We start from the raw sequence: 56,961 nt of genomic DNA, 5'->3' as shown, positions 1-56,961 counted from the left end.
ACGAAGCGGACATCGCCGCCTACGAGGCCGGTCGGCCGGCCTTCAAGCCCCGTACAATTACGGCCTGAGCAGCGCTTTTCCAGTACTGCGCCCCCCACCGTCCGGTGGGGGGCGCAGTCGCTTGTTGAGACCCCGTCGGGCGACAACTCGCCCTAGATGGCACAATCGGTGCATGGAACGCGACAGCCAACTCGAGCTCTACGAGGCAGTCGCCGCCCGATTGAAGGAAGCGCACAGAAGGGTGCGCGAACTGCAAGTCCCGGAGGGCGTAAGGATGGCGCTGTCCCGGAAGCTGCTGGTCGTGACGGCCGCGGCGAAGCACGATCTCTCGGACGCGGCAACGCGTCTGGACCGGTTGATGAAGGACCTCGACGAGGGCCGATTCCCTGAAGACGACTGACACCAGGAACTCCGCAACGGGACTTCCGCGTTGCGGCACTAGGGTGATTAGCCCGTTTCGTGTTTGATTTGCGGTATATACATGCCTAACGTGCGAAAAAGCTTGAACACTTTCGTTCCGGCAATGTCTCCGAAGGGGAAGACGTGAACAAGGCGCAGCTCGTAGAAGCGATTGCCGACAAGATGGGCGGTCGCCAGCAGGCCGCCGACGCCGTCGACCACGTGCTCGACGCCATCGTGCGCGCCGTGGTCGGCGGGGACCGGGTCTCGGTCACCGGCTTCGGGTCGTTCGAGAAGGTCGACCGTCCCGCTCGCTACGCCCGTAACCCGCAGACGGGTGAGCGCGTGCGGGTCAAGAAGACCTCGGTTCCGCGCTTCCGTGCGGGTCAGGGCTTCAAGGACCTGGTCAGCGGCTCCAAGAAGCTCCCCAAGGGCGGCGAGGTCTCCGTCAAGAAGGCCCCGAAGGGCAGCCTCACCGGCGGCGCCTCCGCGACCGTCAAGAAGGCCGCCGCCAAGAAGGCCACCACCGCCAAGAAGGCCGCCGCCAAGAAGGCGACCCCGGCCAAGAAGACCGTGGCGAAGAAGACCACCACGGCCGCCGCCAAGAAGACCACCGCGGCGGCGAAGAAGACCACCACCGCCGCCAAGAAGACCACCGCGGCGGCGAAGAAGGCCACCCCGGCCAAGAAGACCACCACGGCCGCCGCCAAGAAGGCCACGGCCAAGAAGACCGCGCCGGCGAAGAAGGCCACCGCGAAGAAGGCGCCCGCCAAGAAGACGACGGCGCGCAAGACCACCGCGAAGAAGACCGCCGCGAAGAAGTAGGACTCGCGGCGGCAGGTGCTCACACGCCGGGCCGGGCTCCCCCCTGGGGAGCCCGGCCCGCGGCGCGTTCCGGGCTGTTCCGGCGCGTCCCTAGAAGGTCTGCAGCGTCACCAGCGTGATCCGCAGGGCGGCCCCCTCGCCCTCCGTCTCGATCCGCACCCGCTGCCCCGGCCGCAGCAGCCGCAGCCCGCCCGCCTCGAAGGCCTCGGCCCCGAACTCCACCGGGGTGCCGTCGTCGAGCAGCACACTGCCGCTGCGGGTGTCGGAGTCGTACGTGTACGCGGTCGCCTGCATGACCGGCAGCCTATCCGGCCGCGGGCACCCAGCGGGCCGCCGTCCGCGGCCCCACGCCCAGCGCCACCGCGGCCGCCAGATCCTCGCCGGTGTCCACGTCCCGACGCACGGAATCCACCCCCGGCAGTCGGATTTCCACCGCCCCCGAGGACAAATGCCGACGTCGTGAAGCCCCTCCGAAAGCCGGTTCCAATTCCATCCGCGGACCGGCCGAGAGGAATGTCGTACCTATTTCGGCGGCATCCGCGAGAAAAGCCCGCGGAAATTGCCCCGCCACCCGCAGCACCCGAGCCAGCTCGGCCGGCCGGAGCGCCGGCAGGTCCGCGTTGAGTGCCGCCACCCGTGCCCCGGGGCGCAGCGCCCGCACCGTGCGGGCCCCGTGCGCGAGGGCCTCGTTGAGGCCCGCGCCGGGCAGGTCCGGCACGATCCGCGCCCCCAGGGCCGCCAGCGCGGCCGCCGCGGCCGGATCGTCCGTGACGACCGCCACATCCCGCACGTCCGGGCAGGCCAGCGCCGCCGCCACGGTGTCCTCGGCGAAGGCGAGCGCCAACCGCCCCCGCAGCAGGCCGCCCACCGCGGGGCCCAGCCTGCTCTTCGCCCGCGCCAGCGGCTTCAGGGGGACGACCAGGGACCAGTCGTCGTGGGCGGTGTCGGCCACGTACTCGGCCGCCGTGTCGTCGGCGTAGCTCGTCATCGCGCCCCATTCTGTCCCGCCCGCGCGATCCGCCCGAGCCCCGGGGCGTACGGTGTCCTCGACAGGCCAGGAGCAGGAGGCGACACTTGACCCCCTGCGAACCCGTCCGGAGAAAGGTGTCCGAGTGTCCCGCCGCAGAATCGGCTTCTGGTACCGCCTGGCAGCGGTCATCGCCAAACCCCCGCTGGTGGTGCTGTTCAAGCGGGACTGGCGCGGAACGGAGCACATCCCGGCCGAAGGCGGCTTCATCACCGCGGTGAACCACAACTCGTACCTGGACCCGCTGTCCTACGCGCACTACCAGTACAACACCGGGCGCGTACCCCGCTTCCTCGCCAAGGCCGCCCTCTTCAAGGGCGGCTTCGTCGGCACCATGCTCCGCAACACCGGTCAGATCCCCGTCTACCGCGAGACCACCAACGCCCTGGACGCCTTCCGGTCCGCCGTCGACGCGATCGAGCGCGGCGAGTGCGTCGCCTTCTACCCCGAGGGCACCCTCACCCGCGACCCCGACATGTGGCCCATGGCCGGCAAGACCGGCGCCGCCCGCGTCGCCCTGCTCACCAAGGCGCCCGTCATCCCGGTCGCCCAGTGGGGCGCCAACCTCGCGATGCCGCCGTACGCCAAGGAGAACAAGCTTCAGCTCCGGCCCCGCAAGACCCTGATCGTGCAGGCCGGTCCGCCGGTCGACCTCTCCCGGTTCTACGACGTCGAGCCCACGCCCGACGTGCTGCGCCAGGCCACCGAGGAGATCATGGCGGCCATCACCCGGATCCTGGAGGAGGTCCGGGGGGAGAAGGCCCCGGACGAGCCCTACGACCATCGGAAGGCCCGGCAGGAACAGCGCCGCAAGGCCGCGGAGGAAGGCAAGAAGTGACCAAGGCAGCCGTCTTCGGCAACGGATCCTGGGGCACCGCCTTCGCGATGGTGCTCGCCGACGCGGGCTGCGAGGTGAGCCTGTGGGGCCGCCGCGCCGAACTCGCCGAGACGATCAACCGCACCGGGGCCAACCCGGACTACCTGCCCGGCGTCGAACTCCCCAAGGGCATCACGGCCACCGCCGACCCGGCCGAGGCCGCCCGCGACGCCGACTTCACCGTCCTCGTCGTGCCCTCCCAGACCCTGCGCGAGAACCTCGCCGCGTGGGCGCCGGAGCTCGCCCCCGGCACCGTCCTCGTGTCCCTGATGAAGGGCATCGAACTCGGCACCGCCAAGCGCATGAGCGAGGTGATCACCGAGGTCGCGGACGTGCCGGCCGGACGCGTCGCCGTCCTCACCGGCCCCAACCTGGCCAAGGAGATCGCCGCCCGGCAGCCCGCCGCCGCCGTCGTCGCCTGCGCCGACGAGACGGTCGCCCAGCGGCTCCAGTCCGCCTGCATGACCCCGTACTTCCGTCCGTACACCAACACCGACGTGGTCGGCTGCGAACTCGGCGGCGCGGTCAAGAACGTCATCGGGCTCGCCGTCGGCATCGCCGACGGCATGGGGCTCGGCGACAACTCGAAGGCCACCCTCATCACCCGGGGCCTCGCCGAGACCACCCGGCTCGGCCTCGCCATGGGTGCCGACCCGCTGACCTTCTCCGGCCTCGCGGGCCTCGGCGACCTGGTCGCCACCTGCTCCTCGCCGCTCTCCCGGAACCACACCTTCGGCACCAACCTGGGCCGCGGGATGACCCTCCAGGAGACGATCGCGGCCACCAAGCAGACCGCCGAGGGCGTCAAGTCCTGCGAGTCCGTGCTCGATCTGGCCCGCCGGCACGGCGTCGACATGCCCATCACCGAGACCGTCGTCTCGATCGTCCACGAGGGCAAGCCGCCGGTCGTCGCCCTCAAGGAGCTCATGTCGCGCTCGGCGAAGGCGGAACGCAGGTGACGCGGCGCTGAGCCGGACGCGCGCGGCACACGCGGGGCGCTCAGCAGTTCGGACGCCGCAAGGTACCCTCATCGCGATATGAGCGAGAACACCCAGAGCCCCCGCAAGCCGCGCGTCGCCGTCGTCTTCGGCGGACGCAGCTCCGAGCACGCCATCTCCGTCGTCACCGCCGGTGCCGTCCTCAACGCCATCGACCGGGACAAGTACGACGTGCTGCCGATCGGCATCACCCGGGAGGGGCGCTGGGCGCTGACCGCCGACGCCCCCGAGCGGATGGCCATCGCCGACCGCGCCCTTCCGGACGTCGCCCAGCTCGCCGAGTCCGAGACCGGCGGCGTGATCCTGCCCGTCGACCCGGCCAGCCGCGAGGTCGTCCTCAGCGAGCCCGGCTCCCTGCCGCAGGCCCTCGGCGAGGTCGACGTCGTCTTCCCCATGCTGCACGGCCCCTACGGCGAGGACGGCACCCTCCAGGGCCTCCTGGAGCTCTCCGGCATCCCGTACGTCGGCGCGGGCGTCCTCGCCTCCGCCGTCGGCCAGGACAAGGAGTACATGAAGCGCGTCTTCGTCTCCTTCGGCCTGCCGGTCGGCCCGTACGTCGTGGTCCGCCCCCGCGAGTGGGAGCAGAATCCGGCCGCGGCCCGCAAGAAGATCGTGGAGTTCGCCGCCGACCACGGCTGGCCGCTCTTCGTGAAGCCGGCCCGCGGCGGCTCGTCCGTCGGCATCACCAAGGTCGACGACCTCTCCGGCCTCGACGAGGCGATCGAGGAGGCCCGCCGCTTCGACCCGAAGATCATCGTCGAGGCACTGGTCCGCGGCCGGGAGATCGAGTGCGGCGTCCTGGAGTTCGAGGACGGCCCGCGCGCCAGCGTGCCCGCCGAGATCCCGCCGGTCACGAACCACGACTTCTACGACTTCGAGGCCAAGTACATCGACTCCGCCTCCGGCATCGTCCCCGCCCCCATCGGCCACGAGGCCACCGCCGAGATCCAGCGCCTCGCCGTGCTGGCCTACGAGTCCGTGTCCTGCGAGGGCCTGGTGCGCGCCGACTTCTTCCTCACCGAGGACGGCGAGTTCGTCATCAACGAGATCAACACCATGCCCGGCTTCACGCCCATCTCCATGTACCCGCGCATGTGGCAGGAGAGCGGCGTCAGCTACCCGGAGCTCGTCGACCGGCTGATCCAGGCCGCGCTGAACCGCTCCACGGGCCTGCGCTAGCGAGGCACCCCCCCCGGGTCACAGGCTCGGGGGGACCGCCTTCTGCACGGGGGCGGCGAGATCCGCGAGCGGGCCGACGTCATGCGCGTACCGCTCGTCCAGCGACACCTCGACGTACGCCTTGCGGTACGTCGTCGTGAAGCGGGGTCCGTCGCCCGCGCGCGGCTCGTAGAGCCAGTTCACGCCGTTCGCCTCGACCGCGTGCGCCTGCGGATCGTTCATCTTTTCGGGCCGGGGGACGCCGCAGCGCAGTACGATCGCCGCATCCCCCCACGCGGCGGTCAGTTCGGACTCCGGCTCGGTGCCGGTCCGCGCCAGACCCGCCACGGTGCCGGGCAGCTCCTTCGCGAGGGCGCGGCAGAAGGCGGCCTCGGTCGCCGGAGGACTGGGAACCGGGACCGACGCCTTCGCGTCCGCGGTGGAACAGCCCGCCACGGCCAGCAGCAGCACGGTGGCCGCTGCGGCGGATGCGGGCAGGCCGAAGGGCCGGTGGGAAGACTTCACCGGCCAAGGGTAGACGGGGGCTAGAGATGCACGACCGGGCAGGTGAGGGTGCGCGTGATGCCTTCCACTTGCTGGACCCTGGCGACCACCATGCGGCCCAGCGCGTCCACGGTGTCTGCCTCGGCTCTGACGATGACGTCGTAGGGACCGGTCACGTCCTCTGCCTGGATCACTCCATTGATCTTGGCGATGGTCTCGGCGACGGTCGACGCCTTGCCCACCTCGGTCTGAATAAGGATGTACGCCTGTACCACGGAACCTCCAGGGCGGCCACGAGGATCTTGTGGGAGAAAGAGACGCCACGGTACCGCGTCGCCGCGGGCCGCGGGGAGACCTCCGAGCTCGGAGGCGCCCGCGGTGTGGCGTACACAGATGAGAAGTTGACGGTCTACTTGACGGTATCCGGCACGGTGACGGCCCGCGACCCGCACGGCGAGGAGCAGCGGAGCGGCGCGGCGGCCGGCACGACGACACGAGGTGACACGCGGTGAAGGGCACAGTCGGAGAGCTCGGCGAGTTCGGGCTCATCAGGGAGCTCACCTCCCGGCTCACCTCCACCCCCGCGGTGCGGATCGGGCCCGGCGACGACGCCGCCGTGGTCTCCGCCCCCGACCGGCGGGTGGTGGCCAGCACGGACATCCTGCTCGAGGGGCGCCACTTCCGCCGCGACTGGTCGACGGCCTACGACGTCGGCCGCAAGGCCGCGGCGCAGAACCTCGCCGACATCGCCGCCATGGGCGCCGTCCCCACCGCGCTGCTGCTCGGCCTGGTCGTCCCCGCCGAACTGCCGGTCACCTGGCCCACGGAAATGATGGACGGATTGCGCGACGAATGTCAGGTCGCGGGCGCCGCGGTGGTCGGCGGCGACGTCGTCCGCGGCGACACGATCATGGTCTCCATCACCGCGCTCGGCGACCTGCGCAACCACGACCCGGTCACCCGCGGCGGAGCCCAGCCCGGCGACGTCGTCGCCTACACCGGCTGGCTCGGCTGGTCGGCCGCCGGTTACGCGGTGCTCTCCCGCGGCTTCCGTTCCCCGCGCGCCTTCGTCGAGGCCCACCGCCGCCCCGAGCCCCCGTACCACGCGGGCCCCGCGGCCGCCGGGCTCGGCGCCACCGCCATGTGCGACGTCAGCGACGGCCTGATCGCCGACCTCGGCCACATCGCCGAGGCCAGCAAGGTCCGCATCGACCTGCGCTCCGGCCTCATCGACATCCCGACCCAGATGAACGACATCGGCCAGGCCGTCGGCGTCGACCCGCTGCAGTGGGTGCTCACCGGGGGAGAGGACCACGCGATCGTCGCCACGTTCCCGCCGGACGTGAAGCTGCCCGCCCGCTGGAAGGTCATCGGCGAGGTCCTCAACCCCTCCGCGCTGCCCCAGGTCACCGTCGACGGCGCGCCCTGGCACAGCGTGGGCGGCTGGGACCACTTCGGCGGGACCGAGTGACCTCCCCGCCGCCCCTCGTCCTCACCGTCGCCGGATCCGACTCCGGCGGCGGCGCCGGCATCCAGGCCGACCTCAAGACGATGCTCGCGCTCGGCGTCCACGGCATGAGCGTGATCACCGCCGTGACGGCCCAGAACTCCCTCGGCGTCCAAGGCGCCTGGGAGCTGCCCGGGGAGGCCGTACGGGCCCAGTACCGGGCCGTCGTGGACGACATCGGCGTCCGGGCGGTCAAGACGGGCATGCTGGCGAGCGCGGCGCTCGTGGAGACCGTGGCGGAGCTCCTCGCCGGCACGGACGCCCCCGTGGTCGTCGACCCGGTGGGCGTCTCCAAGCACGGCGACCCCCTGCTCGCCGCGTCCGCGCTGGACTCCGTACGCGCGAAGCTGCTGCCCGTCGCGACCGTCGCCACGCCCAACCTGGACGAGGTGACGCAGCTGACGGGCGTCGTCGTCGAGGACGAGGCCGGGATGTGCCGGGCGGCCGAGGCGATCCTCGCGTACGGGCCGCGCTGGGCGCTGATCAAGGGCGGCCACCTTCCCGGAGGAGCGGCGGAGGCCGTGGACCTGCTCACCGACGGCACGGAGGAGCACTGGCTGTACGCCCCCCGGTACGACAACCGGCACACGCACGGCACGGGCTGCACGCTCGCCTCGGCGGTCGCGTCGGGCCTGGCGAAGGGCCTGCCGGTGCCGGAGGCGGTACGGGAGGCGAAGGCGTACGTGACGGGCGCGATCGCGGCGGGCTTCGCGCTGGGCGGGGGCATCGGCCCGGTGGACCACGCGTGGCGCTTCCGCTCCTAGCCCTGGCCTGGCCCGGCGCTGCCCGGCCGGGGCCGGGCCGGAGAACCCCGTTACATGGCCCCAGGCATGGCAAAAGGCCGGTTCACCGAGGTGAACCGGCCTTCAAGGCAACCGCAGGGGCTGCGCTACGACGAGACGTCGGCGGGGCTTTCCCCGCTTCCGCGGGGGTAGCACCAATTAGCGCGAGACCTTGCCGGCCTTGATGCACGAGGTGCAGACGTTGAGCCGCTTCGGCGTCCGACCGACCACGGCACGCACACGCTGGATGTTCGGGTTCCAGCGACGAGACGTACGGCGGTGCGAGTGCGAAATGTTGTTGCCGAAGCCCGGCCCCTTGCCGCAGACGTCGCAGTTGGCAGCCACGGGTCACTCCAAAGACTTCAGATTTACAGTGAAACCGGCGCACCGGAATCGGATCAGGGATCTGAAGTGGCTTGCCGGGGAATGGCCCGACGTGTGCCGGGCAACCGAAGCAGCATACAACGGCTGCTCCCGTGGAACGAAACTACCACGGTCCGCACGGCCCCCGCCCCGGGCACCGGCCGGGCGCGGGTCTACCCTGCGGTGAACCCACCGCAGCGCACAGGAGGACCACCCGTTGCCGCGAGCTCCGCAGACCCTCGACGCCGAGGCGGTCCGATCCTGGTGCGCAGGGGCGCTGGCGGCGCTCGGCAGGGAGCGCGAGGAGATCGACGCCATCAACGTCTATCCCGTCGCGGACGGGGACACGGGCACCAACCTCTACCTGACGCTGGAGGCCGCGGCACGCGCGGTGGACGAGGCCTTCGCCGAGCGGCCCGGGGCGGCGCCCGAGGCGGCCGAGGTCATACGGGCCATGGCGCACGGCGCGCTGGTCGGCGCCCGGGGCAACTCCGGGACGATCCTCTCCCAGCTGCTGCGCGGCACGGCCGCGGTCCTCGCCGGCGGGTGTGACGGTGATCACCTCGCCCGCGCGTTCGCGAGCGCCGCCGAGGCGGCCCGGCAGGCCGTCGCCCACCCCGTCGAGGGCACCCTCCTCACCGTCGCCGACGCCGCGGCCGGCGCCTGCGCGGAGGGCGGCGACCTCGTCACGGTGGCGACAGCGGCCTACGAGGGGGCCAGGACCGCCCTGGAGCGGACCCCCGGCCAACTGGACGTGCTCCGCCGCGCCGGGGTCGTGGACGCCGGAGGACGCGGTCTGGTGACGGTCCTGGGCGCGCTCGTGGAGACCCTGACCGGCGAGCGGCCCGTACGCCCCGCGCAGCCGGTGCACCGCCCGCTCCCGGCCCCCGTGGACTGCGAGGGCGGACCGGCCGGCCCCGCGTACGAGGTCATCTACCTCCTGGAGGCCGAGGACGCGGCCGTGGAACGCCTCCGGGCCCGCCTGGACGAGCTGGGGGAGTCCCTGGTGGTCGTCGGCGGCGACGGCCTGTGGAACGTCCACGTCCACGTCGACGACGCCGGCGCGGCCGTCGAGGCGGGCGTGGAGGCGGGCCGCCCGTACCGGATCGGCATCACCCACTTCGAGGTGCGCGGCGAGCCGGCCGAGCGGGCGGTCGTCGCCGTGCTGCCCGGCGAGGGCCTGGCCGGGCTGTGCGCCGAGGCCGGCGCGACCACGCTCCTGGCCCGGCCCGGGGAGCCGCCGTCCGTCACGGAACTGGCCGAGGCGATCCACCGGGCCCACGCGCGCGAGATCGTCCTGCTGCCCAACGACGGCGACCTGCGCCAGGTCGCCGCGGCGGCCGCCGAGCAGGCCCGCGCGGAGGGCATCAGGGTCGCCCTCATCCCGACCCGCGCCGCCGTCCAGGGCATCGCCGCCCTCGCCGTCCACGAACCGGACCGCCGCTTCGACGAGGACGTCGTCGCCATGACGGCGGCGGCCGGCGCCACCCGCTACGCCGAACTCGCCGTCGCCGAACGCCAGTCCTTCACCTCCGCGGGCGTCTGCCAGGCCGGCGACGTGCTGGGCCTCATCGAGGGCGACGTCGCCGTCATCGGCCAGGACCTCACGGCCACGGCCCGTACGGTCCTCGACCGCATGCTCTCCGCCGGCGGCGAACTCGTCACCCTCGTGGTCGCCGCCGACACCCCCGAAAGCCTCGCCCCCACCCTGGAATCCCACGTCCGTGCCACCTACCTGGCGGTCGACACGACGACGTACCAGGCGGGCGAGGGGACCGCGCCGCTGCTGATCGGCGTGGAGTAGTCCCCCGCCGCCCGGTGGCGGCTCGACGGTGCGGAAATCGCCCTGCCGTGCGCGCCGTTCGCAGGAGCCGACGGCCCACGGGCGGACCCACACGACCGGCTGGTCCGCCCGGCCTGCGCGACGTCTGTCGGTGCCGTGGTGTGCAATGGATCGCGTGCCTGCGCTCGACGAACCACTGAAGAAGCTGCTCGGCGCCGCCACCGCCAAGGTGATGGCCGAGCACATGGACCTGCACACGGTCGGCGACCTGCTCCACCACTACCCCCGGCGGTACGCGGAGCGCGGCGAGCTGACCGCGCTCGCCGACCTGCCGCTGGACGAGCACGTCACGGTGGTCGCCCAGGTCGCCGACGCGCGCGTGCACACCTTCAACAAGGGCGGGCGCGGCAAGGGCCAGCGCCTGGAGGTCACCATCACCGACGGCAGCGGCCGGATGCAGCTGGTGTTCTTCGGCCGCACGGTCCACTTCCACCAGAAGGAGCTGCTGCCCGGACGGCGGGCCATGTTCGCCGGCAAGGTCGGCGTCTTCAACCGGCGCCTCCAGCTCGCCCACCCCGAGTACAAGCTCCTCGACGCCGACAGCAGCACCGAGACCGTCAAGGCCTTCGCGAGCGAGCTGCTGCCCATCTACCCGGCCTGCAAGCAGCTGGAGTCCTGGACCATCGAGCAGTCCGTCGCCATCGCGCTCGACTCCATGGCGGCCACCGCCTGGGAGGGCCTCGTCGACCCGCTGCCGCCGGCCCTGCGCGAGGGCCGCGGACTCACCGACCTGGCCGACGCCCTCGCCAAGATCCACCGCCCCCGCACCAAGGCCGAGATCGCCGACGCCCGCGACCGCCTCAAGTGGGACGAGGCCTTCGTCCTCCAGGTCGCCCTCGCCCGCCGCCGGCACGCCGACACCCAGCTCCCCGCCGTCGCCCGCCGGCCGGCGGAGGACGGGCTGCTCGACGCCTTCGACGCCAAGCTCCCCTTCACCCTCACCGAAGGACAGCAGAAGGTCTCCAAGGAGATCTTCGACGACCTCGCCACCGAGCACCCCATGCACCGCCTCCTCCAGGGCGAGGTCGGTTCCGGGAAGGCTCAGCCTCTCGACTCGCTCGTGCTGACTCCCGAAGGCTTCAGGCCGATGGGCGAGATCACCGTGGGTGACCCGGTCGTGGTGCCTACGGGCGACATCGCTCTGGTCGACGGAGTCTTCCCGCAGGGCGAGCGGGATGTATGGCGCCTGGTGCTGTCCGACGGCACGTCTGTCGAGTGCGACGACGAGCATCTGTGGATCGTCGGAACGAGCAGTGCCTGGGACAGGGGTCAGGAACCGAAGGTGATGACCACTCGCGAGATCCGAGAGGACACGTTCAAGGCCGACGGCTCGTCGAAGTGGCATATCCCGGCAGCCACGCCGGTAGACCTGGCGGACGGCACGTCACCGCCGCTCGACCCTTACGTGTTCGGGCTGCTCCTGGGTGACGGGTCCTTCCGGCACGACCTCCTCTTGTCGACCGCCGACGAGGAGATTCTGACCGCTGTACGAACGGTCCTCGAACCGGAGTGCACGGTCACACGGGTCCCTGGCTCTCGCTGTGACTACACCATCGGCCTCCGGGGCCCCGAGGGCGGGACACGGCGGAATCCCGTGGTCGGCGTCTTGCGTGCTTTCGGCCTGTGGGGCGCCACGTCTCACGACACGTTCCTGCCCGGGGAATTCAAGAACACCTCGGTCAAGAACCGTCTCGCCGTGCTGCAGGGGCTCATGGACACGGACGGGACCGTGGACGCCCAAGGGCTGAGCGTGTCCTTCTGCTCTGCCTCCCGGCAATTGGCCGAGGACGTGGCATGGCTGGTGCGGTCGCTGGGCGGTCGGGCTCGCTTGCTGACGAAGAAGGCAGCGTTCAACGTCTCGATCGCGCTGCCCGACGAGTACATCCCCTTCAGACTCGCTCGGAAGGCGCGTCGCATGCCCACCCGGCCGAAGGACAACACGTTCCGGCGCGGAATCAGGGCAGTCGAGTATGTGGGGCGCAAGCCGGTTCAGTGCATCAGCGTCGCGCACCCCGATCACGCGTATGTCACGGACCACTTCACCGTGACGCACAACACCATGGTGGCCCTGCGCGCCATGCTCGCCGTCGTCGACGCCGGGGGACAGGCCGCCATGCTCGCGCCCACCGAGGTGCTCGCCCAGCAGCACCACCGGTCGGTCACCGAGATGATGGGCGAGCTCGCCGAGGGCGGGATGCTGGGCGGGGCGGAGCACGCCACCAAGGTGGTGCTGCTCACCGGATCCATGGGCGCCGCCGCACGGCGCCAGGCGCTGCTCGACCTGGTGACCGGCGAGGCCGGGATCGTCATCGGCACGCACGCGCTGATCGAGGACAAGGTGCAGTTCCACGACCTCGGTCTGGTCGTCGTCGACGAGCAGCACCGCTTCGGCGTCGAGCAGCGCGACGCCCTGCGCGGCAAGGGCAAGCAACCGCCGCACCTGCTGGTCATGACGGCCACGCCCATTCCCCGTACGGTCGCGATGACCGTCTTCGGCGACCTGGAGACCTCCGTCCTCGACCAGCTGCCGGCCGGCCGGTCCCCGATCGCCAGCCATGTCGTCCCGGCCGCCGACAAGCCGCACTTCCTCGCCCGCGCCTGGGAGCGGGTCCGCGAGGAGGTCGAGGCCGGCCACCAGGGGTACGTGGTGTGTCCGCGCATCGGGGACGAGGAGGACCAGAAGGCCAAGAAGAAGGCGAGCCCCGAGGACGAGGCCGAGAAGCGCCCGCCGCTCGCCGTCCTCGACGTCGCCGAGCAGCTGCGGGCCGGTCCGCTCGCCGGGCTGCGCGTCGAGGTGCTGCACGGCCGGATGCACCCCGACGACAAGGACGACGTCATGCGCCGCTTCGCCGCCGGCGAGGCCGACGTGCTGGTCGCCACCACCGTCATCGAGGTCGGCGTCAACGTGCCCAACGCCACCGCCATGGTGATCATGGACGCCGACCGCTTCGGCGTCTCCCAGCTCCACCAGCTGCGCGGCCGCGTCGGCCGCGGCTCCGCCGCCGGCCTGTGCCTGCTCGTCACCGAGATGCCCGAGGCCAGCCCCGCCCGCCAGCGCCTGAACGCGGTCGCCTCCACCCTCGACGGCTTCGAGCTCTCCCGTATCGACCTCGAACAGCGCCGCGAGGGCGACGTCCTCGGCCAGGCCCAGTCCGGCGTCCGCTCCTCGCTGCGCATGCTCGCCGTCATCGAGGACGAGGAGGTCATCACCGCCGCCCGCGAGGAGGCCACCGCCCTCGTCCTCGCCGACCCCGACCTCACCTCCCACCCCGAGCTGCGCACCGCTCTCGACGCGCTCCTCGACAAGGACCGGGAGGAGTACCTGGAGAAGGGCTGACCGCTGCACGGCCGTCCCCCTCCCGCCCCGGCCGCCCTAAGCTATTGCTTACGCACTGGCCCATGGATGACGAGGACCCCAGATGACCCGCGTGATCGCCGGCACCGCCGGCGGACGCCGACTCGCCGTGCCGCCGGGCAACGGCACCCGGCCCACTTCCGACCGCGCGCGGGAAGGCCTCTTCTCCACCTGGGAGTCCTTCCACGGCCTGGAGGGGGCGCGCGTGGCCGACCTGTACGCGGGCTCCGGCGCCGTCGGCCTGGAGGCGCTCTCCCGGGGCGCGGCCCACGCCCTCCTGGTGGAGGCCGAGCCGCGTGCCGCGAGGACCGTGCGCGAGAACATCCGGTCCCTGGGTCTGCCCGGCGCCGAACTGCGCACCGGCAAAGCCGAGCAGATCGTCACGGGACCGGCCCCGGCCGAGCCGTACGACCTGGTCTTCCTGGACCCGCCGTACGCCGTCGCGGACGCCGATCTTCGCGAGATCCTCCTCACAATGCGCTCAGGGGGCTGGATCGCCGAAGATGCCCTCGTCACCGTGGAGCGCAGCACCCGAGGCGGAGAATTCGGCTGGCCGGACGGCTTCGCACCACTGCGGGCCCGTCGCTACGGCGAGGGAACGTTTTGGTACGGTCGCGCCGCCTCTACGTGCGAAGACGCACGATGACCGGACCGGAGAGCGAGGGACCCAAGTTGCGCCGCGCCGTATGTCCGGGGTCATTCGACCCCATCACCAATGGACACCTCGACATCATCGCCCGCGCCTCCAAGCTGTACGACGTGGTGCACGTCGCGGTGATGATCAACCAGTCGAAGAAGGGCCTCTTCACGGTCGAGGAGCGGATCGAGCTCATCCGTGAGGTCACCGCCGACTTCGGCAACGTCGAGGTGGAGTCCTTCCACGGCCTTCTCGTCGACTTCTGCAAGCAGCGCGACATCCCCGCCATCGTCAAGGGACTGCGGGCCGTCAGCGACTTCGACTACGAGCTGCAGATGGCGCAGATGAACAACGGGCTCTCGGGCGTCGAGACGCTGTTCGTGCCGACCAATCCGACCTACAGCTTCCTGTCGTCCTCCCTGGTCAAGGAGGTCGCGGCCTGGGGCGGCGACGTCTCCCACCTGGTGCCGCCGCAGGTCCTCGAAAGGCTCACCGAGCGCCTGGGCGAACGGTGACCCCCGGCCACCTCCGCTGACGCTCCGTCACCAGGTCCCGGGCAGGGCCCGACTGGCCTTACAGTCGTCCCGTCCGTCTCCATCCAGCTGTAGAGAGTGGCGAGCACCGGTGGACGTGCAGAAGAAGCTCGACGAGATCGTCGCGACGGTCCAGAACGCCCGCTCCATGCCCATGTCGGCGTCCTGTGTGGTCAACCGGGCCGAGCTGCTTTCCCTGCTCGACGAGGTCCGTGAGGCCCTGCCCGGCTCGCTGGCCCAGGCCCAGGAACTGCTCGGCGGGCGGGAGCTGATGGTCGAGCAGGCCCGCCAGGAGGCCGAGCGGATCATCGAGGCCGCCCACGCCGAGCGCGGCTCGATCGTCTCCGACAGCCAGGTCGCCCGCCAGTCCCAGGGCGAGGCCGAGCGCATCCTCGCCGAGGCCCGCCGTGAGGCCGAGGAGATCCGCGCCGAGGCCGACGACTACGTCGACTCCAAGCTGGCCAACTTCGAGGTCGTGCTCAACAAGACCATCGCCTCCGTCGACCGTGGCCGCGAGAAGCTGCTCGGCCGCGGCCCGGGCCTGGACGCCGAGGGGTACGCGGACGAGGACGCCCCCGAGTACAGCGCCGACCCGCAGACCCTGATCGAGCGGGCGGACGGCTACGTGGACACCAAGCTGGGTGCCTTCGAGGCGGTCCTGAGCAAGACCCTGGAGGCGGTCGGCCGAGGCCGGCAGAAGCTGCACGGCCGGATCGCCAGTGACGCCCTCGGCGAGCACATGGCCGCCCAGGACGCGGCGGGCAGCCCGCTGCACACCAGCGACGCCGACTACCTGGCCGGTCTCGCGGAGCTGGCCGACCCCGAGCCCGTGCAGATCCCGGCGCAGCAGGCCGTCCCGCAGCAGCCGGCGGCCGCCCCGTACGGCTACCAGCAGCCGGTCCAGGACCCGTACGGCTACCAGCAGCAGCCGGTCCAGGACCCCTACGCGTACCAGCAGCCGGTCCAGGACCCGTATGCCTACCAGCAGCAGGCCGACCCGTACGGTTACCCGCAGCAGCCCCAGGCGCAGCCGCAGGCCGCCGCCCTCGACGAGACCAGCTTCTTCGACACGAGCATGATCGACCTGGAGCAGCTGCGTCGCTACGAGCAGGGCCGATGACCCTGATTGGGCCCTGAGCGAAGCGTCCAGTATCCTGGCTGTTCGGTCGCGCGTATGCCCGCGATCCATGCTGCCTTGCTTCGTCCTCCGAAGCGGACGTGGCAGCCCCCCACGCTGGTGAACGACCTGAAAGCAGGAAGAGCCCTGAGCACGCGCCTCGACCATCGCAACCCCCTCGTGTTCGACACGCACGAGCTGGGGCGGCGTCCTGGTGCCATGCAGCGGATCTCCCGCACGGTCGACGCCCCCAGGGACCTGGGGATCGCAGGGGTCATCGGAGTGCCCGAGGGCGAGCCGGTGGAGATCGAGCTCCGTCTCGAGTCGGTCATGGAAGGGGTGCTTGTCACAGGCACCGCCCGTGCGTCGGCCGAGGGGGAGTGCGTAAGGTGTCTGGAGTCCGTCGAGCTGGAGCTCGACGCGGACTTCCAGGAGATGTTCTCGTACCCCGACTCCGACGACCGGGGCCGCTCGAAGGCGGCCGCGGACGACGAAGCCGAGGACGACGAGGACATGATCCCCCTCGAGGACGGCATGTTCGACCTCGAGCCCGTGCTGCGCGATGCGGTGGTGCTCGCACTGCCCATGCAGCCGGTGTGCCGGGAGGACTGTGAAGGTCTGTGTTCCGAGTGCGGGACCAACCTGAACGACCACCCGGACCACCACCATGACGCCGTCGACATCCGTTGGGCGGCACTGCAGGGACTCGCCGGTTCGCTGGGAACCGACGAGAAGGACAACATGAGCGACGCCGCATCCGGTGTCGACGAGAAGCAGGAGAAGTAGCCGTGGCTGTTCCGAAGCGGAAGATGTCGCGCAGCAACACGCGCCACCGCCGGTCGCAGTGGAAGGCTGCGGTCCCCACCCTGGTTTCGTGTGAGCGTTGCCAGGAGCCGAAGCAGCAGCACATCGCGTGCCCGAGCTGCGGCACCTACAACAAGCGCCAGGTCCTCTCCGTCTGAGGGGCCGGTGAGAGGCACGATGTCTGACCACGTCAATTCGGCCTCGTCCCACACGCTTCTGGAAGGGCGGCTCGGGTATCAGCTCGAGTCCGCCCTTCTGGTGCGTGCGCTGACCCACCGTTCCTACGCGTACGAGAACGGCGGTCTGCCCACCAACGAGCGTCTGGAGTTCCTCGGGGACTCCGTGCTCGGCCTGGTGGTCACGGACACGCTCTACCGCACCCACCCCGACCTGCCCGAGGGCCAGCTGGCCAAGCTGCGGGCCGCGGTGGTCAACTCGCGTGCGCTGGCGGAGGTGGGCCGCGGCCTCGACCTGGGTTCCTTCATCCGGCTCGGCCGGGGCGAGGAAGGCACGGGCGGCCGGGACAAGGCGTCCATCCTCGCCGACACCCTTGAAGCGGTGATCGGTGCGGTCTATCTCGACAGGGGTCTCGACGCGGCGTCCGAGCTGGTGCACCGGCTCTTCGACCCGCTGATCGAGAAGTCCTCGAACCTCGGCGCCGGCCTGGACTGGAAGACCAGTCTCCAGGAGCTGACCGCGGCCGAGGGCCTGGGCGTTCCGGAGTACCTCGTCAGCGAGGAGGGTCCGGACCACGAGAAGACCTTCACTGCTGCTGCCCGCGTCGGTGGTGTCTCGTACGGCACCGGCACCGGCCGCAGCAAGAAGGAGGCGGAGCAGCAGGCGGCGGAGTCCGCGTGGCGCGCGATTCGCGCGGCCGCGGACGAACGCGCGGCGGCGGCGAAGGCCGCGGCCGAGGGAGAGGTCGCCGACCCCTCTCCCGGCGATTCCACCGGGGACCAGGCTTCGGTCTGACCCCTCCGCGATCCTTCGCGGTCCTTCTTCGTCCGATGCCCCCGTCCCGCCCGGGACGGGGGCATCGGCGTGTCCGGGGCGGCGGTAGGCTGCGAGCAGAAGCCGCCGCAACCATCCGTCCGGAGGAGTCCCGTGCCCGAGCTGCCCGAGGTCGAGGTCGTCCGACGCGGTCTTGAGCGGTGGGTCGCGGGGCGGACCGTCGCCGAGGTGGACGTCCTGCACCCCCGGGCGGTGCGCCGCCACCTCGAGGGCGGGGCGGACTTCGCCGCCCGGCTGAAGGGGCAGCGGTTCGGGACGGCCCGGCGCCGCGGCAAGTACCTGTGGGTGCCGCTCGCCGACGGCGGCGCCTCCGTGCTGGGGCACCTGGGCATGAGCGGCCAGCTCCTCGTGCAGCCCGAGGACGCACCGGACGAGAAGCACCTGCGGATCCGGATCCGCTTCGACGACTCCGAGGGTACCGAGCTGCGCTTCGTCGACCAGCGGACCTTCGGAGGGCTGTCGCTGCACGACACCGCCCCCGACAGCACCGACGGACTCCCGGACGTCATCGCGCACATCGCCCGCGACCCCCTGGACCCGGTCTTCGACGACGCGGTCTTCCAGGCGGCGCTGCGCCTTCGCCGTACGACGATCAAGCGGGCACTGCTCGACCAGTCGCTGATCAGCGGCGTCGGCAACATCTACGCCGACGAGGCGCTGTGGCGGGCGAAGCTGCACTACGAGCGGCCCACCGCCACCCTCACCCGGCCCCGCTCGGCCGAGCTGCTCGGACACGTACGGGACGTGATGAACGCGGCGCTCGCGGTCGGCGGCACCAGTTTCGACTCGTTGTACGTCAACGTGAACGGCGAGTCGGGCTATTTCGACCGCTCGCTCGACGCGTACGGGCGGGAGGGCGAGCCGTGCCACCGCTGCGGTACGCCGATGCGCCGGCGCCCGTGGATGAACCGCTCCAGCTACTTCTGCCCGCGCTGCCAGCGCCCGCCGCGCGTCACGGTGTGACCGCTTCGGCCCGCTCGGCGTCGTAGCCCTCGCGGGCGGCGAGCACCTGCGACATCCGGCTTTCGACCAGGCGGATCAGCGTGAGCAGCTGCTCGGCGACCTCGGAGCCCAGCGGCGTGAGCCGGTAGTCGACGCGTGGTGGGTTGGTGGGCTGGGCCTCGCGGTGCACGAGGCCGTCGCGCTCCAGCGCGTGCAGCGTCTGGGACAGCATCTTCTCGCTGACGCCGTCCACCCGCCGCCGCAGTTCGTTGAAGCGGAAGCTTCCCTCGTGGAGCGCGCCCAGGGTCAGGCTGCCCCAGCGGCCGGTCACGTGCTCGAGCGTGCCGCGGGAGGGGCAGGACTTGGCGAAGACGTCGAAGGCGTCGACGCAGGTGAGGTCTGGGCGGTCGTCGGTCATGCTCTCTACCATACTCGCGCGCAGCGCTGTAGATGGGGTGGCGCTGCGGTTCATCATGCGCTAGCTCGTGGGTGGCGCTGAGTAGAGGTTTGCGCTTTCTGAAAGTTAGTGCTCTACTTCTTGGCGTCGCCCCTGCCGTTCCGTCGCACCGCCGAGGAGCCCCTTCATGACCACGCCCGTCGTCTCCATCGCGTACCACTCCGGCTACGGCCACACCGCCGTCATCGCCGAGGCCGTCCGGAGCGGCGCCGCCGACGCCGGTGCCACCGTCCACCTGATCAAGGTCGACGAGATCACCGACGCCGAGTGGGAGCTCCTCGACGCCTCCGACGCGATCGTGTTCGGCTCGCCGACCTACATGGGTACCGCCTCCGGTGCCTTCCACCAGTTCGCCGAGGCCACCTCGAAGCGCTGGTTCGCCGACGCCTGGCTGGACAAGCTCGCGGCCGGCTTCACCAACTCCGGCTCGAAGAGCGGCGACAAGCTGCACACCCTGCAGTTCTTCCAGACCCTGGCCGGCCAGCACGGCATGACCTGGGTCAACCTGGGTCTGAAGCCCGGCTGGAACCACAGCGCCGGCTCCGAGAACGACATCAACCGCCTCGGCTTCTTCAGCGGCGCCGCCGCCCAGACCCCGAGCGACCTGGGTCCGGAGGCCGTCCACAAGGCCGACATCGCGACCGCCGAGCACCTCGGCCGCCGCGTCGCCGCGACCGCCCGCACCTTCGCCCTCGGCAAGGCCGCGGCCTGACGCCCGCGTCCCTGTCCGGGCGCACGCGGAAGGGCCCCGTCACCGACGTCCGGTGGCGGGGCCCTTCCGCATGCAGGGGGCACAGGGGGTCAGAAGCCGAAGTCCTGGGTCCACCACGGTCCGCCGTCGCCGAAGTGGACGCCGACGCCGAGCACCTTGTAGTCGCAGTTCAGGATGTTCGCGCGGTGTCCGTCGCTCGCCATCCAGGACTTCATCACCGCGGCCGCGTCCACCTGGCCGCGGGCGATGTTCTCGCCGCCGAGGCCGGTGACGCCGACCTTCGCGGCGCGGTCCCAGGGAGTGGCGCCGTCGGGGTCGGTGTGGTCGAAGAAGTTGCGGGCCGCCATGTCCGCGCTGTAGGCGCCGGCCAGGGAGGCGAGCCCGGAGTCGTTGCGGATCGGGGTGCAGCCGACCTTGGCGCGCTCCAGGTTCACCAGGCGGACGACCTCCGCCTCGGCCGCCGACTCCCGGGCGCCCAGGGAACGGACGACGGTGGTCGGGGCGGTGGTGGGGGCCTTGGTGGCCGGGGCCTCGGTGACCGGGGCCCCGGTCGGGCGGACCGTCTTCGTCGGCGCGGGGGCCGGCGTCTTCGAGGCCTTGGCGCTGGGGGTGGGCGTCGGCTTGGTGGCGGAGGGCTTCGGGGTCGGCTTCGCCGAGGGAGCCACGGCCCTGCCGTTCCCCGCGGGCTTTCCGGAGCCCTGGCCCGCCGGGGTCGCCGAGGCGCCGCCCTGGGTGGTCAGGCTCGGGGCCTGCTGGGCCTCCACGTGCCGCTCGGCCGTGTTCGCGCTGTCGACGGTGAAGGTGTCACCGCCGGGCAGCAGACCCGAGGCCACGACTGCCGCGCCCACCGCGACCGCCGCGGAGACACCGAGCAGTCCGGTGCGTACGGGTGCGCCGCGCCGTGCGCCGCGATGGCGTCCCATGTACTCCGCCTCCTGACCTCTGAACTGCGATCTTTGCTGATCTTTGCTTTCGTGGACATTGTCGAACGGGGTGCGCCCATGCGGGTGAGCCCCGTTCCGTCGGGACTGTACGCCAAGACGCGCGGGGCTGACGTGCTCCTTCCGTAATTCGCCCGTTAGCGTGCAGCCATGAATGACGACGTACGGATGACCGCCTGGGTGCGCGGCCGGGTACAGGGAGTGGGCTTCCGCTGGTTCACCAGGGCAAACGCACTGGAGATCGGCGGGCTGGTGGGCTTCGCCCTGAACCTCGACGACGGCCGGGTGCAGGTCGTGGCCGAGGGGCCGAGTGAGAATTGCCACCGTCTGCTCGACTGGCTCCGGTCCGACGACACGCCCGGGCGGGTGGACGGGGTCACTGAGATCTGGGACACGCCGCGCGGCATCTACGACACCTTCGCGATCCGCTGAGACCTCTCCGCGATCTTGCTTCCGCAACGCCGCCCGAGCCCCCCGAACGGGTCTCGGGCGGGTGTTCGGGGAACGTGCGGGAAAGCGGAAACGGCCTGGTGGTTGCCAAGAAGCACTTGCCGTGCCAGGCTGCGCGAGGCAGGATGATCGAAACACCCTCAGGGCACCGAGTTGCGAGGCGCCGCCGCCTGATGTGCGGCCGTGGACCCCCCGGTGGCCCCTTGATGCAGGGCGTGATCGTGTTGACCGTCAAACTTTTTGGTGAGACTCTGGAAGCCCCGCGCACCTTAGCTGTTCGAGCGTGAGAACGGGCACGACAAAGAACACGGTCGAGCACCGCGGGTGCGAATCCCTCACGACCCACACCGCTTCGGTCGGTCACTCAGTGTGGAGGACCATCCATCATGGCAAAGGCGCTTCTCGGTTACGTCGGCGGCTCCGACCCGCGACTCCTCGCCGAGATGCGACGGCTTCAGCAGCGCGTCCAGGACCTGGAGTCCGAGCTGGTACGGATCCAGTCCGAGAACGACGCGCTCACCGCTGCCGCCGCTCAGCACACGGGAGAGTCGCTGCTGGACAGCATCGATCTCGACGTCACCAAGGCGGAGCCTGCGCTCACCTGAGGTCCCAGCCCCGAGGGGCCAGGTGAGAAACACTCTCGCCAGCACTGCTGGACATGCAAGGGGCGCTCCGGCGTCCCTTCTTTCTTGCGCATCTCGCGCCGCGCCCCGTGCTCGCTGCTCGCGCACACCCCCCTGCCCCCGTGTCCCACTTCTTGGGGGAGGGTGTGCCCTGCACCTTCATGGGTGAAACCCGGGACCCCGGGTAGAGTCCGCAGGCGTGCATCTCAAGGCCCTGACGCTCCGCGGTTTCAAGTCGTTCGCCTCCGCCACCACGCTGCGGTTCGAACCGGGAATCACCTGCGTCGTCGGGCCCAACGGCTCGGGCAAGTCCAATGTCGTGGACGCACTGTCCTGGGTCATGGGAGAGCAGGGCGCCAAGTCGCTGCGCGGCGGCAAGATGGAGGACGTCATCTTCGCCGGCACGACCGGGCGGCCCCCGCTCGGCCGTGCCGAGGTGTCGCTCACCATCGACAACGCCGACGGCGCGCTGCCCATCGACTACGCCGAAGTCACCATCACCCGGATCATGTTCCGCGGCGGCAGCAGCGAGTACCAGATCAACGGCGACACCTGCCGGCTGCTCGACATCCAGGACCTCCTGTCCGACTCCGGCATCGGCCGTGAGATGCACGTCATCGTCGGGCAGGGCCAGCTCGACTCCGTCCTGCACGCCGACCCGATGGGCCGGCGCGCCTTCATCGAGGAGGCCGCGGGCGTCCTCAAGCACCGCAAGCGCAAGGAGAAGGCGCTGCGGAAGCTCGACGCGATGCAGGCCAACCTCGCGCGCGTCCAGGACCTCACCGACGAACTGCGCCGCCAGCTCAAGCCGCTCGGCCGGCAGGCCGCGGTCGCCCGCCGCGCCGCCGTCATCCAGGCCGACCTGCGCGACGTCCGCCTGAGGCTGCTCGCCGACGACCTCGTACGCCTCAAGGAGGCGCTCAGCGCCGAAGTCGCCGACGAGGCAGCGCTCCTCGCCCGGAAACAGGCGACCGAGGCCGAGCTGAAGGCCGCCCTCGCGAAGGAGGCCGACCTGGAGGACGAGGTGCGCCGCCTCGCACCGCGGCTCCAGCGCGCCCAGCAGACCTGGTACGAGCTGTCGCAGCTCGCCGAGCGGGTGCGCGGCACCGTCTCGCTCGCCGACGCGCGCGTCAAGAGCGCCACCGACCGGCCCGCCGAGGAACGGCGGGGCCGCGACCCGGAGGACATGGAGCGCGAGGCCGCCCGCATCCGCGAGCAGGAGGCCGAACTGGAGGCCGCCCTGGAGGCCGCCGAACGCGCCCTGGAGGACACGGTCGCCCACCGCGCCGAACTGGAGCGCGCCCTCGCCGTCGAGGAGCGGCGGCTGAAGGACCTCGCCCGGGCCATCGCCGACCGCCGCGAGGGCCTGGCCCGGCTGCACGGCCAGGTCAACGCGGCCCGCTCGCGCGCCGCGTCCGCCCAGGCCGAGATCGACCGGCTGGCCGCCGCGCGCGATGAGGCACAGGAGCGGGCGGTCGCCGCGCAGGAGGAGTACGAGCAGCTGAAGGCCGAGGTCGACGGGCTGGACGCCGGCGACACGGAGCTGGCGGAGCGCCACGAGGCCGCGCGCGGCTCCCTCGCCGACGCGGAGACCGCCCTCGCCGCCGCCCGCGAGGCCGCCGCTGACGCGGACCGCGCCCGCGCCGCGACGCGCGCCCGGCACGACGCCCTCGCCCTCGGCCTGCGCCGCAAGGACGGCACGGGGGCCCTGTTGTCCGCCGGCCTCACCGGCCTCCTCGGCCCCGCGGCCGAGCTCCTGACGGTCAGCCCGGGCCACGAGATCCCCGTGGCCGCCGCCCTGGGCGCCGCCGCCGACGCCCTGGCCGTGACGGACCCGTCCGCCGCCGCCGAGGCCCTCCGCCTGCTGCGCAAGCAGGACGCCGGGCGGGCCTCGCTGCTGCTCGCGGGCGCGGCGGAGCAGGACGCCGGGCCGCCCGCCGCGGCGGGGACCCTGCCCGCCGCCTCCCTCGTCACCGGACCGGGCGAACTCATGGGCGCCGTACGCAGGTTGCTCAAGGACGTGGTGGTCGTCGGCGGGCTCGACGAGGCCGTCGAGGTGGTACGGGCCCGGCCCGGACTGACCGCCGTCACCGCCGAAGGCGACCTGCTCGGCGCGCACTTCGCGCAGGGCGGTTCGGCCGGCGCGCCGAGCCTCCTCGAGGTGCAGGCCTCGGTGGACGAGGCGGCGGCCGAGCTGGCCGAGCTCGACGTGCGCTGCGCGGCGCTGGAGTCCGCCAAGGAGGCGTCGGCCGAGCGCCGCCGGGAGGCGGCGCGGCTCGTCGACGAGCTGACCGAGCGACGGCGCACGGCGGACCGCGAGAAGTCGGCCGTCGCCCAGCAGCTCGGCCGGCTCGCCGGACAGGCCAGGGGCGCGGCGGGGGAGGCCGAGCGCACCGCCGCCGCGGCCGCCCGCGCCGAGGAGGCCCTGGAGAAGGCGCTCGCGGAGGCGGAGGAGCTGACCGAGCGGCTGCTCGTCGTCGAGGAGACCGCCCTCGGGGAGGGCGGGGACGAGGAGCCCGACACCTCGACCCGCGACCGCCTCGCGATCGACGGCTCGAACGCGCGCCAGACCGAGATGGAGGCCCGCCTCCAGGTCCGCACCCACGAGGAGCGGGTCAAGGGCCTGGCCGGCCGGGCGGACTCCCTCGACCGGGCCGCCCGCGCCGAACGCGAGGCCCGGGCCCGGGCCGAGCAGCGCCGGGCACGCCTGCGCCACGAGGCGGAGGTCGCCGCCGCCGTCGCGTCGGGCGCCCGCCAGCTGCTCGCCCACGCCGAGGTGTCCCTGGTCCGCGCCGAGCAGGAGCGCGCCCTCGCGGAGGCGGCCAGGAGCGCCCGCGAGCAGGGCCTGAACGCCGCCCGCACCGAGGGCCGCGACCTCAAGGCGGATCTGGACAAGCTGACCGACTCGGTACACCGCGGCGAGGTCCTGGGCGCCGAGAAGCGGCTGCGGATCGAGCAGCTGGAGTCCCGCTCCCTGGAGGAGCTGGGTGTGGAGCCGGCCGTGCTGATCGACGAGTACGGCCCGCACCAGCTCGTACCGCCGTCGCCGCCCGCCGAGGGCGGGTCCCCGGACGCCGGTGGCTCCGCGGAGGGCCCCGAGGACCCCCGCAACCAGCCGCGCCCGTTCGTCCGTTCGGAGCAGGAGAAGCGGCTCAAGGCCGCCGAACGGGCGTACCAGCAGCTCGGCAAGGTCAATCCGCTCGCCCTGGAGGAGTTCGCCGCCCTGGAGGAACGCCACCAGTTCCTCTCCGAGCAGCTGGAGGACCTGAAGAAGACCCGGGCCGACCTCCTTCAGGTCGTGAAGGAGGTGGACCTGCGGGTCGAGCAGGTCTTCACGGAGGCGTACCGGGACACGGCGCGCGAGTTCGAGGGGGTGTTCTCGCGGCTCTTCCCGGGCGGCGAGGGGCGGCTCGTGCTCACCGACCCGGAGAACATGCTCACCACCGGCGTCGACGTCGAGGCCCGCCCGCCGGGCAAGAAGGTGAAGCGGCTCTCGCTGCTCTCCGGCGGCGAGCGCTCGCTGACGGCCGTGGCGCTGCTGGTCTCCATCTTCAAGGCGCGGCCCAGTCCGTTCTACGTGATGGACGAGGTCGAGGCGGCGCTCGACGACACCAACCTGCAGCGGCTGATCCGGATCATGCAGGAGCTCCAGGAGTCCTCGCAGCTGATCGTGATCACGCACCAGAAGCGCACGATGGAGGTCGCCGACGCGCTCTACGGGGTGTCGATGCAGGGCGACGGCGTCTCGAAGGTCATCAGCCAGCGGCTGCGCTGACCGGCCGTTCCCAAGATCCCTTTCACACTTGCTTCAACTTTTGAAGACAAGATGGCCTCTCTTGCGTTTCAAGTCATACGACATCAACTATTGACTTCGAAACCTGAAGGCATAGTCTCTGCAACGTTGCTTTTACCTTCACGTGGTGGGCGGCGTGAAGTTGTGCGCCACTTGAAGGGCTCGCCCCCCACCGCACCGGCGACGCTGCCGGAGCCCCGAGGAGTCCCCGTGACCAGCACCGCACAGGCGCCCCCTCCGCCGTCGTCCGAAGGCCGTTCGGCCCATCCGGACCACATCGGACACGTCATCTTCATCACGGCCTCGGCCGCGATGGGCGGCTTCCTCTTCGGCTACGACAGCTCGGTCATCAACGGTGCCGTCGAGGCCATCCGCGACCGCTACGACATCGGTTCCGCGGCCCTCGCCCAGGTCATCGCCATCGCCCTGATCGGCTGCGCCATCGGCGCCGCCACCGCCGGCCGGATCGCCGACCGCATCGGCCGCATCCGCTGCATGCAGATCTCCGCCGTCCTCTTCGCCGTCAGCGCCGTCGGCTCCGCGCTGCCCTTCGCCCTCTGGGACCTGGCCTTCTGGCGGATCGTCGGCGGCTTCGCCATCGGCATGGCGTCGGTGATCGGCCCCGCCTACATCGCCGAGGTCGCCCCCGCCGCGTACCGCGGCCGGCTCGGCTCCTTCCAGCAGGCCGCCATCGTCATCGGCATCGCCATCTCCCAGCTGGTCAACTACGGCATCCTGCAGCTCGCCGACGGCGACCAGCGCGGCGAGATCGGCGGCCTGGAGGCCTGGCAGTGGATGCTCGGCGTGATGGTCGTCCCGGCGCTCCTCTACGGTCTGCTCTCCTTCGCGATCCCCGAGTCCCCGCGCTTCCTCATCTCCGTCGGCCGTACCGACAAGGCCAAGGAGGTGCTCGCCGAGGTCGAGGGCCACGGCGTCGACCTGGACCGCCGGGTCACCGAGATCGACCAGGCCATGCGCAGCGAGCACAAGTCCACCTTCAAGGACCTGCTGGTCGTCGGCCGCAGGTTCACGCTGCTGCCCATCGTCTGGGTCGGCATCGGCCTCTCCGTCTTCCAGCAGCTCGTCGGCATCAACGTCGCCTTCTACTACTCCGCGACGCTGTGGCAGTCCGTCGGCATCGACCCGTCGAGCTCGTTCTTCTACTCCTTCACCACGTCGATCATCAACATCATCGGCACCGTGATCGCGATGGTGCTGGTCGACCGGGTCGGCCGCAAGCCGCTCGCCCTCGTCGGCTCCGTCGGCATGGCGATCGCCCTCGCCTTCGAGGCCTGGGCCTTCTCCGCCGACCTCGTCGACGGCAAGCTGCCCAACACCCAGGGCGTCGTGGCGCTCGTCGCCGCCCACGTCTTCGTGCTCTTCTTCGCCCTCTCGTGGGGCGTGGTCGTCTGGGTCTTCCTCGGCGAGATGTTCCCCAACCGCATCCGCGCCGCGGCCCTGGGCGTCGCCGCGTCCGCCCAGTGGATCGCGAACTGGGCCATCACCGCCAGCTTCCCGTCCCTCGCGGACTGGAACCTCTCCGGCACCTACGTGATCTACACGGTCTTCGCCGTGCTCTCGATCCCCTTCGTACTGCGGTACGTCAAGGAGACGAAGGGCAAGGCGTTGGAGGAGATGGGCTAATCCCCGCTGCCCCTCTCCTCACGCACCACGCCGCCCCGGTCCGAGGCCCCTCGCCTCCGGACCGGGGCGGTCCGGTGTCGCGCCCTACGCCGTGAGGCGGGGCAGTACCGCGTCGCAGAACAGGCGCACGCTCCGCCAGCCCTCCTCGACCGGCATCCCGCCGCACAGCGGGTGCAGCACCAGGCTGTCGAGCTCCGCGCCGAGCGCCACGCACTCCTCCGGCGTCACCACCCGGTACACCCCCTCCGCGCGCAGCTCCGGCACCGTCGTCGCGGTCGAGCGGACCGCCGAGCGGATGTCCTTCGACTGCCAGGACGCGTAGGTCCGCGCCTCGTGCAGGAAATGTCCGCCGTACTCCGCCCAGGTCCGGTCCGGGTCCTCCGACACGTGCAGCAGCGGGGTCTCGCGCGCCGGCATCATGGTCCAGCCCTCGGTGCCGTACGCGGCGCACTGCTCCTGGTAGTACGTCTCCAGCTCCGGCAGGTGGGCGCTCGGGAAGAGCGGCAGCCCGAGCCGGGCCGCCCGCCGGGCCGCCGCCTTCGACGAGCCGCCGACCAGCAGCAGCGGGTGCGGCTGGGTGAGTGGCCGCGGGGTGATCCGCACCGTACGGCCCTGGTACGTGAAGGGCTCGCCGGACCAGGCCGCGAGCAGGGTCTCCAGGAGCAGGTCCTGGAGCTTGCCGCGGCGCCCCCAGTCGACCCCGCGCTCCTCGTACTCCTCCGGCCGGTAGCCGATCCCCGCCACCGTCACGAGCCGCCCGCCGCTCAGCAGGTCCAGGACCGCGATCTCCTCCGCGAGCCGCAGCGGGTCGTGCAGCGGCCCGATGATCGCCGAGACGGTCACCGCGATCCTCCGGGTCGCCCCGAACACCGCGCCCGCGAAGGCGAAGGGGGAGGGGAGCCAGTTGTTGGCGGCCCCGTGGTGCTCCTCGGTCTGCACGGTGTCCACCCCGTGCGCGTCGGCGTGCACGGCCATCTCGACGGCGGCGCGGTAGCGCGCCGAGAGGGAGACGGGGTCCGCGTGCGGATCGACGAGGTTGAACCGGACGACGGTGAACGGCATGGGAAGTCCCCCTCCACGGGTGCGTCGTGGAGGGGGACGTTAGCTGACGCGGCGTCAGATGGAAACGGTCTCGCGGGTCCCGGTGGGCTTCCCGGTGGGCTCGGCGGCCACGGCCCCCGGCTCGGCCGTCTCCGCCGCGCGCTCCCGCGGCAGCACCGCGTAGAGCACGCCCGCCACCACGGTCGTCGCCGCCCAGCCGAGCCCGTTCCGCCCGATCCAGGACGAGGCCAGGGGGCCGGCGAACCAGTCGACCCTGGTGAACAGCAGGCCCGTCGCCAGGGCCACGCCCCAGGCGGTCATCGCCCGCCAGGCGAAACCGCCGCGGTACCAGTACGCGCTGGAGCGACTGGTGTCCATCAGCGCCTCCGCGTCGTACGACCTCCTGCGCAGCATGTCCACGCCGAAGACGCCGATCCACGCCGAGAACGCCACCGCGAGCAGCGTCAGGAAGGAGATGAACGAGCCGATGAAGCTGGTCGCCACCACCATCAGCAGGAAGCCGAGGACCAGGCTGATCACGGCGTTCACGCTGACCGCCGCCGCCCGCGGCACCTTGATGCCCAGGGTCTGCGCCGTGAAGCCGGCCGAGTACATGGACATCGAGTTGATCAGCAGCATCCCGATCAGCGCGATCACCAGGTAGGGGACCGAGATCCACATCGGCAGCAGCTCGCCGATGAAGGAGACCGGGTCCTGGGCCGAGGCCAGGTCCGGCGTCGACACCGCCATCACCGCGCCCATCAGCACCATCGGCAGCACGACGATCCCCGCGCCGCCGACCGTCGAGCCGACCACGGCCTTCGAGGAGGCGGTACGCGGCAGGTAGCGCGTGAAGTCCGGACCGGAGGGCACCCAGCTGATGCCGCCCGCAGCGATCGTGCCGATGCCGGCCACCAGCATCGCCGTCGAACCGGCCGGCTCGGCGAAGACCGCCGACCAGTCGGTGTTCGCCACCAGATAGCCCAGGACCAGGACGGAGAAGGCGCCGAAGAGGTACGTCGACCAGGTGCTGCACACCCGCAGCGCGGTGATCCCGAGCCCGGACACCAGGAACGTGCACGACACGAAGACCAGCAGGGTCACCACGATCAGGAACGTGTGGGACCTCACGCCGAAGAGCAGGTCGAGGACCGTCAGCACCGCGTAGGCACCGGTGACCGCGTTGATCGTCTCCCAGCCCCAGCGCGCCACCCAGATCAGAGCCCCCGGAAAAAGGTTTCCGCGCTGCCCGAACACCGCACGCGACAGGGCCATGCCCGGCGCGCCGCCCCGCTTCCCCGCGATCGAGATCAGGCCGACGATCCCGTACGACAGGACCGGAGCGGCCACCGCCACCAGCAGGACCTGCCAGAAGTTCAGGCCGTTGAAGACGATCAGGCCGGCACCCATCGTGAGCAGCAGCACACTGATGTTGGCCGCGACCCAGGTCGGGAACAGCTCCCGGACCCGGCCGGTCCGCTCGACGTCGGGAACGGGTTCGAGGCCGCGGCTCTCCAGCGTGCCACCGCTCGGCGCGCCTTCGGTCTCGGACGCGTGGGACATAGGGGTACTCCGTCGTACAGATGGGGGGAAGCCCACCACTTTACGCGCAACGCCCCCGACCCCTTCGCGACGTGCTCCGCCCCCGGCGCCTTCGTGGCCGATACTGGGTGACGTTATGGAACTCATCCTTGCTGTAGTCATCGCTCTGGTCGTCGCGGTCGCCGTGACCAGCGGGCTCGTGATCAGCGGTCGCAAGAAGAAGCAGCTGCCGCCGGCCGAGCCGCCGTCCACCACGCCGACCATCACCGCTCCGCCCGCCGAACCGCACGTCGGCGACGAGGCGGAGACACCGCGGGAAGAACCACGCCGGACCGTCGAGGAGGTCGAGCTCCCCGCCGCGGAGGCCCCCGAGGCGCCGGTCGTGGTCGAGGAGCCGCTCGTCGGGGAGGTCCCGGAGGCCCCCGCGATCGAGGTGCCCGAACCGACCGCCGGCCGTCTCGTGCGGCTCCGCGCCCGGCTCGCCCGCTCCCAGAACTCGCTCGGAAAGGGGCTGCTCACGCTCCTGTCCCGCGAGCACCTCGACGAGGACACCTGGGAGGAGATCGAGGAGACCCTCCTCACCGCCGACGTCGGCGTCGCCCCCACCCAGGAGCTGGTCGAGCGCCTGCGCGAGCGCGTCAAGGTACTCGGCACCCGCACCCCCGACGAGCTGCGCGGTCTGCTCCGCGAGGAGCTCGTCGCCCTCCTCGGCCCCGACTTCGACCGCTCGGTGAAGACCGAGAGCCCCGAGGACACCCCGGGCGTCGTCATGGTCGTCGGCGTCAACGGCACCGGCAAGACCACCACCACCGGCAAGCTCGCCCGCGTGCTCGTCGCCGACGGCAAGTCCGTCGTCCTCGGTGCCGCCGACACGTTCCGTGCCGCCGCCGCCGACCAGCTCCAGACCTGGGGCGAGCGCGTCGGCGCCCGGACCGTGCGCGGCCCCGAGGGCGGCGACCCGGCGTCGATCGCCTTCGACGCGGTCAAGGAGGGCATCGCCGAGAAGGCTGATGTCGTCCTCATCGACACCGCCGGCCGGCTGCACACCAAGACCGGCCTCATGGACGAGCTCGGCAAGGTGAAGCGCGTCGTCGAGAAGCACGGCCCGCTCGACGAGGTCCTCCTCGTCCTCGACGCCACCACCGGTCAGAACGGCCTCATCCAGGCCCGCGTCTTCGCCGAGGTCGTCGACATCACCGGCATCGTCCTGACCAAGCTCGACGGCACCGCCAAGGGCGGCATCGTCGTCGCCGTCCAGCGTGAGCTGGGCGTCCCGGTCAAGCTGGTCGGCCTGGGCGAGGGCCCGGACGACCTGGCCCCGTTCGAGCCGGGCGCCTTCGTCGACGCCCTGATCGGCGACTGACCCGCCGACCGATCCCACGCCCGGCGCGTACGAGCAGGGCCCCTGCCGCAGCTCAACGGCAGGGGCCCTGCTCCGTCCCGGGGACCGGTCAGTAGTGCGTGCGGTGGCAGATGTACGCGAGCGTCCCGAGCAGCAGCCGGGCCTGCGGCGGCGAGCCCGCCGTGTCCAGCGTCGGCGGCCGCAGCCAGCTCACCGGGCCGAGACCCCCCAGGTCCGAGGGCGGGGCGGTGATGTGCGTGCCGGCGCCCAGACAGTGCAGGTCCAGATCGGCGTCGTCCCAGCCCATCCGGTAGAGCAGCTGCGGCAGCTCCGCCGCCGCGCCCGGCGCCACGAAGAACTGCGCCCGGCCCGTCGGCGTCGCGCACACCGGACCCAGGGGCAGGCCCATCCGCTCCAGCCGGACCAGCGCCCGGCGGCCCGCCGCCGCGGCGACCTCGATCACGTCGAAGGACCGGCCGACCGGCAGCAGCAGCGCCGCCCCCGGATACCGCGCCCACGCCTTGGTCGCGTCGTCGAGGCCCGCGCCCGCCGGGACCGGCTCGGCGAAGGCCAGCGGATGCGCCCCCGGAGCCGTGCAGCCGAGATCGCCGCAGGAGCACCGGCCGGCGACCGCTCGCGCCCCCGGGACCACGTCCCAGCCCCACAGTCCTGTGTACTCGGCCACCGCTGTGCACTCCGTGGTGCGTACGCGGCGGCGTGAGCCGGACCGCATCTCACGAATGCCGCCGATCGTGAAGCCCATGCCCCCTCCAACGGGTCGAGCGCGCCGGTGGTTACGGACCGCAGGTCCACCGTCACGATCCGCGACGCCCCGGCGCGTTGCAGCTTTCGTCGTGGGGCGCACGGTGGTGTGGCGGGTGGTGCGGACCGCCGCGCGCGCCTCTTCGCGCTCCGGTTCGCCGACCCTGGTCCGTCGCATGTCAAGTGAATCGCGTTCCGTGCGCGGCGAGTTCATTCGAAGGGGTGGCGAATGGTGGCGTTTCTTGAAACGCCATGCCCGGACGGGTGATCGTAGGATTACCTTCGGTACACGAACCCCGGGGCGCACTGCACGCGCGGGTATGCCGGAGGCAAGCCGGATTTCCGTTCGAAGGAGCACAAACACCGGACGGACGCCGTGGAACACGGCATCCTGGCAGGGGTTCGCGTAGACGACATCAGGTGGATGGGGGCGTTCCAGTGGGCGGCAACGGCGCAGACGGTACGACTGCCGGCAAGCGCCCGAACGAGCAGCTGAGCTCGTGGTTCGTGCGCAGCGGCTGGTCGAAGGGCGAGCTGGCACGCCAGGTGAACCGCCGGGCCCGCCAGATGGGCGCGCACCACATCTCCACCGACACCTCCCGGGTGCGCCGCTGGCTCGACGGCGAACAGCCCCGCGAACCCATCCCGCGGATCCTCTCCGAGCTGTTCTCCGAGCGCTTCGGCTCCGTCGTCGCCATCGAGGACCTCGGCCTGCGCACCGCCCACCAGTCGCCCTCCGTCTCCGGCGTCGACCTGCCCTGGGCCGGGCCCCAGACCGTCTCCCTGCTCAGCGAGTTCTCCCGCAGCGACCTGATGCTCGCCCGCCGGGGCTTCCTCGGCTCCTCGCTCGCGCTCGCCGCCGGACCCGCCCTCATCGAGCCCATGCAGCGCTGGCTGGTACCCACCCCGGTCGGCGAGGCCCTGCCCGAACCGGCCGGCGAGGAGCGGCGCGCCCACCGGCTCTCCGCCGTCGAGCTCGACCTGCTCGAGTCCACCACCGTCATGTTCCGCCAGTGGGACGCCCAGTGCGGCGGCGGCCTGCGCCGCAAGGCCGTCGTCGGCCAGCTCCACGAGGTCACCGACCTGCTCCAGGAGCCGCAGCCCTCCGCCACCGCCCAGCGCCTCTTCCGCTGCGCCGCCGAACTGGCCGAGCTGGCCGGCTGGATGAGCTACGACGTGGGCCTCCAGCCCACCGCCCAGAAGTACTTCGTGCTCGCCCTGCACGCCGCCAAGGAGGCCGGCGACAAGCCCCTCGGCTCGTACATCCTGTCCTCGATGAGCCGCCAGATGATCCACCTCGGCCGGCCCGACGACGCCCTCGAACTCATCCACCTGGCGCAGTACGGCAGTCGGGACTGCGCCACCCCGCGGACCCAGGCCATGCTGTATGCGATGGAGGCCCGCGCCTACGCCAACATGGGCCAGCCCTCCAAGTGCAAGCGGGCCGTGCGGATGGCCGAGGACACCTTCGCCGACGTCGGCCTCGACCGCGAGCCCGAGCCCGACTGGATCCGCTTCTTCTCCGAGGCCGAGCTCAACGGCGAGAACTCCCACTCCTACCGGGACCTCGCCTACGTCGCCGGCCGCTCCCCGACCTACGCCTCGCTCGCCGAGCCGGTCATGGAGCGGGCCGTCGAACTCTTCGAGAAGGACCCCGAGCACCAGCGCTCCTACGCCCTCAACCTCATCGGCATGGCCACCGTCCACCTCCTCAAGCGCGAGCCCGAGCAGTCCGTCGTCCTCGCCGAGAAGGCGCTCGGCATCGCCCGCAAGGTGCGCTCCGAACGGGTCAACACCCGACTCCGCAAGACCGTCGACACCGCCGCCCGCGACTTCGGCGACGTCGCCGAAGTCGTGCACCTCACCGACCGGCTCACCGCCCTGCTCCCCGAGACGGCGGAGGCCGTCTGAACCCGGCGGGCAGCGCCCCACCCACCCCGGCCGCGCCGGCCGTCCCGTAAACCCCGATCGGCTCCCCCGCCGCAAGGACACACGGACGGCCGACGCGGCCGGTCCTCGTGCCCGCCGTCCCGTGCGGTCGATCCCCTCGGCAGCCCCTCCTGCGCCGACAGGGCCCGCGAGGCCGCCCGCCCCCCTCGCACGGCGGCGGGCCGGACGTGCGGATGGTAGTCCCGTTACCTCCCCGTGACCCTGCCGTTCACGGCCGCGTAACACTCCCCGCCCCTTCGTCACTGCGGCGAAACATCGAGCGGCATCGGCGGAAACCGCGCTGCGCGAATCTCTGGCGCATAACCGGCCACGCCTCAATGGCCCCGCCCCTCGGCCCCGCCCCGCACAGGCCGCTCGACGACGAGGAGACGCCGATGGCAGCAGCCATCACGACCCTGGCAGCGGACACGCCCACGCTGTCCGCCGCCAACACAGGGTTCATGCTCATCTGCTCCGCCCTGGTCATGCTGATGACCCCGGCCCTCGCCTTCTTCTACGGAGGCATGGTCCGCGTGAAGTCCACCCTCAACATGCTGATGATGAGCTTCATCAGCCTCGGGATCGTCACGATCCTGTGGGTGCTCTACGGCTTCAGCATCGCCTTCGGCACCGACTCGGCCTCGCTCTTCGGCTGGTCCTCCGAGTACGTCGGCCTCAGCGGCATCGGTCTCACCGAGCTGTGGGACGGCTACACCATCCCGGTGTACGTCTTCGCCGTCTTCCAGCTGATGTTCGCCATCATCACCCCGGCCCTGATCAGCGGCGCCCTCGCGGACCGCGTCAAGTTCACCGCCTGGGCCCTCTTCATCACCCTCTGGGTCACGATCGTCTACTTCCCCGTCGCCCACTGGGTCTGGGGCACCGGCGGCTGGCTCTTCGAGATGGGCGTCATCGACTTCGCCGGCGGCACCGCCGTCCACATCAACGCCGGTGCCGCGGCCCTCGGCGTGATCCTCGTCATCGGCAAGCGCGTCGGCTTCAAGAAGGACCCGATGCGCCCGCACAGCCTCCCGCTGGTCATGCTCGGCGCCGGCCTCCTCTGGTTCGGCTGGTTCGGCTTCAACGCCGGCTCGTGGCTCGGCAACGACGACGGCGTCGGCGCCGTCATGTTCGTCAACACCCAGGTCGCCACCGCCGCCGCCATGCTCGCCTGGCTGATCTACGAGAAGATCCGCCACGGCTCCTTCACCACCCTCGGCGCCGCCTCCGGCGCGGTCGCCGGCCTCGTCGCCATCACCCCGTCCGGCGGCTCCTGCTCCCCGCTCGGCGCCATCGGCATCGGCGCCGTCGCCGGCCTGCTGTGCGCCATGGCCGTCGGCCTCAAGTACAAGTTCGGCTACGACGACTCCCTCGACGTCGTCGGCGTCCACCTCGTCGGCGGTGTCGTCGGCTCCCTGCTCGTGGGCTTCTTCGCCACCGGCGGCGTCCAGTCCGACGCCAAGGGCCTCTTCTACGGCGGCGGCCTCGACCAGCTCGGCAAGCAGGCCATCGGCGTCTTCTCCGTCCTCGCCTACTCTCTGATCGCCTCCGCGATCCTCGCCCTGATCATCGACAAGACGATGGGGATGCGGGTCAGCGAGGACGACGAGGTCTCCGGCATCGACCAGGTCGAGCACGCCGAGACCGCGTACGACTTCAGCGGAGCCGGCGGCGGCATCGCCCCCCGCACCACCGCCGCAGCCGCCCCCGCTCCGACGCAGAACACGAAGGTGGACGCATGAAGCTCATCACCGCGGTCGTGAAGCCGCACCGGCTCGACGAGATCAAGGAGGCACTCCAGGCCTTCGGGGTCCACGGGCTGACGGTCACCGAGGCCAGCGGATACGGCCGCCAGCGCGGCCACACCGAGGTCTACCGCGGCGCCGAGTACACCGTCGACCTCGTCCCCAAGATCCGCATCGAGGTCCTCGTCGAGGACGACGACGCCGAACAGCTCATCGACGTCGTGGTGAAGGCCGCCCGCACCGGCAAGATCGGTGACGGAAAGGTGTGGAGCGTCCCGGTCGAGACCGCCGTACGGGTCCGCACCGGCGAACGCGGACCGGACGCGCTGTAGCGCTCGACCTGTAAGGAGCCGCCTGGTGACGAGCCTCGACGTGACAACGGACACTGACGATTCGGGACCCGGCGGTTACGCGGCGGCCCGGCTGCGCCTTCTCACCGAGAAGGCGCGGTCCGGGCCGCCGCGCCGTACCGCCCTGGCCCGCCTGACCGACGACTGGCTGGCCGGGCTGTACGAGGCCGCGGGGGCGCCCCCGGGCACGGCCCTCGTCGCCGTCGGCGGCTACGGGCGCGGCGAACTCTCCCCACGCAGCGACCTGGACCTCCTCCTGCTCCACGACGGCGGTGCCGACGCCGGCACCGTCGCGGCCCTGGCCGACCGCGTCTGGTACCCCGTATGGGACCTCGGCCTCGCCCTCGACCACTCCGTGCGCACCACCGCCGAGGCCCGCAGAACCGCCGGAGAGGACCTCAAGGTCCAGCTCGGCCTCCTCGACGCCCGGCCCGTCGCCGGCGACGCCGGCCTCGTCACCGCCCTGCGGACCACCGTCCTCGCCGACTGGCGCAACCAGGCCTCCCGCCGGCTGCCCGAGCTCCACGCCCTCTGCCGCGAACGCGCCGAACGTTCCGGCGAGCTCCAGTACCTCCTCGAACCCGACCTCAAGGAAGCCCACGGCGGGCTCCGCGACGCCCAGGCCCTGCGCGCCGTCGCCGCCTCCTGGCTCGCCGACGCCCCCCGCGAGGGCCTCGACGACGCCCGCCGCCGCCTCCTCGACGCCCGCGACGCCCTCCACCTCGCCACCGGCCGCGCCACCGACCGGCTCGCCCTCCAGGAACAGGACGCCGTCGCCGCCGAACTCGGCCTCCTCGACGCCGACACCCTGCTCCGCGAGGTGTACGAGGCCGCCCGCACCATCTCGTACGCCTCCGACGTCACCTGGCGCGAGGTCAACCGGGTCCTCCGGGCCCGCTCCGCCCGGCCCCGGCTCCGCTCCCTCCTCGGGCGGTCCGGCGCCGCCAAACAGCCCGTCGAACGCACCCCGCTCGCCGAAGGCGTCGTCGAGATGGAGGGCGAGGTCGTGCTGGCCCTCAGCGCCAGACCCGAACGCGACCCCGTACTGCCGCTGCGGGCCGCCGCTGCCGCCGCCCAGGCCGGCCTGCCGCTCTCCCTGCACGCCGTGCGCCGGCTCGCCGCCGCCGCGAAACCGCTGCCCGTGCCGTGGCCCGCCGAGGCCCGCGAGGAACTCGTGACCCTCCTCGGCGCCGGCGAGCCCACCGTCCCGGTCTGGGAGGCCCTGGAGGCCGAGGGCCTCGTCACCCGGCTGCTGCCCGACTGGGAACGCGTCCGCTGCCGCCCCCAGCGCAACCCCGTGCACACCTGGACCGTCGACCGGCACCTCGTCGAGACCGCCGTCCGCGCCGCCTCCCTCACCCGCCGCGTCCACCGCCCCGACCTGCTGCTCGTCGCCGCCCTCCTGCACGACATCGGCAAGGGCTGGCCCGGCGACCACTCCGTCGCCGGCGAGACCATCGCCCGCGACGTCGCCACCCGCATCGGCTTCGACCGCGCCGACGTCGCCGTCATCGCCACCGTCGTCCGCCACCACCTGCTGCTCGTCGAGACCGCCACCCGGCGCGACCTCGACGACCCCGCCACCGTCCAGAGCGTCGCCGCCGCCGTCGGCACCCTCGGCGCCCTGGAACTCCTGCACGCCCTCACCGAGGCCGACGCGCTCGCCACCGGCCCGGCCGCCTGGTCCACCTGGCGCGCCTCCCTCGTCGCCGACCTCGTCAAACGCGTCGCGGGCGTCCTCGCGGGCGAGGAGCTCCCCGACCCGGAGGCCGCCGCACCCAGTGCCGAACAGGAACGGCTGGCCATCGAGGCGCTCCGGACCGGCGAACCCGTCCTCGCCCTGCACACCGAGCCCGTCGTCCCCGACGGCTCCGAGGAGCCCGAGCCCGTCGGCGTCGAACTCCTCGTCGCCCTGCCCGAGCGGCCCGGCGTCCTGCCCGCCGTCGCCGGCGTCCTCGCCCTGCACCGGCTCACCGTCCGCGCCGCCGACCTGCGCGCCGTCGCCCTGCCCCGGGAACTCGGCGACGGCCCCGTCCTCGTCCTCGACTGGCGGGTCGCCGCCGAGTACGGCTCGCTGCCCGAGGCCCACCGGCTCCGCGCCGACCTGGTCCGCGCCCTCGACGGCTCCCTCGACGTGCCGGCCAGGCTCGCCGAACGCGACGCCGCCTACCCGCGCCGGCGCGGCGTCCAGGCCCCGCCGCCCCGCGTCACCGTCGCCGCCGCGGACTCCCGCCTCGCCACCGTCCTGGAGGTCCGCGCCCAGGACGCGCCCGGCCTGCTCCACCGCATCGGCCGCGCCCTGGAGGGCGCCGAGGTCCGGGTCCGCAGCGCCCACGTCTCCACGCTGGGCGCCAACGCGGTCGACACCCTGTACGTGACCCGGCCGGACGGCTCGCTCCTGGCCCCGGAGGAGGCCGCGGGCCTGGCGAAGACGCTGGAGGAGGCCCTGCGGTGACCCCGGCGGGCGCCCGGCTCCGCACCGGACAGGGCGCCCGTCTTCCCGGGCCGGATACCCTTGGGTGACTGCCCACCCCGACCCGAGGAATCGCGACCACCGTGTTCGATACGCTTTCCGACCGCCTCAGCGCGACTTTCAAGTCCCTCCGGGGTAAAGGCCGCCTCTCCGAGCAGGACATCGACAGCGCGGCCCGGGAAATCCGTATCGCCCTCCTCGAGGCCGATGTCGCGCTCCCGGTCGTCCGTGCGTTCATCTCCCGCGTCAAGGAGCGGGCGCTCGGTGCCGAGGTCTCCAAGGCCCTGAACCCCTCGCAGCAGGTCATCAAGATCGTCAACGAGGAGCTCATCGGCATCCTCGGCGGCGAGACCCGGCGCCTGCGGTTCGCCAAGACCCCGCCGACCGTGATCATGCTCGCCGGTCTGCAGGGTGCCGGTAAGACCACCCTCGCCGGAAAGCTCGGTCTCTGGCTCAAGAGCCAGGGCCACACCCCGCTGCTCGTCGCCTGTGACCTCCAGCGCCCCAACGCCGTCAACCAGCTCTCGGTCGTCGCCGACCGCGCCGGCGTCGGCTTCTACGGCCCGCAGCCGGGCAACGGCGTCGGTGACCCGGTCCAGGTCGCCAAGGACTCGATCGACTACGCGCGCACCAAGCTGCACGACGTCGTCGTCGTCGACACCGCCGGCCGCCTCGGCATCGACGCCGAGCTGATGCAGCAGGCCGCGGACATCCGCGACGCCGTTTCGCCCGACGAGATCCTCTTCGTCGTCGACGCCATGATCGGTCAGGACGCCGTCAACACCGCGGAGGCCTTCCGCGACGGCGTCGGCTTCGACGGCGTGGTGCTCTCCAAGCTCGACGGCGACGCCCGCGGTGGTGCCGCGCTCTCCATCGCGCACGTCACCGGCAAGCAGATCATGTTCGCCTCCAACGGCGAGAAGCTGGACGAATTCGACGCGTTCCACCCGGACCGCATGGCGTCCCGCATCCTCGGCATGGGCGACGTGCTCTCGCTCATCGAGAAGGCCGAGCAGACCTTCAGCCAGGAAGAGGCCGCCAAGATGGCCTCCAAGCTGGCGTCCAAGAAGGGCCAGGACTTCACCCTCGACGACTTCCTCGCCCAGATGGAGCAGGTCCGTCGGATGGGGTCGATCTCCAAGCTCCTCGGCATGCTGCCCGGCATGGCGCAGATGAAGGAGCAGATCAACAACATCGACGAGCGCGAGGTCGACCGCGTCGGCGCCATCATCAAGTCGATGACGCCGGCCGAGCGCCAGGACCCGACGATCATCAACGGCTCCCGCCGCGCCCGTATCGCCAAGGGCTCCGGTGTCGAGGTCAGCGCCGTCAAGGGCCTCGTCGAGCGCTTCTTCGAGGCGCGCAAGATGATGTCGCGCATGGCGCAGGGCGGCGGCATGCCGGGCATGCCCGGGATCCCGGGCATGGGCGGCGGCCCCGGCCGGCAGAAGAAGCAGATCAAGCAGGCCAAGGGCAAGCGCAAGAGCGGCAACCCGATGAAGCGGAAGGCCGAGGAGCAGGCCGCCCAGGCGAAGCGCGAGCAGGCGCAGGCCGGCGGCGCCTTCGGACTCCCGGCCGCGGGCCAGGGCCCGGGCGAGTTCGAGCTCCCGGACGAGTTCAAGAAGTTCATGGGCTGACCCGACGGCCGGCCGGACGGCGTACGGCAGCACGGCGTCCGGGCAGGACGGCGCACGAAGGGGCCCGGGGCGGTACGTAACCGCTCCGGGCCCCTTCTCGTCCGCCCGGTCCACCCGTAATGCCGTGAATGCGCAGCTCTTCGATACTGGGGCCATTGCCGCCCCGAGGAGAGCCCGTGGCCAACCCCGTACCCCCGCGCGACCGGACCGACCAGCCCTGGCGCTCGGAAGGGGCCCCGCCGCCCCCGCCCGCCAGGAGGAAGATGCCGGGCGGCTGGGGCGGGCTCATCCTCACCGCACTCGTCGTCTATCTGATCGCCAACCTCGTGCTGTCCTTCTTCAACGAGAAGGACGGGCCGACCATCTCGTACACCGAGTTCGACAAGCAGGTCGCCGCCGGCAACGTCACCAAGATCTACTCCAAGGGCGACGCCATCCAGGGGCAGCTGAAGAACAAACAGCCCGTCCCGAACGGCGACGGCGACTACACCAAGTTCACCACCCAGCGGCCCGCCTTCGCCGACGACGACCTGTGGGCCCAGCTCACCAAGAACAACGTCACCGTCACCGCCGAGCCCGTCGTCCAGGAGCGCAGCTTCCTCGCCAATCTGCTGATCTCGCTCGCCCCGATGCTGCTCCTGATCGTCCTGTGGGTCTTCATCGCCCGCCGGATGAGCTCCGGCATGGGCGGCGCCGGCGGCATGCTCGGCCGCAAGGCCCCGCCCAAGCCCGTCGAACTGGAGGGCGGCAAGCGCACCACCTTCGAGGACGTCGCCGGCATCGACGAGGTCGAGGGCGAACTCAACGACGTCGTCGACTTCCTGAAGAACCCCGACGCCTACCGCGAGATGGGTGCCAAGATGCCCCGCGGCGTGCTGCTCGCCGGACCGCCCGGAACCGGCAAGACCCTGCTCGCGCGGGCCGTCGCCGGGGAGGCCGGCGTGCCGTTCTTCTCCGCCTCCGCCTCCGAGTTCATCGAGATGATCGTCGGCGTCGGCGCCTCCCGGGTGCGCGAGCTGTTCGCCGAGGCCCGCAAGGTCGCCCCCGCGATCATCTTCATCGACGAGATCGACACCATCGGCCGGGCCCGCGGCGCCGGCGCCGGCATGGGCGGCCACGACGAGCGCGAGCAGACCCTCAACCAGATCCTCACCGAGATGGACGGCTTCACCGGCTCCGAGGGCGTCATCGTGATCGCCGCCACCAACCGGGCCGACGTCCTCGACCCCGCCCTCACCCGCCCCGGCCGCTTCGACCGGATCGTCCACGTCAACCCGCCCGACCGGGGCGGCCGCGAGGCCATCCTCAAGATCCACACCCGGCAGATCCCGCTCGCCAAGGACGTCGACCTCGAACACGTGGCCAAGACCACCCCCGGCATGACCGGCGCCGAACTCGCCAACCTCGCCAACGAGGCCGCGCTCCTCGCGGTCAAACGCCAGCAGCGGGCCGTCACCCGGTCCGACCTCTCCGACGCCCTGGAGAAGGTCCAGCTCGGCGCCGAACGCCCCCTGGTCATGCCCTTCGAGGAGCGCCGCCGCACCGCGTACCACGAGAGCGGCCACGCCCTCCTCGGCATGCTCCAGCCCGGCGCCGACCCGGTCCGCAAGATCACCATCGTGCCGCGCGGCCGCGCCCTCGGCGTCACCCTCTCGACTCCCGAGTCCGACAAGTACGCCTACACCGAGGACTACCTGCGCGGCCGGATCATCGGCGCGCTCGGCGGCATGGCCGCGGAACAGGTCGTCTTCGGCGTCATCACCACCGGCGCCGAGAGCGACCTGGAACAGGTCACCAACATCGCCCGCGGCATGGCCGGCCGCTGGGGCATGAGCGAACGCGTCGGCCGACTCACCGCCATCCCCGGCGACGCCCAGCAGGCCTACGGCCTCTCCGCCGCGCCCGCCACCCTCGACACCGTCGACGAGGAGATGCGCCGCATCGTCGACGAGTGCTACGAGAGCGCCCTGCGCCAGCTCCGCGAGCACCGCGAGCGACTCGACGCCCTCGCCGAGGCCCTCCTCGCGAACGAGACGCTGGAGGAGGCCGAGGCGTACCGGGCGGCGGGGATCCCCCGGTCGGCGAAGGAGGCGTAGGGAGCCTCGCCGACCCTGCCGGGCTCCGCGGCGCCGGGCGACGCTGGTCCGCCGCTCCCTGATCCGGCCCACCGCGCCCCGATCCGGCCCGGTCGACGGGGCACCCCTTGGGGGAGTGGGGGTCGAGCCGGCCCGGGGGCGGATCCGGCCCACCGCGCCCCGATCCGGTCCGGTCGACGGGACACCCCTTGGGGGAGTGGGGGTCGAGCCGGCCCGGAGGCCCGGTGGATCAGGCGACCCGGGCGACGACGTAGCGGAACACGTTCGGCATCCAGACCGTGCCGTCCGGCCGGACATGGGGCTCCAGGGCCTCCAGGAGCTCCTTCTCGACCTGGTCCGGATCCGTCGCCCGGACCGCCGCGTCGAACTCACCCGTCGACAGCAGGCCCCGCACCGCGCTGTCCCGGTCCGCGTAACCGAACGGGCAGGCCACCCGGCCCGAGGCCGTCGGGTGCAGCCCCGCCGCCGCGACCGTCTCCTCCAGGCCGGCCCGCTCCGCACCCGCCCAGCCGGCGAGCCGGGCCGCGACCCGCAGCACCGGGGCCGTCGCGCACCGCTCGGCCGGGCCCCAGCCGGCGAGCACGATCGCCGCGTCCCGTTCGGCCGAACGGGTGACGGACGCCAGGCCTCCCGGGAACCCGGCCGTCCCGTGGAAGGCCGTGATCACGTCGTACGGACCGGCCTCCGGAGCCCCCGTCGTGCCGAGCGGCGCCTCGGGGAGCCGCTCCCTGGCCAGCGCCACGCGCGCGTGGTCCCGGTCGACGCCGGCCACCCGCGCCCCGCGCCCCGCCGCCATGAGCAGCGCGAGGCCGGAGCCGCAGCCGAGGCCGAGCACCCGTGACCCGGCGCCCACGCCGAGCCGGTCGTACACCGCCTCGTAGAGCGGGACGAGCATGCGTTCCTGGATCTCGGCCCAGTCGCGCGCGGGGTGGTGCGGGACGAGCGTAGGTGTCATGGAAAGCGCCCCAATCCGTACCTGACGACAACCCCCCGTAGCCAGGGAACTGCGCATCGCGGTCCCCGTCCAGTGCTCGGGCCGGACGACTCGGGGCCAGTTCCGCGGGACCGGTCGGGGTCGGTGCCGCGGGACCGGGAGGCACCGGCCGGATCTCGCCGGGGGAGGGGGGCTGGTGCCCGAGTTCGGGCAGGCACCCGGTACTGTCCTCCCACCACCGTCCCGGCGGGCGTGACCAGCCGCCCCGTCCCGGCGTCCGCGACCGGTCCGCCCCCGCCCCGGCGTGCGGGACCGCCCCGCGCGCGGGGCGTATGCGCCGCTACGCGCAGCTCCGGACGCATCGGTGCCGACTGACGGGTACGTGCAAAATATTTGACTTGCCCCGGAATGGAACCCGGAGGGGATCCGGCTCGTTGTACCCGACGTGAGCACGACACCCCCTGTTCTCGCCGCAGAGCTGGCGCAGGCGTGGGCCGACATTCAGCGGCACCACCCCGAGCTGCCCGACCTTGCCGCGCCCGAGTCCCTGATCGGAGAGTCCTCGTCCGCCTGCGGCGCCGAACTCTCCTTCGAGCGACTGCTCCACGAGGCAGTCCACGGCATCGCCGCCGCCCGAGGTGTCCGCGACACCTCGCGCGCCGGCCGCTACCACAACCGCAGATTCCTCGCGATCGCCGAGGAGCTGGGCCTGGACCATCCCGAGGAACCGCATGCCAGCAGCGGTTTCTCCCTGGTCACCCTGAACGCGGAGGCCAGGCGGCGCTATCGGCCCACCATCGAGCGGCTCCAGCGCGCCCTCAAGGCCCACACGGTCGCGACCGCCGCCGACACCAAGCGCTCCTTCCGCGGGCCGGCCGCCCGGCACGGCTCCTCCGGCGGCGGCGTGCGGGTCAAGGCCGTCTGCGACTGCGGACGCAACGTGCGCGTGGTCCCGTCCGTGCTCGCCCAGGCGCCGATCGTCTGCGGCGGCTGCGGCAAGCCCTTCCGCATCCCGGAGACGGTGGGCGCCGCGAGCTGACCGAGGTCGGCCGACCCGGGACGGGGGACCCGGGGCCGGCATGACCCGGGGCGGCCGGGCCCGCGGCGTGTGGCACAATGGCTAGCTGTACTCGACAGTCGCACAGGACCCCTCTCTCCTCCGGCTGACGCGTCCATCGGGCACCCGAGTACCGCAACCCCACGTGGCATCTCAAGTGCCCAACCACGTCAAGACCAGGAGACACCACTCCAGTGGCAGTCAAGATCAAGCTCAAGCGCCTCGGCAAGATCCGCCAGCCGCACTACCGCATCGTCGTCGCCGACTCCCGCACCCGCCGGGACGGTCGTGCGATCGAGGAGATCGGCCTCTACCACCCGACGTACAACCCGTCGCGTATCGAGGTCGACTCCGAGCGTGCGCAGTACTGGCTGTCCGTCGGCGCCCAGCCGACCGAGCCGGTTCTCGCCATCCTGAAGCTCACCGGCGACTGGCAGAAGCACAAGGGCCTCCCCGCTCCGGAGAAGCCCCTGCTCGCCCCGGCGACCAAGGAAGCCAAGCGCGCCACCTTCGACGAGTTCGCCAAGGCTCTCGAGGGCGACGACACCAAGGGTGAGGCCATCACCCCGAAGGCCAAGAAGGCCGACAAGAAGGCGGACGAGGCCGAGGCCGAGTCCACCGAGTCGACCGAGGCCTGATCATGCTCGAGGAGGCTCTCGAGCACCTCGTGAAGGGCATCGTCGACAACCCCGACGACGTGCAGGTCGCCTCGCGCAACCTGCGCCGTGGCCGCGTCCTTGAGGTCCGGGTGCACCCCGACGACCTCGGCAAGGTGATCGGCCGCAACGGCCGCACCGCGCGGGCGCTGCGTACCGTCGTGGGCGCCATCGGCGGCCGTGGCATCCGTGTCGACCTCGTCGACGTGGACCAGGTCCGCTGAACGTTTGACACCGGCACGGGCCGGGGAGGGCCGACGGCCCTCCCCGGCCCGTTGTCGTACGACAGGAGAGATCACCAGTGCAGTTGGTAGTCGCGCGGATCGGCCGCGCCCACGGCATCAAGGGCGAGGTCACCGTCGAGGTGCGGACCGACGAGCCCGAGCTGCGGCTCGGCCCCGGCGCCGTCCTGCACACCGACCCGGCCTCCGCCGGGCCGCTCACCATCGAGACCGGCCGGGTGCACAGCGGCCGGCTGCTTCTGCGCTTCGAGGGCGTGGCCGACCGCAACGGCGCCGAGGCCCTGCGCAACATCCTCCTCATCGCGGACATCGATCCCGAGGAGCTCCCCGACGGGGAGGACGAGTACTACGACCACCAGCTGGTCGACCTCGACGTCGTGCTCGCCGACGGCACCGAGATCGGCGTGATCTCCGAGATCTCCCACCTGCCGTCCCAGGACCTGTTCATCGTCGAGCGGCCCGACGGCAGCGAGCTCATGATCCCGTTCGTCTCGGAGATCGTCACCGAGATCGACCTGGAGAACCAGCGTGCCGTGATCGCCCCGCCGCCGGGTCTGATCGACGACGCCGACGCGGTCGTCGTCTCCGCGCGCGAGGCCGAGGCCGAGGCCGACGGGCCCTCCGAGGCCGCTCCGGCTGACGACGCGGACGCGGGCTCCGGCTCCGGCGCGGACAAGGACGCCTCCTGATGCGCCTCGACGTCGTCACGATCTTCCCCGAGTACCTCGAACCGCTGAACGTCTCGCTCGTCGGCAAGGCCCGCGCCCGCGGGCAGCTCGACGTGCACGTCCACGACCTCCGCGGATGGACGTACGACCGGCACAACACCGTCGACGACACCCCGTACGGCGGCGGTCCCGGCATGGTCATGAAGACCGACCCCTGGGGCGACGCCCTCGACCAGACCCTCGCGGACGGCTTCGAGGCCGGCGCCCACGGTCCGGTCCTGGTCGTCCCCACCCCGAGCGGCCGTCCCTTCACCCAGGAGCTCGCCGTCGAGCTCTCCGAGCGGCCCTGGCTGATCTTCACGCCCGCCCGCTACGAGGGCATCGACCGGCGCGTCATCGACGAGTACGCCACCCGCATGCCGGTCTACGAGGTGTCGATCGGGGACTACGTCCTGGCCGGCGGCGAGGCCGCCGTCCTCGTCGTCACCGAGGCCGTCGCCCGGCTCCTGCCCGGCGTGCTCGGCAACGCCGAGTCGCACCGGGACGACTCCTTCGCCCCGGGTGCCATGGCCAACCTCCTGGAAGGCCCCGTCTACACCAAGCCCCCGGAGTGGCGCGGCCGTGGCATCCCCGACGTGCTGCTCAGCGGGCACCACGGCAAGATCGCCCGCTGGCGCCGCGACGAGGCGTTCCGCCGCACCGCCGCGAACCGGCCCGACCTGATCGAGCGCTGCGACCCCGCCGCCTTCGACAAGAAGGACCGGGAGATCCTCTCCATGCTGGGCTGGGCCCCCGAGCCCGGCGGCCGATTTTGGCGCAGGCCGGACGGCGTGGAAGAATAGGCCGCTGTCGTGCGTCCGGCGCGCGCCCCTGCCACAGGGGGAACGACGCCCGCCAGGGACGGACGACCATCACCAACCATTCGTACGTACCGCTGATGACCTGTGGCATCAGCGAGGAAAGAGACCTCCATGGCCTCCCTGCTCGACCAGGTCAACGCCGGTTCGCTGCGCTCCGACGTCCCGGCCTTCCGCCCCGGCGACACCGTGAACGTCCACGTTCGCGTCATCGAGGGCAACCGCTCCCGTATCCAGCAGTTCAAGGGTGTCGTCATCCGCCGTCAGGGCTCGGGCGTCTCCGAGACCTTCACGGTCCGCAAGGTCTCCTTCTCCGTCGGCGTCGAGCGCACCTTCCCGGTGCACAGCCCGATCTTCGAGAAGATCGAGCTCGTCACCCGCGGTGACGTCCGTCGCGCCAAGCTCTACTACCTGCGTGAGCTGCGCGGCAAGGCTGCCAAGATCAAGGAGAAGCGCGACAACTGAGCTCCGGCCCACAGGGTGGCGGGATAGGCTCTGCCCCCGATGGACACCGAAGCACAGCACACGGAGCGCGATCGCTCCTCCGGCAAGGAGGAGCGGTCGCGCTCCGCGCGCGTTTCCGGGGCGGACCCGGGGTCCGGGCGGGGTGCGGAGGCCCGGCGGGGTGCGGGGGGCGCCGCGAATGCCGCGCAGGACGGAAGCGCCGCGGATGCCGGGAGCGCCGCCGCACGGGTCGAGGACGCACCGGCGGACGACGGCGGGCCCGCCTCCCCCTCCGGTGGACTGACCTGGCGGCGTACCGGGCTCGTCGGCGTCGCCTGCATGGTCTTCCTGCTGCTGTTCAGCCACTTCGTGCTGCAGCCCTTCCTGGTGCCCAGCAGCTCGATGGAGCCCACCCTCCAGGTCGGCGACCGGATCCTGGTCAACAAGCTGGCGTACCGTTTCGGCGACCAGCCGCGCCGCGGTGACGTGGTCGTCTTCGACGGCACCGGGTCCTTCGTCCAGGAGGAGACCGACGGCAATCCGGTCACCGGCCTGGTGCACGACGCCGCGGCCGCCCTCGGGCTGGCCGAGCCCGACGAGACGGACTTCGTGAAGAGGGTCGTCGGCACCGGCGGCGACCGGGTGGTCTGCTGCGACAAGGACGGCCGGATCAGCGTCAACGGCGTCCCCGTGCGCGAGACGTACGTGATGCTGGGCGACCAGCCGTCCGGCGTTCCGTTCGACATCGTGGTGCCGGACGGCACCCTGTGGGTGATGGGCGACCACCGCAGCCAGTCCAGCGACTCCCGCGACCATCTCGGGCAGCCCGGCGGCGGCATGGTCCCGGTCGACAAGGTGATCGGCCGCGCCGACTGGATCGGCTGGCCCTTCGGCCGCTGGTCCACCGTGCCCGACACGGACGCCTTCGCTCGCGTACCGGCGTGGACCACGGGCGGCCACGGGGCCGCGCACGCGGTCGGGCCGGTCGGGCCGGTCGGGCGGGTCGGGCCGGTCGGGCGGGTCGGGCCGGTCGGGCGGGTCGGGCCGGCCGAGCCCCGCGGGCCCGGCCGTGGGTAGCCGGGGGAAGCCGCCCGCGGGCCGCCGCGGCGCCGCGGCGGGGGCGGACGGCGAGGTCCGTGCCGCACCGGGGCGGGCCGAGCGGCGCAAGCTCGCCCGCAAGGTCAAACGGCGTCGGCGGCGCTCCGCCGTCAAGGAGATCCCGCTCCTCCTCACCGTCGCCGTCCTCATCGCGCTGGTCCTGAAGACCTTCCTGGTGCAGGCCTTCGTGATCCCGTCCGGTTCGATGGAGCAGACCATCCGGATCGACGACCGGGTGCTCGTCGACAAGCTCACGCCCTGGTTCGGCGCCGAGCCGCAGCGCGGCGACGTCGTCGTCTTCAGGGACCCGGGCAACTGGCTCCAGCAGGAGACCGAGCCGGCCGCCGACGCCCCGGTGGGGGTCAAGCAGCTCAAGCAGGCGCTCACCTTCATCGGGCTGCTGCCCTCGGCCGACGAACAGGACCTGATCAAGCGGGTCGTCGCGGTCGGCGGGGACACCGTGAAGTGCTGCGCGGCGGACGGCAGGCTCACGGTCAACGGCGTACCGTTGGACGAACCGTATCTGCACCCGGGGAACCCGCCCTCGAAGATCCCCTTCGAGGTCAAGGTCCCGCAGGGGAGGGTGTTCGTCATGGGCGACCACCGGTCCGATTCCGCCGACTCGCGCTTCCATCTCGACGAGAAGGACCACGGCACGGTCTCCGAGGAGCAGATCGTGGGCCGGGCCGTCGTCATCGCCTGGCCGTTCGGCCACTGGCGGCGCCTGGAGGAGCGGTCGACCTTCGCGTCCGTCCCGGACGCCGACGGCGTGGGCGCGGCAGCGGCGCACGGTGTGTCGCATAGTGTGTCCCAGCGCGATCTCAACGGATTGCCTTGGCTCCCGACCCCTGCGGAACTTCTGCTCGTTATGGGAGTGGTGGGCCTGTCCCTGTTCCGGGACGGGCGATTGCACGGACTGAGGAGTGGATGTGGGGGATTTGGCCGTCGGCGCACGATCAGGACACGACGAGCCCGAGGAGAGGCCCGAGCGGCCGGTCCCGTCGGCGGCGGCCATGACGGATGACGCCGCGGGTCGTCCCGACCCCGATCCGCGCCTCGGCCGGCGCCCGGACGAGGACTCGACGCCGACGTCCCCCGCCACGGACGGCCCGGCTGCCGAAGGCGGTGGCAGCGACGACGACGGGGACGGTGACGGGGACGGCGGGAGCACGGCCCGCGGCGACCGCGGCCCCCGGCCCCAGCGTTCCTTCTGGAAGGAACTGCCCCTCCTCATCGGCATCGCGCTCGTCCTCGCGCTGCTCATCAAGACCTTCCTGGTGCAGGCGTTCTCGATTCCCTCGGACTCGATGATGAACACGCTCCAGCGCGGCGACCGGGTCCTCGTCGACAAGCTCACCCCGTGGTTCGGCTCCGAGCCGGAGCGCGGCGAGGTCGTCGTCTTCCACGACCCGGGCGGCTGGCTCGAGGACGGCAAGACCGCCGAGCCGAACGTGGTGCAGAAGGTCCTCAGCTTCATCGGCCTCATGCCGTCCGCCGAGGAGAAGGACCTGATCAAGCGGGTCATCGCGATCGGCGGCGACACCGTCTCCTGCAAGGAGGGCGGCAAGGTCGTCGTCAACGGCAAGGAGCTGGACGAGACCTACCTGTACCCGGGCTCGGTGCCCTGCGACCCGGCCTTCGGCCCGGTCAAGGTCCCCGAGGGCCGCATCTGGGTCATGGGCGACAACCGGCAGAACTCGCTCGACTCCCGCTTCCACATGGAGCTCGCGGGCGGCGGCACCGTCTCCAACGACGAGGTCGTCGGCCGGGCCGTCGTCATCGCCTGGCCGGTCACCCGCTGGGCCACCCTGCCCGTCCCGGCCACCTTCGACCAGCCCGGGCTCAACCAGGCGCTGGCCGTCGCCCCCGGCGCCGCCGGGTTCGCCGTGGCGCTCCCGCTCGTGCTGTGGCGGCGCAAGAGGCGCGCCGATCGCCATACCGCGGAGTAGCGACCCGCGGGTAGGGTGCCGTCCCGGACCGTCGCACGGACGGTCCGCGGAGCATCCGGGGTGCCCATGAGCGTCGAATCGCGTACGAAGGACGGCCACGGCCGCCTCGGCAGACTGCTGTCGGGGCTGGCCGTGGCCGTCGGCTGTGTGCTCTTCCTCGGCGGCTTCGTCGTCGGCGCCGTCCTCTACCAGCCGTTCACGGTGCCCAGCGACTCGATGACCCCGACGCTCGACGTCGGCTCCAAGGTGCTCGCCCAGCGCATCGACGGCGCGGACGTGAAGCGCGGCGACATCGTCGTCTTCAACGACCCGATGTGGGGCAACGTGCCCATGGTCAAGCGGGTCGTCGGCGTCGGCGGCGACACCGTCGCCTGCTGCGGCGCCGGGGGGCGGGTCACCGTCAACGGCAAGGAGATCGAGGAACCGTATCTGCGGCCGGGCAAGGTCGCCTCCGCCGTGGAGTTCTCCGCGACCGTCCCCGCCGGGAAGCTCTTCCTCCTCGGCGACGAGCGGCACAACTCCATGGACTCCCGCGCCCACCTGCAGGAGGCCGGCCACGGCTCCGTGCCCGTCTCCGCCGTCGTCGGCCGCGTCGACGCCGTCGCCTGGCCCGCCAAGGGCGTCGTGGACCGGCCGGCGAACTTCGCCGCCCTGCCCGGAGGGGTCTCCGCCCCGGGCCCCGTCGCACCCCTCTTCTACGCCGCCGTCGCCGGGTGTGTACTGATCCTGGCCGGTGCCGCGTACGGGCCGATCGCCCGGACACTGGCCCCGAGCAAGCCCGCGGCCGCGGCCACGGGACGGACCGAGGGGAAGGTGAACGCATGACGGCGGCGGGAACGGGACCTTCCGCCCGGCGGGTGGCGCGGGTCGTGCTGCTCGACCCGGACGACCGCATCCTCCTCATGCACGGCTACGAACCCGACGACCCCGCCCAGACCTGGTGGTTCACACCCGGAGGCGGACTGGAGGGCGACGAGAGCCGGGAGCAGGCCGCGCTGCGCGAACTCGCCGAGGAGACCGGCATCACCGACGTCGAACTCGGGCCGGTGCTGTGGCGGCGCTACTGCTCCTTCCCCTTCGACGGCCGCCGCTGGGACCAGGACGAGTGGTACTACCTGGCCCGCACCACACAGACCGCCACCGCGCCCGGCGGGCTCACCGAACTGGAGGCCCGCAGTGTGGCCGGCCTGAGGTGGTGGACCTCCGCCGAACTGTCGGCGGCGCGTGAGACGGTGTACCCCAACAGACTGGCCGAGCTGCTCCGCACGCTGCTCGACGAAGGACCCCCGAGCGCGCCGCTCGTTCTCGCCCCGGAAATCGTTTAGGGGCCCGGGCGACTGGCGCACAATAGGGGGACGCACGGCTGAAGGGGAACATGCCATGAGCGCCGAGGACCTCGAGAAGTACGAGACCGAGATGGAGCTGAAGCTCTACCGGGAGTACCGCGACGTCGTCGGGCTGTTCAAATACGTGATCGAGACCGAGCGGCGCTTCTACCTCACCAACGACTACGAGATGCAGGTGCACTCGGTCCAGGGCGAAGTGTTCTTCGAGGTCTCCATGGCCGACGCCTGGGTCTGGGACATGTACCGGCCCGCCCGCTTCGTCAAGCAGGTCCGTGTCCTCACGTTCAAGGACGTGAACATCGAGGAGCTCAACAAGAGCGACCTGGAGCTCCCCGGCAGCTGAAACCACTCGTGAGGGTGGCCCGGTTTTCCACAACGGCCCGCCCGTCCACAGCGCCGCACACGCGGCGTCACGATGCGTCACATTCGGTGCCGGAGGTGGTACCGAATGAACGCAACCCGAGCCCTCGGGCAGTACGGCGAAGAGCTCGCCGCCAGGCTGCTCACCGCGGCCGGCCTGCAGATCCTCGCCACGAACTGGCGCTGCGGCCGCACCGGAGAGATCGACATCGTCGCCCGCGACGGCGACACCCTCGTCGTCTGCGAGGTCAAGACCCGCCGTGAGGGAGCCTTCGAGCACCCCATGGCCGCCGTCACCCCCCGCAAGGCCGCCCGCCTGCGCCACCTCGCCGCCTGCTGGCTCGACCGACACGGCCGCACACCCCGCGGCGGCGTCCGGATCGACCTCGTCGGCGTCGTCCTGCCCCGCCGCGGCGCACCCGTCGTCACCCACGCCCGAGGGGTGGCCTGATGGGATTCGCCCGCACCTGCTCCGTGGCCCTCGTCGGCGTCGAAGGCGTCGTCGTCGAGGTCCAGGCCGACCTCGAAGCCGGAGTCGCCGCCTTCACCCTCGTCGGACTCCCCGACAAGAGCCTCACCGAGAGCCGCGACCGCGTCCGCGCCGCCATCGCCAACTCCGGCGCCGAATGGCCCCAGAAGAAACTCACCGTCGGCCTCAGCCCCGCCTCCGTCCCCAAGGGAGGCTCCGGCTTCGACCTCGCCGTGGCCGCCGCCGTCCTCGGCGCCGCCGAACGCGTCGACCCCCGGGCCATCGCCGACCTCGTCCTCATCGGCGAACTCGGCCTCGACGGCCGCGTCCGCCCCGTACGAGGCGTCCTGCCCGCCGTCCTCGCCGCCGCCGACGCCGGATACCGCCAGGTCGTCGTCCCCGAGCAGACCGCCGGCGAGGCATCCCTCGTCCCCGGCGTCTCGGTCCTCGGCGTCCGCACCCTGCGCCAGCTCATCGCCGTCCTCGCCGACGAGCCCGTCCCCGAAGAGGCGCCCCACGAGGACGGCCGCCCCGACCCCCTGCTCGCCGGACTCCTCGTCCCCGGCGCCGGGATCGGCACCGGACTCGCCGCCGACCCCGCCGACGGACCCGACCTCGCCGACGTCGCCGGACAGCACACCGCCCGCCGCGCCCTGGAGATCGCCGCCGCGGGCGCCCACCACCTGCTGCTCTCCGGACCGCCCGGCGCCGGCAAGACCATGCTCGCCGAGCGCCTCCCCGGCATCCTGCCGCCCCTCACCCGCCAGGAATCCCTCGAAGTCACCGCCGTCCACTCGATCGCCGGCATCCTCCCGCCCGGCGAACCCCTCGTCCACCGCCCGCCCTACTGCGCACCCCACCACTCCGCGACCATGCAGTCCCTCATCGGCGGCGGCAACGGACTGCCCCGCCCCGGCGCCGTCTCCCTCGCCCACCGCGGCGTCCTCTTCCTGGACGAAGCCCCCGAATTCACCACCAAAGCCCTCGACGCCCTCCGACAGCCCCTCGAATCCGGACACGTCGTCGTCGCCCGCGCCGCCGGCGTCGTCCGCCTCCCCGCCCGCTTCCTCCTCGCCCTCGCCGCCAACCCCTGCCCCTGCGGGCGCCACACCCTCCACGGCGCCGGCTGCGAATGCCCCGCCTCCCTCATCCGCCGCTACCAGGCCCGCCTCTCCGGACCCCTCCTCGACCGCGTCGACCTGCGCGTCGAAGTCGAACCCGTCACCCGCCACGAGCTCCTCGGCCGCGGCGGCCGCGGCGAGGACAGCGGCACCGTCGCCGACCGCGTCCGTGAAGCCCGCGCCCGCGCCGCCGCGCGCCTCGACGGCACCCCCTGGACCGTCAACAGCGAGATCCCCGGCCACGAACTCCGCACCCGCTACACCGCCGCACCCGGCGCCCTCGCCGCCGCCGAACGCGACATCGACCGCGGCCTCCTCACCGCCCGCGGCCTCGACCGCGTCCTCCGCGTCGCCTGGACCGCCGCCGACCTCGCCGGCCGCGACCGCCCCGGCACCGACGACCTCGCCCTCGCCCTCGAACTCCGCACCGGCATCACCCGAGGCGTCCCCGTCACCGCGGGGGAGTGGACATGACCCGCCACGACACCGAACGCCTCGCCCGCGCCGCCCTCACCCACATCGTCGAACCGGGCGACGAGCACGCGGGCCGCGCCGTGCACCGATACGGGGCGAGCGGCTTCCTGGAGCTCCTGACGGAAGCGGACGGCGAAGCCCCGCTCCCGGCCCCCCGGGCCCCGCGCGAACCCGGCGACACCGCAGACCTGTTCCCGGCCGGACCCGCCCCGTACGAGAGCGACGGCCGCGAGCCCCAGTCCCCGCCCGCCCGGCCCGCCCGCCACACCCACGACAGCGACGGCCCGCCCGCCACCGGTGCGCGACGGATCGCGGGCTGGCGACGTCGCGCCCGCACCGCCGCGCCCGAGCGCGACCTCGACCACATCGCCCGGCTCGGCGGACACTTCCTCGTCCCCGGCGACGCCGCCTGGCCCCGACAGCTCGACGACCTCGGCGACGCCCGGCCCCTCGGCCTCTGGGTCCGGGGCCCCGCCGACCTCCGCGGCTGGGCCCTCCGCTCCGTGGCCGTCGTCGGCGCCCGCGCCTGCACCCCCTACGGCGCCCACACCGCCGCGACCCTCGCCGGCGGCCTCGCCGAACGCGGCTGGGTCGTCGTCTCCGGCGCGGCCTTCGGCATCGACGGCGCGGCCCACCGCGGCGCCCTCGGCAGCGACGGCGCCACCATCGCCGTCCTCGCCTGCGGAGTCGACGTCGCCTACCCACCCGGCCACGCCGGCCTCATCGGCCGCATCGCCGAACAAGGCCTCGTCATCGGCGAACTGCCCCCCGGCGGCCACCCCACCCGCAGCCGCTTCCTCCTCCGCAACCGCGTCATCGCCGCCCTCACCCGCGGCACCGTCGTCGTCGAGGCCGAACACCGCAGCGGCTCCCTCGTCACCGCCCGCGCCGCCGCCCGCCTCGGCCGCCACACCATGGGCGTCCCCGGCCCCGTCACCAGCGGGCTCTCCGCCGGAGTCCACGAACTGCTCCGCGGCGAAGCCACCCTCGTCACCGACGCCGCCGAGATCATCGAACTCGTCGGCGCCATCGGGCAGCTCGCCCCACCCCGCCGCGGCCCCGTCCTGCCCCGCGACCTCCTCGCCCCCGGCACCGCCCGCGTCCTCGAAGCCCTCCCCGGCCGCGGCCCCGCATCCCTCGCCGACATCGCCGCCCGCGCCGGCGCCCACCCCGACGACGCCCTCGCCAAGCTGTACGAACTCCACTCGCTGGGGTTCGTCGAGCGACACCAGGACCACTGGAGGTTGACGAACAGGGGCACAGAACCGTCGAACATCCGGCATGGCGCTACTTGACCTGGGGCATTCGGGTGAAATGGTGAAGCCGATGAGCAAGCGAGTTCTCTCGGCCGCACCCGAGGGGCCGACCCGCGCCACGGCCCCCGTTCGAAGACCTGGGCGACGGCAGCCACCCCGACCGGCGCGATCCCTCGCCGTTCGCGCACCGCGACAGCCCACTCACGCTACGCTCACGTGCATCCCCCGCCCGACAACAGGAACGACTCCTTCGCACCCGACAGCAGAACGGCACAAGGCAACGCATGCCCCAGCACACCTCCGGGTCTGACCGCGCCGCGGTGCCCCCAGCAGCCCGGGGCACCGTGCGACCGCCCGCACCGACCTCCCTCGACGAGCTGTGGCGCTCGTACAAGGACACCGGCGACGAGCGGCTGCGGGAGCAGCTGATCCTGCACTACTCGCCCCTCGTCAAATACGTCGCCGGACGCGTCAGCGTCGGCCTGCCGTCCAACGTGGAGCAGGCCGACTTCGTCTCCTCCGGGGTCTTCGGACTCATCGACGCCATCGAGAAGTTCGACGTCGAACGGGCCATCAAGTTCGAGACGTACGCCATCACCCGCATCCGCGGCGCCATGATCGACGAACTCCGCGCGCTCGACTGGATCCCCCGCTCCGTCCGCCAGAAGGCCCGCAACGTCGAACGCGCCTACGCCACCCTCGAAGCCCAGCTGCGGCGCACCCCCACCGAGACCGAGGTCGCCCACGAGATGGGCGTCACCCTGGAGGAACTCCACTCCGTCTTCAGCCAGTTGTCCCTGGCCAACGTCGTCGCCCTGGAAGAACTCCTGCACGTCGGCGGAGAAGGCGGCGACCGGCTCTCCCTCATGGACACCCTCGAGGACACCGCGGCCGACAACCCGGTCGAGGTCGCCGAGGACCGCGAGCTGCGCCGGCTCCTCGCCCGCGCCATCAACACCCTCCCCGAGCGGGAGAAGACCGTCGTCACCCTCTACTACTACGAAGGCCTCACCCTCGCCGAGATCGGGCACGTCCTCGGCGTCACCGAGAGCCGGGTCAGCCAGATCCACACCAAGTCCGTCCTCCAGCTTCGCGCCAAACTGGCCGACGTGGGCCGCTGACCGAGTGAGGCCCCCTCGCCGTACAGTGGAGCAGTGCCCAGGATTCGAGCGGCCTCCGTGGCCGAGCACCGGACCATGCAGCGCGGCGCCCTGCTCGACGCCGCGCGCTCCCTGCTGTCCGAAGGCGGGACGGAGGCGCTGACCTTCCCCGCCCTCGCCGAGCGCACCGGCCTGGCCCGTTCGTCGGTCTACGAGTACTTCCGCTCCCGCGCGGCCGTCGTCGAGGAGCTCTGCGCCGTCGACTTCCCCGTGTGGGCCGCCGAGGTCGAGTCGGCCATGGCCACCGCCGACACGGCCGAGGGCAAGGTCGAGGCCTACGTCCGCAGCCAGCTGCAACTCGTCGGGGACCGGCGCCACCGCGCGGTCGTCGCGATCTCGGCGAGCGAGCTCGACGACGGCGCCCGCGAGAAGATCCGCGCGGCCCACGGCGGCCTCGTCACCATGATCGTCGACGCGCTCTCCGCCCTGGGGCGTCCCCAGCCGCGTCTGGAGGCCATGCTCCTGCAGGGCGTCGTCGACGCCGCGGTCCGCCGCATCGAACTCGGCGCGGCCGAGGACCCCACGACCATCGCGGACGCGGCGGTGTCGATGGCCCTGGGCGGAGTCCGCGGGGCCTGATCTTCCGGCCCGGGCGCGGCCGGCGCCCGGGGGGGGGGGGGGGGCGGCGCGCCGGGGGGCGCGGCCCGGGGC

The 56,961-nt window shown here is 72.2% G+C and carries 57 protein-coding genes (1 of these 57 only partly in view); 46 read left to right on the top strand and 11 right to left on the bottom strand.

Annotation, left to right across the window (positions count from 1 at the left end; translation table 11 throughout):
• The 3 genes from leuD to AB0M16_RS31430 all read left to right on the top strand — a co-directional run.
• Positions 1–68 carry the final stretch of a 3-isopropylmalate dehydratase small subunit gene (gene leuD, locus AB0M16_RS31440; protein ID WP_365349001.1) on the top strand. Its footprint begins 526 nt before the window's first position, so the window shows 68 of its 594 coding nt (coding positions 527–594); the start codon falls outside the window, past its left edge; it ends in the stop codon at positions 66–68.
• Between the two features lie 104 nt (positions 69–172).
• Positions 173–400 (top strand): hypothetical protein, encoded by a 228-nt coding sequence (locus AB0M16_RS31435; protein WP_365348999.1) that lies wholly within the window; start codon positions 173–175, stop codon positions 398–400.
• 143 nt (positions 401–543) lie between these two features.
• Positions 544–1,224, top strand: coding sequence for an HU family DNA-binding protein (locus AB0M16_RS31430; protein WP_365348997.1), 681 nt, complete (start codon positions 544–546; stop codon positions 1,222–1,224).
• A gap of 90 nt (positions 1,225–1,314) precedes the next feature.
• Here AB0M16_RS31430 and AB0M16_RS31425 read toward each other — a convergent pair whose 3' ends face one another.
• Entirely contained in the window at positions 1,315–1,518 is a 204-nt protein-coding gene (locus AB0M16_RS31425; protein ID WP_365348995.1) for a hypothetical protein, read from the bottom strand.
• A 10-nt stretch (positions 1,519–1,528) separates the two neighbouring features.
• Positions 1,529–2,212, bottom strand: a complete 684-nt coding sequence (gene cofC, locus AB0M16_RS31420; protein WP_365348993.1) for a 2-phospho-L-lactate guanylyltransferase — start codon at positions 2,210–2,212, stop codon at positions 1,529–1,531.
• 124 nt (positions 2,213–2,336) lie between these two features.
• On the opposite strand from cofC, the gene AB0M16_RS31415 reads away from it, so the two are divergent.
• From AB0M16_RS31415 to AB0M16_RS31405, 3 genes are all read left to right on the top strand, one after another.
• Positions 2,337–3,089, top strand: coding sequence for a lysophospholipid acyltransferase family protein (locus tag AB0M16_RS31415; protein ID WP_365348991.1), 753 nt, complete (start codon positions 2,337–2,339; stop codon positions 3,087–3,089).
• Positions 3,086–4,087, top strand: coding sequence for an NAD(P)H-dependent glycerol-3-phosphate dehydrogenase (locus AB0M16_RS31410; RefSeq protein ID WP_365348989.1), 1,002 nt, complete (start codon positions 3,086–3,088; stop codon positions 4,085–4,087). The genes AB0M16_RS31415 and AB0M16_RS31410 overlap by 4 nt, the downstream gene beginning before the upstream one ends.
• A gap of 78 nt (positions 4,088–4,165) precedes the next feature.
• Positions 4,166–5,305 (top strand): D-alanine--D-alanine ligase family protein, encoded by a 1,140-nt coding sequence (locus AB0M16_RS31405; protein ID WP_365348987.1) that lies wholly within the window; start codon positions 4,166–4,168, stop codon positions 5,303–5,305.
• 18 nt (positions 5,306–5,323) lie between these two features.
• Here AB0M16_RS31405 and AB0M16_RS31400 read toward each other — a convergent pair whose 3' ends face one another.
• Together AB0M16_RS31400 and AB0M16_RS31395 are read right to left on the bottom strand one after the other, a co-directional pair.
• On the bottom strand, positions 5,324–5,809 hold the full coding sequence (locus AB0M16_RS31400) for a DUF3515 domain-containing protein (RefSeq protein ID WP_365348985.1): 486 nt from the start codon (positions 5,807–5,809) through the stop codon (positions 5,324–5,326).
• Between the two features lie 20 nt (positions 5,810–5,829).
• Positions 5,830–6,063 carry an Lrp/AsnC ligand binding domain-containing protein gene (locus tag AB0M16_RS31395; protein WP_365348983.1) on the bottom strand — a complete coding sequence of 78 codons (234 nt, stop codon included), beginning with the start codon at positions 6,061–6,063 and terminating at the stop codon, positions 5,830–5,832.
• A gap of 233 nt (positions 6,064–6,296) precedes the next feature.
• On the opposite strand from AB0M16_RS31395, the gene AB0M16_RS31390 reads away from it, so the two are divergent.
• Both AB0M16_RS31390 and thiD read left to right on the top strand, forming a co-directional pair.
• Positions 6,297–7,259 (top strand): thiamine-phosphate kinase, encoded by a 963-nt coding sequence (locus AB0M16_RS31390; RefSeq protein ID WP_365348981.1) that lies wholly within the window; start codon positions 6,297–6,299, stop codon positions 7,257–7,259.
• A complete protein-coding gene (gene thiD / locus AB0M16_RS31385; RefSeq protein ID WP_365348979.1) occupies positions 7,256–8,059 on the top strand; it encodes a bifunctional hydroxymethylpyrimidine kinase/phosphomethylpyrimidine kinase in 804 nt (267 codons plus the stop codon). Before AB0M16_RS31390 ends, thiD begins: the two co-directional genes overlap by 4 nt.
• Before the next feature lie 177 nt (positions 8,060–8,236).
• On the opposite strand, the gene rpmB is transcribed toward thiD, so the two are convergent.
• Positions 8,237–8,422 carry a 50S ribosomal protein L28 gene (rpmB, locus tag AB0M16_RS31380; RefSeq protein ID WP_003957616.1) on the bottom strand — a complete coding sequence of 62 codons (186 nt, stop codon included), beginning with the start codon at positions 8,420–8,422 and terminating at the stop codon, positions 8,237–8,239.
• Between the two features lie 235 nt (positions 8,423–8,657).
• Between rpmB and AB0M16_RS31375 the strand changes: the two genes are divergently transcribed.
• The 9 genes from AB0M16_RS31375 to mutM all read left to right on the top strand — a co-directional run bounded on the left by AB0M16_RS31375 (position 8,658) and on the right by mutM (position 18,703).
• Entirely contained in the window at positions 8,658–10,244 is a 1,587-nt protein-coding gene (locus AB0M16_RS31375; protein ID WP_365348977.1) for a DAK2 domain-containing protein, read from the top strand.
• 145 nt (positions 10,245–10,389) lie between these two features.
• Positions 10,390–13,620 carry a helicase-related protein gene (locus AB0M16_RS31370; protein WP_365348975.1) on the top strand — a complete coding sequence of 1,077 codons (3,231 nt, stop codon included), beginning with the start codon at positions 10,390–10,392 and terminating at the stop codon, positions 13,618–13,620.
• Positions 13,621–13,702: 82 nt separating this feature from the next.
• Positions 13,703–14,284, top strand: coding sequence for a 16S rRNA (guanine(966)-N(2))-methyltransferase RsmD (rsmD, locus tag AB0M16_RS31365; protein WP_365348973.1), 582 nt, complete (start codon positions 13,703–13,705; stop codon positions 14,282–14,284).
• Positions 14,285–14,310: 26 nt separating this feature from the next.
• Entirely contained in the window at positions 14,311–14,790 is a 480-nt protein-coding gene (coaD, locus tag AB0M16_RS31360) for a pantetheine-phosphate adenylyltransferase (protein WP_365349047.1), read from the top strand.
• Between the two features lie 109 nt (positions 14,791–14,899).
• Complete coding sequence (locus AB0M16_RS31355; protein WP_365348971.1) at positions 14,900–15,928, top strand: cell division initiation protein; 1,029 nt, start codon at positions 14,900–14,902, stop codon at positions 15,926–15,928.
• A 177-nt stretch (positions 15,929–16,105) separates the two neighbouring features.
• Positions 16,106–16,711 carry a DUF177 domain-containing protein gene (locus tag AB0M16_RS31350; protein ID WP_365348969.1) on the top strand — a complete coding sequence of 202 codons (606 nt, stop codon included), beginning with the start codon at positions 16,106–16,108 and terminating at the stop codon, positions 16,709–16,711.
• Between the two features lie 2 nt (positions 16,712–16,713).
• Positions 16,714–16,887 (top strand): 50S ribosomal protein L32, encoded by a 174-nt coding sequence (gene rpmF, locus AB0M16_RS31345; protein ID WP_030496967.1) that lies wholly within the window; start codon positions 16,714–16,716, stop codon positions 16,885–16,887.
• A 19-nt stretch (positions 16,888–16,906) separates the two neighbouring features.
• Positions 16,907–17,701: a ribonuclease III gene (gene rnc / locus AB0M16_RS31340; protein ID WP_365348966.1), complete on the top strand. Its 795-nt coding sequence runs from the start codon at positions 16,907–16,909 to the stop codon at positions 17,699–17,701.
• A gap of 132 nt (positions 17,702–17,833) precedes the next feature.
• Complete coding sequence (mutM, locus tag AB0M16_RS31335; RefSeq protein ID WP_365348964.1) at positions 17,834–18,703, top strand: bifunctional DNA-formamidopyrimidine glycosylase/DNA-(apurinic or apyrimidinic site) lyase; 870 nt, start codon at positions 17,834–17,836, stop codon at positions 18,701–18,703.
• Here mutM and AB0M16_RS31330 read toward each other — a convergent pair.
• The gene (locus tag AB0M16_RS31330) at positions 18,693–19,100 is read right to left on the bottom strand and encodes a helix-turn-helix domain-containing protein (protein ID WP_365348962.1); all 408 of its coding nucleotides are present in this window, start codon (positions 19,098–19,100) and stop codon (positions 18,693–18,695) included. The genes mutM and AB0M16_RS31330 overlap by 11 nt on opposite strands.
• Before the next feature lie 166 nt (positions 19,101–19,266).
• On the opposite strand from AB0M16_RS31330, the gene AB0M16_RS31325 reads away from it, so the two are divergent.
• Positions 19,267–19,851 carry a flavodoxin family protein gene (locus AB0M16_RS31325; RefSeq protein ID WP_365348960.1) on the top strand — a complete coding sequence of 195 codons (585 nt, stop codon included), beginning with the start codon at positions 19,267–19,269 and terminating at the stop codon, positions 19,849–19,851.
• 89 nt (positions 19,852–19,940) lie between these two features.
• On the opposite strand, the gene AB0M16_RS31320 is transcribed toward AB0M16_RS31325, so the two are convergent.
• Positions 19,941–20,774: a CAP domain-containing protein gene (locus AB0M16_RS31320; RefSeq protein WP_365348958.1), complete on the bottom strand. Its 834-nt coding sequence runs from the start codon at positions 20,772–20,774 to the stop codon at positions 19,941–19,943.
• 168 nt (positions 20,775–20,942) lie between these two features.
• Here AB0M16_RS31320 and AB0M16_RS31315 point away from each other — a divergent pair, with 168 nt between their 5' ends.
• The 4 genes from AB0M16_RS31315 to AB0M16_RS31300 all read left to right on the top strand — a co-directional run bounded on the left by AB0M16_RS31315 (position 20,943) and on the right by AB0M16_RS31300 (position 27,302).
• Positions 20,943–21,224, top strand: a complete 282-nt coding sequence (locus AB0M16_RS31315; protein ID WP_365348956.1) for an acylphosphatase — start codon at positions 20,943–20,945, stop codon at positions 21,222–21,224.
• Positions 21,225–21,628: 404 nt separating this feature from the next.
• Positions 21,629–21,847: a hypothetical protein gene (locus tag AB0M16_RS31310; RefSeq protein WP_365348954.1), complete on the top strand. Its 219-nt coding sequence runs from the start codon at positions 21,629–21,631 to the stop codon at positions 21,845–21,847.
• Positions 21,848–22,064: 217 nt separating this feature from the next.
• Positions 22,065–25,640 (top strand): chromosome segregation protein SMC, encoded by a 3,576-nt coding sequence (gene smc, locus AB0M16_RS31305; protein WP_365348952.1) that lies wholly within the window; start codon positions 22,065–22,067, stop codon positions 25,638–25,640.
• A 228-nt stretch (positions 25,641–25,868) separates the two neighbouring features.
• Positions 25,869–27,302, top strand: a complete 1,434-nt coding sequence (locus AB0M16_RS31300) for a sugar porter family MFS transporter (RefSeq protein ID WP_365348950.1) — start codon at positions 25,869–25,871, stop codon at positions 27,300–27,302.
• 84 nt (positions 27,303–27,386) lie between these two features.
• Here AB0M16_RS31300 and AB0M16_RS31295 read toward each other — a convergent pair whose 3' ends face one another.
• Both AB0M16_RS31295 and AB0M16_RS31290 read right to left on the bottom strand, forming a co-directional pair.
• Entirely contained in the window at positions 27,387–28,364 is a 978-nt protein-coding gene (locus AB0M16_RS31295) for an LLM class flavin-dependent oxidoreductase (protein ID WP_365348948.1), read from the bottom strand.
• Between the two features lie 54 nt (positions 28,365–28,418).
• Positions 28,419–29,906, bottom strand: a complete 1,488-nt coding sequence (locus AB0M16_RS31290) for a cytosine permease (protein ID WP_365348946.1) — start codon at positions 29,904–29,906, stop codon at positions 28,419–28,421.
• A 115-nt stretch (positions 29,907–30,021) separates the two neighbouring features.
• Here AB0M16_RS31290 and ftsY point away from each other — a divergent pair, with 115 nt between their 5' ends.
• Entirely contained in the window at positions 30,022–31,248 is a 1,227-nt protein-coding gene (gene ftsY, locus AB0M16_RS31285; RefSeq protein ID WP_365348944.1) for a signal recognition particle-docking protein FtsY, read from the top strand.
• An 88-nt stretch (positions 31,249–31,336) separates the two neighbouring features.
• Here ftsY and AB0M16_RS31280 read toward each other — a convergent pair whose 3' ends face one another.
• Positions 31,337–31,990: a bifunctional DNA primase/polymerase gene (locus AB0M16_RS31280; RefSeq protein ID WP_365348942.1), complete on the bottom strand. Its 654-nt coding sequence runs from the start codon at positions 31,988–31,990 to the stop codon at positions 31,337–31,339.
• Positions 31,991–32,427: 437 nt separating this feature from the next.
• Here AB0M16_RS31280 and AB0M16_RS31275 point away from each other — a divergent pair, with 437 nt between their 5' ends.
• From AB0M16_RS31275 to ftsH, 6 genes are all read left to right on the top strand, one after another.
• Positions 32,428–33,900 (top strand): hypothetical protein, encoded by a 1,473-nt coding sequence (locus AB0M16_RS31275; protein WP_365348940.1) that lies wholly within the window; start codon positions 32,428–32,430, stop codon positions 33,898–33,900.
• Positions 33,901–34,313: 413 nt separating this feature from the next.
• Positions 34,314–35,660, top strand: coding sequence for an ammonium transporter (locus tag AB0M16_RS31270; protein WP_365348938.1), 1,347 nt, complete (start codon positions 34,314–34,316; stop codon positions 35,658–35,660).
• A complete protein-coding gene (locus tag AB0M16_RS31265) occupies positions 35,657–35,995 on the top strand; it encodes a P-II family nitrogen regulator (RefSeq protein ID WP_004924863.1) in 339 nt (112 codons plus the stop codon). The genes AB0M16_RS31270 and AB0M16_RS31265 overlap by 4 nt, the downstream gene beginning before the upstream one ends.
• Positions 35,996–36,020: 25 nt before the next feature.
• A complete protein-coding gene (locus AB0M16_RS31260) occupies positions 36,021–38,468 on the top strand; it encodes a [protein-PII] uridylyltransferase (RefSeq protein ID WP_365348936.1) in 2,448 nt (815 codons plus the stop codon).
• 101 nt (positions 38,469–38,569) lie between these two features.
• The gene (gene ffh, locus AB0M16_RS31255; RefSeq protein WP_365348934.1) at positions 38,570–40,123 is read left to right on the top strand and encodes a signal recognition particle protein; all 1,554 of its coding nucleotides are present in this window, start codon (positions 38,570–38,572) and stop codon (positions 40,121–40,123) included.
• 176 nt (positions 40,124–40,299) lie between these two features.
• Entirely contained in the window at positions 40,300–42,219 is a 1,920-nt protein-coding gene (ftsH, locus tag AB0M16_RS31250; RefSeq protein ID WP_365348932.1) for an ATP-dependent zinc metalloprotease FtsH, read from the top strand.
• A 229-nt stretch (positions 42,220–42,448) separates the two neighbouring features.
• On the opposite strand, the gene AB0M16_RS31245 is transcribed toward ftsH, so the two are convergent.
• Positions 42,449–43,174: a methyltransferase domain-containing protein gene (locus AB0M16_RS31245; protein ID WP_365348930.1), complete on the bottom strand. Its 726-nt coding sequence runs from the start codon at positions 43,172–43,174 to the stop codon at positions 42,449–42,451.
• Positions 43,175–43,598: 424 nt separating this feature from the next.
• Here AB0M16_RS31245 and AB0M16_RS31240 point away from each other — a divergent pair, with 424 nt between their 5' ends.
• The 17 genes from AB0M16_RS31240 (at position 43,599) to AB0M16_RS31160 (ending at position 56,889) form a co-directional block, all read left to right on the top strand.
• On the top strand, positions 43,599–44,192 hold the full coding sequence (locus AB0M16_RS31240; protein WP_345485364.1) for a hypothetical protein: 594 nt from the start codon (positions 43,599–43,601) through the stop codon (positions 44,190–44,192).
• Positions 44,193–44,404: 212 nt separating this feature from the next.
• Positions 44,405–44,848, top strand: coding sequence for a 30S ribosomal protein S16 (gene rpsP, locus AB0M16_RS31235; RefSeq protein WP_365348928.1), 444 nt, complete (start codon positions 44,405–44,407; stop codon positions 44,846–44,848).
• Between the two features lie 2 nt (positions 44,849–44,850).
• Positions 44,851–45,090: an RNA-binding protein gene (locus tag AB0M16_RS31230; protein ID WP_005311361.1), complete on the top strand. Its 240-nt coding sequence runs from the start codon at positions 44,851–44,853 to the stop codon at positions 45,088–45,090.
• Between the two features lie 77 nt (positions 45,091–45,167).
• Entirely contained in the window at positions 45,168–45,797 is a 630-nt protein-coding gene (gene rimM, locus AB0M16_RS31225; RefSeq protein WP_365348926.1) for a ribosome maturation factor RimM, read from the top strand.
• Positions 45,797–46,618: a tRNA (guanosine(37)-N1)-methyltransferase TrmD gene (gene trmD, locus AB0M16_RS31220; RefSeq protein ID WP_365348924.1), complete on the top strand. Its 822-nt coding sequence runs from the start codon at positions 45,797–45,799 to the stop codon at positions 46,616–46,618. The genes rimM and trmD overlap by 1 nt, the downstream gene beginning before the upstream one ends.
• A gap of 129 nt (positions 46,619–46,747) precedes the next feature.
• On the top strand, positions 46,748–47,098 hold the full coding sequence (gene rplS, locus AB0M16_RS31215) for a 50S ribosomal protein L19 (RefSeq protein ID WP_365348922.1): 351 nt from the start codon (positions 46,748–46,750) through the stop codon (positions 47,096–47,098).
• Between the two features lie 39 nt (positions 47,099–47,137).
• Positions 47,138–48,154 (top strand): signal peptidase I, encoded by a 1,017-nt coding sequence (gene lepB, locus AB0M16_RS31210; protein ID WP_365348920.1) that lies wholly within the window; start codon positions 47,138–47,140, stop codon positions 48,152–48,154.
• On the top strand, positions 48,147–49,199 hold the full coding sequence (gene lepB, locus AB0M16_RS31205) for a signal peptidase I (RefSeq protein WP_365348918.1): 1,053 nt from the start codon (positions 48,147–48,149) through the stop codon (positions 49,197–49,199). Before lepB (AB0M16_RS31210) ends, lepB (AB0M16_RS31205) begins: the two co-directional genes overlap by 8 nt.
• Positions 49,114–50,124 (top strand): signal peptidase I, encoded by a 1,011-nt coding sequence (gene lepB, locus AB0M16_RS31200; RefSeq protein ID WP_365349045.1) that lies wholly within the window; start codon positions 49,114–49,116, stop codon positions 50,122–50,124. The genes lepB (AB0M16_RS31205) and lepB (AB0M16_RS31200) overlap by 86 nt, the downstream gene beginning before the upstream one ends.
• Positions 50,125–50,190: 66 nt before the next feature.
• Positions 50,191–50,949 carry a signal peptidase I gene (lepB, locus tag AB0M16_RS31195; RefSeq protein WP_365348916.1) on the top strand — a complete coding sequence of 253 codons (759 nt, stop codon included), beginning with the start codon at positions 50,191–50,193 and terminating at the stop codon, positions 50,947–50,949.
• Positions 50,946–51,449 (top strand): NUDIX hydrolase, encoded by a 504-nt coding sequence (locus tag AB0M16_RS31190; RefSeq protein ID WP_365348914.1) that lies wholly within the window; start codon positions 50,946–50,948, stop codon positions 51,447–51,449. The genes lepB (AB0M16_RS31195) and AB0M16_RS31190 overlap by 4 nt, the downstream gene beginning before the upstream one ends.
• A 55-nt stretch (positions 51,450–51,504) precedes the next feature.
• Entirely contained in the window at positions 51,505–51,813 is a 309-nt protein-coding gene (locus tag AB0M16_RS31185) for a DUF2469 domain-containing protein (protein ID WP_005311352.1), read from the top strand.
• 105 nt (positions 51,814–51,918) lie between these two features.
• Positions 51,919–52,281: a YraN family protein gene (locus AB0M16_RS31180; RefSeq protein ID WP_365348912.1), complete on the top strand. Its 363-nt coding sequence runs from the start codon at positions 51,919–51,921 to the stop codon at positions 52,279–52,281.
• Positions 52,281–53,894 (top strand): YifB family Mg chelatase-like AAA ATPase, encoded by a 1,614-nt coding sequence (locus AB0M16_RS31175; RefSeq protein WP_365348910.1) that lies wholly within the window; start codon positions 52,281–52,283, stop codon positions 53,892–53,894. The genes AB0M16_RS31180 and AB0M16_RS31175 overlap by 1 nt, the downstream gene beginning before the upstream one ends.
• Positions 53,891–55,189 (top strand): DNA-processing protein DprA, encoded by a 1,299-nt coding sequence (dprA, locus tag AB0M16_RS31170; RefSeq protein WP_365348908.1) that lies wholly within the window; start codon positions 53,891–53,893, stop codon positions 55,187–55,189. The genes AB0M16_RS31175 and dprA overlap by 4 nt, the downstream gene beginning before the upstream one ends.
• Positions 55,190–55,434: 245 nt before the next feature.
• Positions 55,435–56,271: an RNA polymerase sigma factor WhiG gene (gene whiG / locus AB0M16_RS31165; RefSeq protein WP_365348906.1), complete on the top strand. Its 837-nt coding sequence runs from the start codon at positions 55,435–55,437 to the stop codon at positions 56,269–56,271.
• Positions 56,272–56,328: 57 nt separating this feature from the next.
• Positions 56,329–56,889: a helix-turn-helix domain-containing protein gene (locus AB0M16_RS31160; RefSeq protein ID WP_365349043.1), complete on the top strand. Its 561-nt coding sequence runs from the start codon at positions 56,329–56,331 to the stop codon at positions 56,887–56,889.
• Positions 56,890–56,961: the final 72 nt, after the last annotated feature.

This window comes from Streptomyces sp. NPDC051921 (assembly GCF_040680975.1).
GTDB lineage: Bacteria > Actinomycetota > Actinomycetes > Streptomycetales > Streptomycetaceae > Streptomyces.
This window is presented reverse-complemented; position numbering and strand designations above follow the sequence as displayed.

Coding starts and splice junctions, on each gene's coding strand:
- AB0M16_RS31435 (WP_365348999.1), top strand. CDS start 173: ATGGAACGCGACAGCCAACTCGAGCTCTACGAGGCAGTCGCCGCCCGA.
- AB0M16_RS31425 (WP_365348995.1), bottom strand. CDS start 1,518: ATGCAGGCGACCGCGTACACGTACGACTCCGACACCCGCAGCGGCAGT.
- cofC (WP_365348993.1), bottom strand. CDS start 2,212: ATGACGAGCTACGCCGACGACACGGCGGCCGAGTACGTGGCCGACACC.
- AB0M16_RS31405 (WP_365348987.1), top strand. CDS start 4,166: ATGAGCGAGAACACCCAGAGCCCCCGCAAGCCGCGCGTCGCCGTCGTC.
- AB0M16_RS31370 (WP_365348975.1), top strand. CDS start 10,390: ATGGATCGCGTGCCTGCGCTCGACGAACCACTGAAGAAGCTGCTCGGC.
- rsmD (WP_365348973.1), top strand. CDS start 13,703: ATGACCCGCGTGATCGCCGGCACCGCCGGCGGACGCCGACTCGCCGTG.
- rnc (WP_365348966.1), top strand. CDS start 16,907: ATGTCTGACCACGTCAATTCGGCCTCGTCCCACACGCTTCTGGAAGGG.
- AB0M16_RS31330 (WP_365348962.1), bottom strand. CDS start 19,100: ATGACCGACGACCGCCCAGACCTCACCTGCGTCGACGCCTTCGACGTC.
- AB0M16_RS31325 (WP_365348960.1), top strand. CDS start 19,267: ATGACCACGCCCGTCGTCTCCATCGCGTACCACTCCGGCTACGGCCAC.
- AB0M16_RS31320 (WP_365348958.1), bottom strand. CDS start 20,774: ATGGGACGCCATCGCGGCGCACGGCGCGGCGCACCCGTACGCACCGGA.
- AB0M16_RS31315 (WP_365348956.1), top strand. CDS start 20,943: ATGAATGACGACGTACGGATGACCGCCTGGGTGCGCGGCCGGGTACAG.
- AB0M16_RS31310 (WP_365348954.1), top strand. CDS start 21,629: ATGGCAAAGGCGCTTCTCGGTTACGTCGGCGGCTCCGACCCGCGACTC.
- AB0M16_RS31295 (WP_365348948.1), bottom strand. CDS start 28,364: ATGCCGTTCACCGTCGTCCGGTTCAACCTCGTCGATCCGCACGCGGAC.
- AB0M16_RS31290 (WP_365348946.1), bottom strand. CDS start 29,906: ATGTCCCACGCGTCCGAGACCGAAGGCGCGCCGAGCGGTGGCACGCTG.
- ftsY (WP_365348944.1), top strand. CDS start 30,022: ATGGAACTCATCCTTGCTGTAGTCATCGCTCTGGTCGTCGCGGTCGCC.
- AB0M16_RS31280 (WP_365348942.1), bottom strand. CDS start 31,990: ATGGGCTTCACGATCGGCGGCATTCGTGAGATGCGGTCCGGCTCACGC.
- AB0M16_RS31270 (WP_365348938.1), top strand. CDS start 34,314: ATGGCAGCAGCCATCACGACCCTGGCAGCGGACACGCCCACGCTGTCC.
- AB0M16_RS31265 (WP_004924863.1), top strand. CDS start 35,657: ATGAAGCTCATCACCGCGGTCGTGAAGCCGCACCGGCTCGACGAGATC.
- AB0M16_RS31245 (WP_365348930.1), bottom strand. CDS start 43,174: ATGACACCTACGCTCGTCCCGCACCACCCCGCGCGCGACTGGGCCGAG.
- AB0M16_RS31230 (WP_005311361.1), top strand. CDS start 44,851: ATGCTCGAGGAGGCTCTCGAGCACCTCGTGAAGGGCATCGTCGACAAC.
- trmD (WP_365348924.1), top strand. CDS start 45,797: ATGCGCCTCGACGTCGTCACGATCTTCCCCGAGTACCTCGAACCGCTG.
- rplS (WP_365348922.1), top strand. CDS start 46,748: ATGGCCTCCCTGCTCGACCAGGTCAACGCCGGTTCGCTGCGCTCCGAC.
- lepB (WP_365348920.1), top strand. CDS start 47,138: ATGGACACCGAAGCACAGCACACGGAGCGCGATCGCTCCTCCGGCAAG.
- lepB (WP_365348916.1), top strand. CDS start 50,191: ATGAGCGTCGAATCGCGTACGAAGGACGGCCACGGCCGCCTCGGCAGA.
- AB0M16_RS31190 (WP_365348914.1), top strand. CDS start 50,946: ATGACGGCGGCGGGAACGGGACCTTCCGCCCGGCGGGTGGCGCGGGTC.
- AB0M16_RS31185 (WP_005311352.1), top strand. CDS start 51,505: ATGAGCGCCGAGGACCTCGAGAAGTACGAGACCGAGATGGAGCTGAAG.
- AB0M16_RS31180 (WP_365348912.1), top strand. CDS start 51,919: ATGAACGCAACCCGAGCCCTCGGGCAGTACGGCGAAGAGCTCGCCGCC.
- AB0M16_RS31175 (WP_365348910.1), top strand. CDS start 52,281: ATGGGATTCGCCCGCACCTGCTCCGTGGCCCTCGTCGGCGTCGAAGGC.
- dprA (WP_365348908.1), top strand. CDS start 53,891: ATGACCCGCCACGACACCGAACGCCTCGCCCGCGCCGCCCTCACCCAC.
- whiG (WP_365348906.1), top strand. CDS start 55,435: ATGCCCCAGCACACCTCCGGGTCTGACCGCGCCGCGGTGCCCCCAGCA.